67 protein-coding genes and 1 tRNA gene (2 of these 68 running past the window's edge) are annotated in these 52,248 nt (G+C 73.2%); 39 read left to right on the forward strand and 29 right to left on the reverse strand.

Going from position 1 to position 52,248, the window contains the following annotated elements:
* The 4 genes in view from GA0070606_RS14575 to GA0070606_RS14590 are tightly spaced (each overlapping or abutting the next) and all read right to left on the reverse strand, a layout consistent with a single transcriptional unit that may run on beyond the window.
* A protein-coding gene (locus tag GA0070606_RS14575; protein ID WP_091107739.1) for a SpoIIE family protein phosphatase crosses the window boundary here: on the reverse strand, window positions 1–145 show its beginning. It extends 875 nt beyond the left edge of the window; only the first 145 of its 1,020 coding nucleotides appear in the window; it begins with the start codon at window positions 143–145; the stop codon falls past the left edge of the window.
* Window positions 142–561 carry an ATP-binding protein gene (locus tag GA0070606_RS14580; RefSeq protein ID WP_091099531.1) on the reverse strand — a complete coding sequence of 140 codons (420 nt, stop codon included), beginning with the start codon at window positions 559–561 and terminating at the stop codon, window positions 142–144. Before GA0070606_RS14580 ends, GA0070606_RS14575 begins: the two co-directional genes overlap by 4 nt.
* Window positions 558–971, reverse strand: a complete 414-nt coding sequence (locus tag GA0070606_RS14585) for an STAS domain-containing protein (RefSeq protein ID WP_091099533.1) — start codon at window positions 969–971, stop codon at window positions 558–560. Before GA0070606_RS14585 ends, GA0070606_RS14580 begins: the two co-directional genes overlap by 4 nt.
* Entirely contained in the window at window positions 971–1,828 is an 858-nt protein-coding gene (locus GA0070606_RS14590) for an STAS domain-containing protein (RefSeq protein ID WP_091099536.1), read from the reverse strand. The genes GA0070606_RS14585 and GA0070606_RS14590 overlap by 1 nt, the downstream gene beginning before the upstream one ends.
* A gap of 163 nt (window positions 1,829–1,991) precedes the next feature.
* On the opposite strand from GA0070606_RS14590, the gene GA0070606_RS14595 reads away from it, so the two are divergent.
* Window positions 1,992–2,348 carry an STAS domain-containing protein gene (locus GA0070606_RS14595; protein WP_091099549.1) on the forward strand — a complete coding sequence of 119 codons (357 nt, stop codon included), beginning with the start codon at window positions 1,992–1,994 and terminating at the stop codon, window positions 2,346–2,348.
* 10 nt (window positions 2,349–2,358) lie between these two features.
* On the opposite strand, the gene GA0070606_RS14600 is transcribed toward GA0070606_RS14595, so the two are convergent.
* Window positions 2,359–3,699 carry an MFS transporter gene (locus GA0070606_RS14600; RefSeq protein WP_091099552.1) on the reverse strand — a complete coding sequence of 447 codons (1,341 nt, stop codon included), beginning with the start codon at window positions 3,697–3,699 and terminating at the stop codon, window positions 2,359–2,361.
* Between the two features lie 50 nt (window positions 3,700–3,749).
* Here GA0070606_RS14600 and GA0070606_RS14605 point away from each other — a divergent pair, with 50 nt between their 5' ends.
* The 6 genes from GA0070606_RS14605 to GA0070606_RS14630 all read left to right on the forward strand — a co-directional run bounded on the left by GA0070606_RS14605 (window position 3,750) and on the right by GA0070606_RS14630 (window position 7,746).
* Window positions 3,750–4,433, forward strand: coding sequence for a FadR/GntR family transcriptional regulator (locus tag GA0070606_RS14605; protein ID WP_091099556.1), 684 nt, complete (start codon window positions 3,750–3,752; stop codon window positions 4,431–4,433).
* A 39-nt stretch (window positions 4,434–4,472) separates the two neighbouring features.
* Window positions 4,473–4,946, forward strand: a complete 474-nt coding sequence (gene mscL, locus GA0070606_RS14610) for a large conductance mechanosensitive channel protein MscL (RefSeq protein WP_091099558.1) — start codon at window positions 4,473–4,475, stop codon at window positions 4,944–4,946.
* Window positions 4,947–5,028: 82 nt separating this feature from the next.
* Window positions 5,029–5,277 carry a hypothetical protein gene (locus GA0070606_RS14615; protein WP_091099560.1) on the forward strand — a complete coding sequence of 83 codons (249 nt, stop codon included), beginning with the start codon at window positions 5,029–5,031 and terminating at the stop codon, window positions 5,275–5,277.
* A 76-nt stretch (window positions 5,278–5,353) separates the two neighbouring features.
* Window positions 5,354–5,728, forward strand: coding sequence for a hypothetical protein (locus GA0070606_RS14620; protein ID WP_091099562.1), 375 nt, complete (start codon window positions 5,354–5,356; stop codon window positions 5,726–5,728).
* Between the two features lie 336 nt (window positions 5,729–6,064).
* Window positions 6,065–6,580 (forward strand): SigE family RNA polymerase sigma factor, encoded by a 516-nt coding sequence (locus GA0070606_RS14625; protein ID WP_091099565.1) that lies wholly within the window; start codon window positions 6,065–6,067, stop codon window positions 6,578–6,580.
* On the forward strand, window positions 6,577–7,746 hold the full coding sequence (locus tag GA0070606_RS14630; protein WP_091099569.1) for a hypothetical protein: 1,170 nt from the start codon (window positions 6,577–6,579) through the stop codon (window positions 7,744–7,746). The genes GA0070606_RS14625 and GA0070606_RS14630 overlap by 4 nt, the downstream gene beginning before the upstream one ends.
* A 268-nt stretch (window positions 7,747–8,014) precedes the next feature.
* Here GA0070606_RS14630 and GA0070606_RS14635 read toward each other — a convergent pair whose 3' ends face one another.
* A complete protein-coding gene (locus tag GA0070606_RS14635) occupies window positions 8,015–9,373 on the reverse strand; it encodes a benzoate/H(+) symporter BenE family transporter (protein WP_281190659.1) in 1,359 nt (452 codons plus the stop codon).
* 54 nt (window positions 9,374–9,427) lie between these two features.
* On the opposite strand from GA0070606_RS14635, the gene GA0070606_RS14640 reads away from it, so the two are divergent.
* Window positions 9,428–9,988: a helix-turn-helix domain-containing protein gene (locus GA0070606_RS14640; RefSeq protein WP_091099578.1), complete on the forward strand. Its 561-nt coding sequence runs from the start codon at window positions 9,428–9,430 to the stop codon at window positions 9,986–9,988.
* A gap of 161 nt (window positions 9,989–10,149) precedes the next feature.
* Here the strand turns inward: GA0070606_RS14640 and GA0070606_RS14645 are convergent, their stop codons facing one another.
* Window positions 10,150–11,226, reverse strand: a complete 1,077-nt coding sequence (locus GA0070606_RS14645) for a helix-turn-helix domain-containing protein (RefSeq protein ID WP_091099581.1) — start codon at window positions 11,224–11,226, stop codon at window positions 10,150–10,152.
* 62 nt (window positions 11,227–11,288) lie between these two features.
* Here GA0070606_RS14645 and GA0070606_RS14650 point away from each other — a divergent pair, with 62 nt between their 5' ends.
* Both GA0070606_RS14650 and GA0070606_RS14655 read left to right on the forward strand, forming a co-directional pair.
* Window positions 11,289–12,008, forward strand: coding sequence for a PP2C family protein-serine/threonine phosphatase (locus tag GA0070606_RS14650; protein WP_091099584.1), 720 nt, complete (start codon window positions 11,289–11,291; stop codon window positions 12,006–12,008).
* A gap of 55 nt (window positions 12,009–12,063) precedes the next feature.
* Window positions 12,064–13,263 (forward strand): GNAT family N-acetyltransferase, encoded by a 1,200-nt coding sequence (locus GA0070606_RS14655; RefSeq protein WP_091099589.1) that lies wholly within the window; start codon window positions 12,064–12,066, stop codon window positions 13,261–13,263.
* A 33-nt stretch (window positions 13,264–13,296) separates the two neighbouring features.
* On the opposite strand, the gene GA0070606_RS14660 is transcribed toward GA0070606_RS14655, so the two are convergent.
* The 5 genes from GA0070606_RS14660 to GA0070606_RS14680 all read right to left on the reverse strand — a co-directional run bounded on the left by GA0070606_RS14660 (window position 13,297) and on the right by GA0070606_RS14680 (window position 16,214).
* Window positions 13,297–14,379, reverse strand: coding sequence for an NAD-dependent epimerase/dehydratase family protein (locus GA0070606_RS14660; protein ID WP_091099592.1), 1,083 nt, complete (start codon window positions 14,377–14,379; stop codon window positions 13,297–13,299).
* A 169-nt stretch (window positions 14,380–14,548) separates the two neighbouring features.
* A complete protein-coding gene (locus GA0070606_RS14665; RefSeq protein WP_091099595.1) occupies window positions 14,549–14,851 on the reverse strand; it encodes a hypothetical protein in 303 nt (100 codons plus the stop codon).
* 99 nt (window positions 14,852–14,950) lie between these two features.
* Window positions 14,951–15,439, reverse strand: coding sequence for an anthrone oxygenase family protein (locus tag GA0070606_RS14670; RefSeq protein WP_091099599.1), 489 nt, complete (start codon window positions 15,437–15,439; stop codon window positions 14,951–14,953).
* 227 nt (window positions 15,440–15,666) lie between these two features.
* A complete protein-coding gene (locus GA0070606_RS14675; protein WP_091099607.1) occupies window positions 15,667–15,957 on the reverse strand; it encodes a flavin reductase in 291 nt (96 codons plus the stop codon).
* Window positions 15,954–16,214 (reverse strand): hypothetical protein, encoded by a 261-nt coding sequence (locus tag GA0070606_RS14680; RefSeq protein WP_091099615.1) that lies wholly within the window; start codon window positions 16,212–16,214, stop codon window positions 15,954–15,956. Before GA0070606_RS14680 ends, GA0070606_RS14675 begins: the two co-directional genes overlap by 4 nt.
* A gap of 192 nt (window positions 16,215–16,406) precedes the next feature.
* Between GA0070606_RS14680 and GA0070606_RS14685 the strand changes: the two genes are divergently transcribed.
* The 3 genes from GA0070606_RS14685 (at window position 16,407) to GA0070606_RS14695 (ending at window position 17,612) form a co-directional block, all read left to right on the forward strand.
* Window positions 16,407–17,213 (forward strand): helix-turn-helix domain-containing protein, encoded by an 807-nt coding sequence (locus GA0070606_RS14685; RefSeq protein ID WP_091099618.1) that lies wholly within the window; start codon window positions 16,407–16,409, stop codon window positions 17,211–17,213.
* Window positions 17,200–17,391 (forward strand): DUF397 domain-containing protein, encoded by a 192-nt coding sequence (locus tag GA0070606_RS14690; RefSeq protein WP_091099620.1) that lies wholly within the window; start codon window positions 17,200–17,202, stop codon window positions 17,389–17,391. The genes GA0070606_RS14685 and GA0070606_RS14690 overlap by 14 nt, the downstream gene beginning before the upstream one ends.
* Before the next feature lie 149 nt (window positions 17,392–17,540).
* Window positions 17,541–17,612, forward strand: a tRNA-Lys gene (locus GA0070606_RS14695).
* An 84-nt stretch (window positions 17,613–17,696) separates the two neighbouring features.
* Here the strand turns inward: GA0070606_RS14695 and GA0070606_RS14700 are convergent.
* Genes GA0070606_RS14700 through GA0070606_RS14710 form a run of 3 tightly spaced genes read right to left on the reverse strand, consistent with a single transcriptional unit; the run spans window position 17,697 to window position 20,679 of the window.
* Window positions 17,697–18,917, reverse strand: coding sequence for a tyrosine-type recombinase/integrase (locus tag GA0070606_RS14700; protein ID WP_091099623.1), 1,221 nt, complete (start codon window positions 18,915–18,917; stop codon window positions 17,697–17,699).
* Entirely contained in the window at window positions 18,917–19,114 is a 198-nt protein-coding gene (locus GA0070606_RS14705) for an excisionase family DNA-binding protein (RefSeq protein ID WP_091099625.1), read from the reverse strand. Before GA0070606_RS14705 ends, GA0070606_RS14700 begins: the two co-directional genes overlap by 1 nt.
* Window positions 19,111–20,679, reverse strand: coding sequence for a replication initiator (locus GA0070606_RS14710; RefSeq protein WP_091099627.1), 1,569 nt, complete (start codon window positions 20,677–20,679; stop codon window positions 19,111–19,113). Before GA0070606_RS14710 ends, GA0070606_RS14705 begins: the two co-directional genes overlap by 4 nt.
* Before the next feature lie 566 nt (window positions 20,680–21,245).
* Here GA0070606_RS14710 and GA0070606_RS14715 point away from each other — a divergent pair.
* Window positions 21,246–21,614: a cyclic-phosphate processing receiver domain-containing protein gene (locus tag GA0070606_RS14715; RefSeq protein ID WP_245724690.1), complete on the forward strand. Its 369-nt coding sequence runs from the start codon at window positions 21,246–21,248 to the stop codon at window positions 21,612–21,614.
* A gap of 127 nt (window positions 21,615–21,741) precedes the next feature.
* Here the strand turns inward: GA0070606_RS14715 and GA0070606_RS14720 are convergent, their stop codons facing one another.
* The gene (locus GA0070606_RS14720) at window positions 21,742–22,014 is read right to left on the reverse strand and encodes an Imm32 family immunity protein (RefSeq protein WP_141721687.1); all 273 of its coding nucleotides are present in this window, start codon (window positions 22,012–22,014) and stop codon (window positions 21,742–21,744) included.
* A 710-nt stretch (window positions 22,015–22,724) separates the two neighbouring features.
* Here GA0070606_RS14720 and GA0070606_RS14725 point away from each other — a divergent pair.
* On the forward strand, window positions 22,725–23,618 hold the full coding sequence (locus GA0070606_RS14725; RefSeq protein ID WP_141721689.1) for a hypothetical protein: 894 nt from the start codon (window positions 22,725–22,727) through the stop codon (window positions 23,616–23,618).
* 185 nt (window positions 23,619–23,803) lie between these two features.
* Here GA0070606_RS14725 and GA0070606_RS14730 read toward each other — a convergent pair whose 3' ends face one another.
* A complete protein-coding gene (locus GA0070606_RS14730; RefSeq protein ID WP_245724691.1) occupies window positions 23,804–24,382 on the reverse strand; it encodes a hypothetical protein in 579 nt (192 codons plus the stop codon).
* Between the two features lie 850 nt (window positions 24,383–25,232).
* Here GA0070606_RS14730 and GA0070606_RS32910 point away from each other — a divergent pair.
* Both GA0070606_RS32910 and GA0070606_RS14735 read left to right on the forward strand, forming a co-directional pair.
* A complete protein-coding gene (locus tag GA0070606_RS32910) occupies window positions 25,233–25,397 on the forward strand; it encodes a hypothetical protein (RefSeq protein ID WP_218106018.1) in 165 nt (54 codons plus the stop codon).
* 334 nt (window positions 25,398–25,731) lie between these two features.
* The gene (locus GA0070606_RS14735; protein WP_091099633.1) at window positions 25,732–26,025 is read left to right on the forward strand and encodes a hypothetical protein; all 294 of its coding nucleotides are present in this window, start codon (window positions 25,732–25,734) and stop codon (window positions 26,023–26,025) included.
* A gap of 179 nt (window positions 26,026–26,204) precedes the next feature.
* Here GA0070606_RS14735 and GA0070606_RS14740 read toward each other — a convergent pair whose 3' ends face one another.
* Window positions 26,205–26,429 (reverse strand): winged helix-turn-helix domain-containing protein, encoded by a 225-nt coding sequence (locus tag GA0070606_RS14740; RefSeq protein WP_091099635.1) that lies wholly within the window; start codon window positions 26,427–26,429, stop codon window positions 26,205–26,207.
* Window positions 26,430–26,912: 483 nt separating this feature from the next.
* On the opposite strand from GA0070606_RS14740, the gene GA0070606_RS14750 reads away from it, so the two are divergent.
* The 4 genes from GA0070606_RS14750 (at window position 26,913) to GA0070606_RS14760 (ending at window position 28,061) form a co-directional block, all read left to right on the forward strand.
* Entirely contained in the window at window positions 26,913–27,131 is a 219-nt protein-coding gene (locus tag GA0070606_RS14750) for a flavin reductase (RefSeq protein WP_091099642.1), read from the forward strand.
* Window positions 27,128–27,301 carry a hypothetical protein gene (locus tag GA0070606_RS32515; protein WP_176737323.1) on the forward strand — a complete coding sequence of 58 codons (174 nt, stop codon included), beginning with the start codon at window positions 27,128–27,130 and terminating at the stop codon, window positions 27,299–27,301. The genes GA0070606_RS14750 and GA0070606_RS32515 overlap by 4 nt, the downstream gene beginning before the upstream one ends.
* Before the next feature lie 230 nt (window positions 27,302–27,531).
* Window positions 27,532–27,807, forward strand: a complete 276-nt coding sequence (locus GA0070606_RS14755) for a type II toxin-antitoxin system Phd/YefM family antitoxin (RefSeq protein WP_091099651.1) — start codon at window positions 27,532–27,534, stop codon at window positions 27,805–27,807.
* Window positions 27,804–28,061, forward strand: coding sequence for a Txe/YoeB family addiction module toxin (locus tag GA0070606_RS14760; protein WP_091099653.1), 258 nt, complete (start codon window positions 27,804–27,806; stop codon window positions 28,059–28,061). The genes GA0070606_RS14755 and GA0070606_RS14760 overlap by 4 nt, the downstream gene beginning before the upstream one ends.
* A gap of 538 nt (window positions 28,062–28,599) precedes the next feature.
* Here the strand turns inward: GA0070606_RS14760 and GA0070606_RS14765 are convergent.
* On the reverse strand, window positions 28,600–29,136 hold the full coding sequence (locus tag GA0070606_RS14765) for a dihydrofolate reductase family protein (RefSeq protein ID WP_091099658.1): 537 nt from the start codon (window positions 29,134–29,136) through the stop codon (window positions 28,600–28,602).
* Window positions 29,137–29,278: 142 nt separating this feature from the next.
* On the reverse strand, window positions 29,279–29,479 hold the full coding sequence (locus GA0070606_RS31970; RefSeq protein ID WP_141721691.1) for a hypothetical protein: 201 nt from the start codon (window positions 29,477–29,479) through the stop codon (window positions 29,279–29,281).
* A 46-nt stretch (window positions 29,480–29,525) separates the two neighbouring features.
* On the opposite strand from GA0070606_RS31970, the gene GA0070606_RS32520 reads away from it, so the two are divergent.
* Together GA0070606_RS32520 and GA0070606_RS14775 are read left to right on the forward strand one after the other, a co-directional pair.
* On the forward strand, window positions 29,526–29,663 hold the full coding sequence (locus tag GA0070606_RS32520; RefSeq protein WP_176737169.1) for a DUF5713 family protein: 138 nt from the start codon (window positions 29,526–29,528) through the stop codon (window positions 29,661–29,663).
* A 256-nt stretch (window positions 29,664–29,919) separates the two neighbouring features.
* Window positions 29,920–30,198, forward strand: a complete 279-nt coding sequence (locus tag GA0070606_RS14775) for a hypothetical protein (RefSeq protein WP_091099661.1) — start codon at window positions 29,920–29,922, stop codon at window positions 30,196–30,198.
* 57 nt (window positions 30,199–30,255) lie between these two features.
* Here GA0070606_RS14775 and GA0070606_RS14780 read toward each other — a convergent pair whose 3' ends face one another.
* The 4 genes from GA0070606_RS14780 to GA0070606_RS14795 form a co-directional block, all read right to left on the reverse strand.
* Window positions 30,256–30,864 carry a TetR/AcrR family transcriptional regulator gene (locus tag GA0070606_RS14780; protein ID WP_091099664.1) on the reverse strand — a complete coding sequence of 203 codons (609 nt, stop codon included), beginning with the start codon at window positions 30,862–30,864 and terminating at the stop codon, window positions 30,256–30,258.
* A 42-nt stretch (window positions 30,865–30,906) separates the two neighbouring features.
* On the reverse strand, window positions 30,907–31,590 hold the full coding sequence (locus tag GA0070606_RS14785) for an ABC transporter ATP-binding protein (protein ID WP_091099669.1): 684 nt from the start codon (window positions 31,588–31,590) through the stop codon (window positions 30,907–30,909).
* Complete coding sequence (locus GA0070606_RS14790; protein ID WP_091099671.1) at window positions 31,587–32,717, reverse strand: ABC transporter permease; 1,131 nt, start codon at window positions 32,715–32,717, stop codon at window positions 31,587–31,589. Before GA0070606_RS14790 ends, GA0070606_RS14785 begins: the two co-directional genes overlap by 4 nt.
* Window positions 32,718–33,027: 310 nt before the next feature.
* On the reverse strand, window positions 33,028–34,062 hold the full coding sequence (locus GA0070606_RS14795) for a questin oxidase family protein (protein ID WP_176737324.1): 1,035 nt from the start codon (window positions 34,060–34,062) through the stop codon (window positions 33,028–33,030).
* Between the two features lie 119 nt (window positions 34,063–34,181).
* Here GA0070606_RS14795 and GA0070606_RS14800 point away from each other — a divergent pair, with 119 nt between their 5' ends.
* A complete protein-coding gene (locus GA0070606_RS14800; RefSeq protein ID WP_091099678.1) occupies window positions 34,182–34,691 on the forward strand; it encodes a hypothetical protein in 510 nt (169 codons plus the stop codon).
* On the opposite strand, the gene GA0070606_RS14805 is transcribed toward GA0070606_RS14800, so the two are convergent.
* Complete coding sequence (locus GA0070606_RS14805) at window positions 34,679–35,251, reverse strand: HXXEE domain-containing protein (RefSeq protein WP_091099682.1); 573 nt, start codon at window positions 35,249–35,251, stop codon at window positions 34,679–34,681. The genes GA0070606_RS14800 and GA0070606_RS14805 overlap by 13 nt on opposite strands.
* Window positions 35,252–35,298: 47 nt before the next feature.
* On the opposite strand from GA0070606_RS14805, the gene GA0070606_RS14810 reads away from it, so the two are divergent.
* Both GA0070606_RS14810 and GA0070606_RS32525 read left to right on the forward strand, forming a co-directional pair.
* The gene (locus GA0070606_RS14810) at window positions 35,299–35,877 is read left to right on the forward strand and encodes a TetR/AcrR family transcriptional regulator (RefSeq protein WP_091099685.1); all 579 of its coding nucleotides are present in this window, start codon (window positions 35,299–35,301) and stop codon (window positions 35,875–35,877) included.
* Between the two features lie 247 nt (window positions 35,878–36,124).
* On the forward strand, window positions 36,125–36,274 hold the full coding sequence (locus GA0070606_RS32525; protein WP_176737325.1) for a hypothetical protein: 150 nt from the start codon (window positions 36,125–36,127) through the stop codon (window positions 36,272–36,274).
* A 75-nt stretch (window positions 36,275–36,349) separates the two neighbouring features.
* Here GA0070606_RS32525 and GA0070606_RS14815 read toward each other — a convergent pair whose 3' ends face one another.
* Window positions 36,350–37,954 (reverse strand): carboxylesterase/lipase family protein, encoded by a 1,605-nt coding sequence (locus GA0070606_RS14815; protein ID WP_091099688.1) that lies wholly within the window; start codon window positions 37,952–37,954, stop codon window positions 36,350–36,352.
* A 138-nt stretch (window positions 37,955–38,092) separates the two neighbouring features.
* Between GA0070606_RS14815 and GA0070606_RS14820 the strand changes: the two genes are divergently transcribed.
* The gene (locus tag GA0070606_RS14820; protein ID WP_091099691.1) at window positions 38,093–38,671 is read left to right on the forward strand and encodes a TetR/AcrR family transcriptional regulator; all 579 of its coding nucleotides are present in this window, start codon (window positions 38,093–38,095) and stop codon (window positions 38,669–38,671) included.
* Between the two features lie 79 nt (window positions 38,672–38,750).
* A complete protein-coding gene (locus GA0070606_RS14825) occupies window positions 38,751–39,257 on the forward strand; it encodes a hypothetical protein (RefSeq protein ID WP_091099694.1) in 507 nt (168 codons plus the stop codon).
* On the opposite strand, the gene GA0070606_RS14830 is transcribed toward GA0070606_RS14825, so the two are convergent.
* Together GA0070606_RS14830 and GA0070606_RS14835 are read right to left on the reverse strand one after the other, a co-directional pair.
* Window positions 39,201–39,692 carry a GNAT family N-acetyltransferase gene (locus tag GA0070606_RS14830; protein ID WP_091099697.1) on the reverse strand — a complete coding sequence of 164 codons (492 nt, stop codon included), beginning with the start codon at window positions 39,690–39,692 and terminating at the stop codon, window positions 39,201–39,203. The genes GA0070606_RS14825 and GA0070606_RS14830 overlap by 57 nt on opposite strands.
* 176 nt (window positions 39,693–39,868) lie before the next feature.
* On the reverse strand, window positions 39,869–42,274 hold the full coding sequence (locus GA0070606_RS14835; RefSeq protein WP_091099700.1) for a glycoside hydrolase family 65 protein: 2,406 nt from the start codon (window positions 42,272–42,274) through the stop codon (window positions 39,869–39,871).
* Between the two features lie 171 nt (window positions 42,275–42,445).
* Between GA0070606_RS14835 and GA0070606_RS14840 the strand changes: the two genes are divergently transcribed.
* Window positions 42,446–43,072, forward strand: coding sequence for a phosphatase PAP2 family protein (locus GA0070606_RS14840; RefSeq protein WP_091099704.1), 627 nt, complete (start codon window positions 42,446–42,448; stop codon window positions 43,070–43,072).
* Between the two features lie 168 nt (window positions 43,073–43,240).
* Here the strand turns inward: GA0070606_RS14840 and GA0070606_RS14845 are convergent, their stop codons facing one another.
* Window positions 43,241–43,999, reverse strand: coding sequence for a prepilin peptidase (locus GA0070606_RS14845; protein ID WP_091107745.1), 759 nt, complete (start codon window positions 43,997–43,999; stop codon window positions 43,241–43,243).
* 607 nt (window positions 44,000–44,606) lie between these two features.
* Here GA0070606_RS14845 and GA0070606_RS14850 point away from each other — a divergent pair.
* The 10 genes from GA0070606_RS14850 to GA0070606_RS14895 form a co-directional block, all read left to right on the forward strand.
* Window positions 44,607–45,173 (forward strand): hypothetical protein, encoded by a 567-nt coding sequence (locus GA0070606_RS14850; RefSeq protein ID WP_091099707.1) that lies wholly within the window; start codon window positions 44,607–44,609, stop codon window positions 45,171–45,173.
* A 245-nt stretch (window positions 45,174–45,418) separates the two neighbouring features.
* Window positions 45,419–46,306 (forward strand): hypothetical protein, encoded by an 888-nt coding sequence (locus tag GA0070606_RS14855; RefSeq protein WP_091107747.1) that lies wholly within the window; start codon window positions 45,419–45,421, stop codon window positions 46,304–46,306.
* A 55-nt stretch (window positions 46,307–46,361) separates the two neighbouring features.
* A complete protein-coding gene (locus tag GA0070606_RS14860) occupies window positions 46,362–47,018 on the forward strand; it encodes an SAF domain-containing protein (protein WP_091099711.1) in 657 nt (218 codons plus the stop codon).
* A 2-nt stretch (window positions 47,019–47,020) separates the two neighbouring features.
* Window positions 47,021–47,821 carry a CpaE/TadZ family protein gene (locus tag GA0070606_RS14865; protein ID WP_091099714.1) on the forward strand — a complete coding sequence of 267 codons (801 nt, stop codon included), beginning with the start codon at window positions 47,021–47,023 and terminating at the stop codon, window positions 47,819–47,821.
* Window positions 47,811–49,394 carry a TadA family conjugal transfer-associated ATPase gene (locus GA0070606_RS14870; protein WP_091099717.1) on the forward strand — a complete coding sequence of 528 codons (1,584 nt, stop codon included), beginning with the start codon at window positions 47,811–47,813 and terminating at the stop codon, window positions 49,392–49,394. The genes GA0070606_RS14865 and GA0070606_RS14870 overlap by 11 nt, the downstream gene beginning before the upstream one ends.
* A gap of 6 nt (window positions 49,395–49,400) precedes the next feature.
* A complete protein-coding gene (locus GA0070606_RS14875; protein WP_091099720.1) occupies window positions 49,401–50,300 on the forward strand; it encodes a type II secretion system F family protein in 900 nt (299 codons plus the stop codon).
* Window positions 50,297–51,175, forward strand: coding sequence for a type II secretion system F family protein (locus GA0070606_RS14880; protein WP_091099724.1), 879 nt, complete (start codon window positions 50,297–50,299; stop codon window positions 51,173–51,175). Before GA0070606_RS14875 ends, GA0070606_RS14880 begins: the two co-directional genes overlap by 4 nt.
* A 26-nt stretch (window positions 51,176–51,201) precedes the next feature.
* Window positions 51,202–51,405, forward strand: coding sequence for a hypothetical protein (locus GA0070606_RS14885; RefSeq protein ID WP_091099728.1), 204 nt, complete (start codon window positions 51,202–51,204; stop codon window positions 51,403–51,405).
* A 222-nt stretch (window positions 51,406–51,627) separates the two neighbouring features.
* Window positions 51,628–52,014, forward strand: coding sequence for a TadE/TadG family type IV pilus assembly protein (locus tag GA0070606_RS14890; RefSeq protein ID WP_245724949.1), 387 nt, complete (start codon window positions 51,628–51,630; stop codon window positions 52,012–52,014).
* On the forward strand, window positions 51,999–52,248 hold the 5' portion of the coding sequence (locus GA0070606_RS14895; protein ID WP_091099731.1) for a TadE/TadG family type IV pilus assembly protein. It continues 230 nt past the right edge of the window; only the first 250 of its 480 coding nucleotides appear in the window; it begins with the start codon at window positions 51,999–52,001; its stop codon lies beyond the right edge, outside the window. The genes GA0070606_RS14890 and GA0070606_RS14895 overlap by 16 nt, the downstream gene beginning before the upstream one ends.

Below are 52,248 nucleotides of genomic sequence, written 5' to 3' on the forward strand. Positions count from 1 at the left end.
CGACGATGGCCAGGTCCCCGGTGCGCGACTCGCCCAGGTCGAGCTGGGCGCCGAGCCGCTCGGCGGCCCGGCGCACGGCGCTGGCCGCGCTGCCGGTCTCGACCCGGAACCAGATGCCGCGGTCGGGGACCGCGTCCCCGCTCATCTCGACCACTTGGTGACCGTGATGCGGGTTCCCTCACCCACCGCGGTCTGGATGTCGAACTCGTCGACCAGCCGGCGCGCGCCGCTGAGCCCGAGGCCCAGCCCGCCGCCGGTGGTGTAGCCGTCGGTCAACGCCAGGTCGAGGTCGGCGATGCCCGGGCCGGAGTCGGCGAAGACGATCCGCACACCGCGCCGCACGCCGTTGTCGACCGTGCTCACCTCGACCGTCCCGCCGCCGCCGTACACCAGGGTGTTGCGGGCCAGCTCGCTCGCCGCGGTGACCACCTTGGTCTGGTCGACAAGCGAGAGCTTGACCGCCACCGCCACCGTACGCACCAGCTGCCGGACGCGCACCACGTCCTCGTCGCTGCGGATCGCCTGCGCCTGCGGCTGGCCCAGGTCGACGCCGGCGGTCATGGCGTGGCCGTCGTCTCGGCGTCCGGTTCGTCCTCGAACGCGAGCTCCTGCTCGTCGGCGCGGGCGGCCGCGATCAGCTCCATGCCCCGTTCGACGTTGAGGGCCGTACGGATGCCGTTGAGCGACAGGCCCAGCTCGACCAGGGTGATGGCGACGGCGGGACGCATCCCGACGACCACCGTCTCCGCGTCGAGCACCTTGGAGATCGAGGCGATCGTCGACAGCATCCGCCCGACGAAGGAGTCGACGATGTCCAGGGCGGTGATGTCGATGATCACGCCGTGGCAGCCGGTCGCGACGATCCGCTCCGCGAGGTCCTCCTGGAGCTGGACCGCAGTCTGGTCGGACATGTCGACCTGGATGGAGACCAGCAGGATGTCGCCGATCTTGAGGATCGGCACCCGTTCCATCAGGCCTCCCGGCGCTGGCGGCGGCCGGTCTCGACCCCGGTGAGGCGGAGCACGTGGCGCAGCGCGTCGGCGAGGCTGGCCTTGGTGGCGATGTCGCCGAACTCGATGCCCAGGGCGACGATGGTCTGCGCGATCTGCGGCCGGATGCCGGAGATGATGCAGTCGGCGCCCATCAGCCGGGCGGCCACCACGGTCTTCAGGATGTGCTGGGCGACCTGGGTGTCGACCGCCGGCACACCGGTGATGTCGATGATCGCGTAGGGCGAGCCGGTGTCGACGAGGGTCTGGAGCAGCCGCTCCATCACCACCTGGGCGCGGGCCGAGTCGAGGGTGCCGACCAGCGGGACGGCGACCACGCCCTCCCAGAGCTTCACCACCGGGGTGGACAGCTCCAGCAGCTGCTCCGCCTGGTCGGCGATGAGGCTCTCCCGGGTGCGGACGAAGCTCTCGAAGGTGAACAGCCCCATCTGGTCGATCAGCGCGGAGAAGGCGACGTAGTCGCGGAGCGTGTCGGAGCCGCCCTCGGCCTCCAGCAGCTCCAGCAGCACCTCCTTGAGCGCGAACACGCTGATCGCCGTCTCGGAGGCGGAGAAGCCCTGCCGGGCCCGGCCCCGCGACAGCTCCGCCAGCACGGCGCGCAGCTCGGTGGCCTGCTCGGAGTCGAAGTCGAGGGCCCCCTGCCGGGCGCTGGTGATCATGCTGCCGTGCAGCTCCTGCACCTGGTGGCGCAGCTCTCCCTGAGTGAGTCGCCCGCGCAGGGACGCCGCGACGATCTCGGCCCACCGCTGCGTGACGCGCTCGGCCTGATCCGTCAGCAGACCCGCAAGTCGGCCGCTCTCCTCGGCGCTCAGCGCCATGGCAAACCCCCTTCGACCTGGACCGGCGGACTCTATCACCGGAGGCCTCACGGTTAGTTGCCGCAGAGCAAACGAATGACGATGCCCACCGGATACCGGCTCCCGTTCTGCGTGCCACCCCGATCGTGGGATACCGTTTCCCCGATAACAGGAGGTCTGGCGAATGTCCTTGACGGTGCACACGGAACAGCGCGGCGACGTGGTCGTCGTGTCGGTCGCGGGCGAGCTGGACATGGCGACCGCACCGCAGCTGCAGGACCAGATCACCGACCTGCTCGACAAGGGCCGCAGCCGGCTCGTCTTCGACCTGGCGAACGTCTCGTTCTGCGACTCGACCGGGTTGTCGGTGTTCGTCCGCGCCAAGAACAGCTGCGACGAGGCCGGCGGCGTGGTGCGGTTGGCCGCCCCGCAGCGCGGGGTGCTCCGCATCCTGGAGGTCAGCGGCCTCGTCGAGGTGCTGCACACCTACCCGACGGTCGACCAGGCCGTGGCCGGCGAGACCACGCCGGCCTCCTCCTGACCGTTCCTGCTCACGCCTCGTCCTCGACGTAGCGGGGACGGGCGATCACCATGCCCGCCCCGGTCTGCACGGCGAGCGCCGCCAGCAGGAACCCGATGGGGGCGGTCCACCCGCCGGTCGCCTCGTAGAGGATGCCCACCAGCAGCGGCCCCAGGGCGGCGATGAGATAGCCGACGCTCTGGCTGAACGCGGAGAGCGCCACCGTCCCCTCGGTGGTCCGGGCGCGCAGCCCGATGGTCGCCAGGATCATCGGGAAGGCGCTCTGCCCGATCGCGAGCAGCACCACCCAGAGCAGCGCCCCGTCGTGCGGCGCGACGGCCATCCCGACGTAGGCGAGGGCCATCGCTGCGGAGAGCGTCAGCACCAGCGGATGCAGCGCGCGCAGCCGGCCGGCCAGGGTCGGCATGAGCAACGCGATCGGCACGCCCAGCGCCGTCACCCCGGCGAGCAGCAGGCCGGCGTCCTGCGGGCGGTAGCCGGCGTCGCGGAAGAGCTGGGCCAGCCAGCCCATGATCGCGTACGCGCCCAGCGACTGCGTCCCGAAGTAGACAGCCATCGCCCAGCCGAGCCGGGTCCGCCCCGGCCGGATCCGGCCGGAGCGGGGCGCCACCGCCGCCGGGGGCGCCCCCCGCCGGGCCGCCCGCGCCCGCAGCGCCAGCGGCACCCACGGGAGCAGCGCCGCCAGGGCCAGCCCGGCCCAGACGGCGAGCCCGGCGCGCCAGGTGCCGAACGCGTGCGCCACCGGCACCGCCGCCGCGGCGGCCACCGCCGCCCCCACCGTCAACGTCATCGAGTACGCCCCGGTGACCAGCCCGATGCGGTGCGGGAAGTACTGCTTGACCAGGAGCGGGAGCAGTACGTTCGCCACCGCGATCCCGGCCAGCGCGAGGGCGCTGCCGGCGATGAAGACCAGCGCGGAGTCCGTGCCGATGCGGACGAGCTGGCCGGCGGCGAGGATGGCCATCGCCACCACCAGCACCCGGGCCGGGGAGTGCCGGCGGACCAGCCGGGGGGTGAGCGCCCCGAAGACGGCGAAGGCCACGGCGGGCAGGGTGGTCACGAGCCCGGCCAGCGCACCGGAGAGGGCCAGGCCGTCGCGCACCTCGTCGAGCAGGGCGCCGAGGCTGGTGATGGCGGCCCGCAGGTTGAGCGCGACCAGCAGCATGCCGACGAGCACGAGCAGGCCACCGGCGACCGGGCCCACCGGAGCGGGGGTGGCGCCGGTCGGCCCGGCGGCGGGAGCCGGCGCGTCCGCCGGGGCGGGCACGCCGTCCGGCCCGGCGATCGTCTCCCGCGCCGAACGCGGCGAGGCTCCGGCGTCGACGGCGGCGGTGGTGGTTGGCGGGGTCATGCGTCTGAACCTACAATCATGGGATGAATTCCAGGCGGGTGATGTAACCAGTGCCACCGCCGGTTGATTCCCCCACCGCGCCACCCCGCGGGCACCGGGTGCGGCAGACCATCGCGCAGCTCAGGGAGCGGATCCTCGGCGGCGAGTGGCCGGTGGGCGGGCGGATCCCCACCGAGCCGCAGCTCGTCGCGGCGCTCGGCGTGGGGCGCAACACCGTCCGCGAGGCGGTGCGGGCGCTGGTGCACGCCGGGGTGCTGGAGTGCCGGCAGGGCTCCGGGACGTACGTGGTGTCGACCGACGAGCTGGCCCCGGTGGTGGCCCGTCGGCTCACCGACGACCGGATGGCCGAGGTCGTCGAGGTGCGGCGCGCCTTCGAGGTGGAGGCGGCCCGGCTCGCCGCGCTGCGGCGTACGCCGGATGACCTGGCCGCGCTCGACGGCGCGCTCGCGGCCCGCGAGGCGGCCTGGCGCGGCGGCCGGGTCGACGAGTTCGTGGAGGCCGACGCCGCACTCCACGTGGCCGTCGTCGCGGCCGCGCACAACGGCATGCTCGCCGAGCTGTACGCCTCGGTCGGCGCCGCGCTGCGCAGCACCGTCGCCCAGTCGATGGGTGACGCGCTGGAGCCCGAGCGCTACGTCGACCACTCGCGGCTGGTCGAGGCGATCCGGGACGGCGACCCGCACCGGGCGGCGATCGAAGCCGGCGCTTTTCTGGAGCCCCCACCCGGGGCATAGGTTGTGCCGGACGGAAGACCGGACACCTCGGGAGTACGGATGCTCAAGGGCTTCAAAGACTTCATCATGCGCGGAAACGTCGTCGACCTCGCGGTCGGCGTGGTCATCGGTGCGGCGTTCACGGGCGTGGTGACCCAGCTCACCAAGTCGTTCCTGGAACCGCTGATCCGGGTCTTCGTGCTGCTCGTCACCGGCAGCGACAAGGGCCTCGCCGGCACGGCCCCGTCGTTCCGCGGCGTCGCCTTCGACTGGATCGCGTTCGTCAACGCGCTGATCACCTTCCTGCTCACCGCGGCGGCGCTCTACTTCCTCGTGGTGTTCCCGATGAACAAGCTGGCCGAGCGGCGCAAGCGGGGCGAGGAGCCGCCGCCGAAGGCGCCCAGCGAGGAGGTCAGGCTGCTCACCGAGATCCGGGACGCCCTGGTCGCCGCCGGGCACACCACCCCCGGCCAGCAGCGCGGCGCGCTCGACGACGTGCTGGGCCGCCGGGAGGAACCGCCCACCGTGCGCTGAACCCGGCACACGCACACCGGCCCCTGCGGGAATCCCGCGGGGGCCGCACATTTTCGTACGCCTGTTCGATAGAGTCCCCGCCATGGAGCAGCGGAAGCACTGGTGGAACGGGAAATGGGGCCGGCTGGCGCGGCGGGACGTCTTCCTCCGCGTGGACGCCGACCGGTGGCACGTCGAGCAGCGGGCCGGCGGCGCCGAGGGCGTGTCCCAGTTCTACGAGTACGACAGCGCCGAGGAGGCCGAGGAGACGGTCCGGGCGCTGCTCCAGGGCGCCGACGGCTGGCGGGAGCTCTCCCCCCGCCCGCCGAGCGCGTGGTCGCCGGAGTCCTGAGGCGGAGCCGGCGGAGTCCTGAGGCGGAGCCGGCGCGGGCGGTTTAGCCGGAGCGGGGGCCGGGAACCGCGCGGGAATGAACCAACAGGGCACCGAGCGACAGGCGATGGTTTCCCGGGTCACCACGGGCATGCGGGTGATCGACGTCGAGGGCACCGAGGTCGGCACTGTCGACCTCGTGCAGCGGGGTGACCCCAACGCGGTGACCGTGCAGGCGCCGACCGCCGACCCCGGCAGCAGCCTGGACGAGCTGATCGAGTCGACGGCGGTCGAGGAGCCGGACGTGCCGGCCGACCTGGCGGCCCGGCTGCTGCACAGCGGCTACCTGAAGGTCTCCACCGACCTGGCGCGCACCGGCGCGGTCTACGTGCTCGCCGAGCAGATCACCACCGTCGCCGACGACCAGGTACGCCTCGCCGTCCCGGCCCGCGAACTGCCACCCGAGGAGTGAGCGACGTGGCGCAGAACCGGTGGCAGGGGCTCGACCGCCAGGGGTGAGGGCATACCCGCCGCACGCTGTCGGGCTGATGTCGTAGACGATTCACCCTCCCCCGCGCCGCATCCCTGCCACCGGCTCGGCCACCGCCACTCCCACACCGGCCACCACAGCTCCGCACGGCACTCCCACACCAGCCACCACAGCTCCGCCACGCGCTACCGCCTGCCCGCGAACCGCTCGTCTGGCGCTTCGGTCACCCGGCGCTGAGCTGCCATCCCGCCGAACTCCGGCGTCGACGCAACCCGAAGAGCGTCCGGGCCCGTCGAGCTTGCGGAGGAGGGAGCCCCGATGGCGGATGCCGATCGCGAGTTCGTGGAGTACGTCTCCGCGCGACTGCCGAGACTGCACCGGACCGCGTACCTGATGTGCGGCGACGCCCACCTGGCCGACGACGTGGTGCAGCAGACGATCACGGCGCTGTACGTGAACTGGCGCCGGGTCAGCCGGGCCGACAACGTCGACGCGTACGTGCACCGGATGCTGGTCCACAAGCTCATCGACGAGAAGCGGTTGGGCTGGGCGAAGGTCCGGCTGCTGGGATGGATGCCGGAGCCGGAGCGCCCGCCGGCCACGCCGCACGACGACCTGGCCGAGCGGGACAGCCTGCTCGCCGCGCTCGCCCGCCTTCCCCGCGGCCAGCGCACCGTACTGGTCCTGCGGTTCCTGTGCGACCTGTCGCTGACCGACACGGCCGCCGCGATGGGTTGTTCCGAAGGCAACGTGAAGTCGCAGACGGCGCGGGCACTGGCGGCGGTCCGCCAGGCGCTCGACGTCACCGAGCTGGCTGGGAGGAATTCGAGATGACCACGTTGGACGATCAGCGGATCACCGCACTGTTGCACGCCGCGCCGGTTCCCGAGCCGCGGGTCGACGTGGGCCGCGCGGTCCGGGACGGCCGGCGTACCCGTCAGCGCCGCCGCGTCGGCGGGATCACCGCGGTGACGATGCTGGCCGGGCTCGGTGTCGTGGGCGCCGTCCAACTCGGCGGGCCCGCCGACCGGCCGGCTCCGGCCGCGCCGGCCCTCGCGGCGTCAGCGGCCGGGACCGCGTCGGCCGCCCCGGTCTCGCCGGTCACCTGCGAGGCGTCGTGGCTGCCGCAGCCGATCGACGGTCCGGTCGCGGTGGCGAACGGCGTCGACCCCACCGGGCGGTACGTCGTCGGCGAGATCGGCACCGGGCAGGAGGACGGGCGGGTCGTGCTGTGGACCGACGGCAAGGCACGCGTACTGCCGGCCGGGGCGCGGCACGCTGCCGCCGTCAACGCCGGCGGCGTCGTGGTCGGCACCGACGGCGACGGCACCGGATGGGTCTACCGGAACGGGAGGCTGCGCTTCCTGGCCACCCCGCCCGGTTACCAGACGGTCCTCGTGCACGCCGTCAACGGCCGGGGCGACATCGCCGGCACCGCCACGGGAGCCGGCGACGCGCACCACGCCGTGCTGTGGTCGGCGGACCGCCCGCAGGAGCACCGGCTGGTCGGCCAGCCGGGATCCGCCGCGACCGGGATCACCGAGGACGGCACGATCGTCGGCGTGATGGGCCGCCTGCCCTACCGGTGGACGCCGCAGGGCGCCGGGGCGGCGCTGGCGGTGCCCGACGGCTACCCGCGCGCCTCGGTCGAATCGGCACACGGCGAATGGGCTGTCGGCATGGTTCCCGGCGCCGAGCAGGGCGGCACCGTGCAGATGCTGCCGGTGCGTTGGAACCTCAAGACGGGTGCGGTGAGCCTCCTGCCGTTCCCGGGAGCGACCGCGATCGCCGGCAACGGCGACCTGCTGGTCAACAGCAAGGAGCCGCTGGTCGTCGCCCCGGACGGCACGTCCCGCCAGCTGCCGGGCCGGCCCGACGTCCAGGCGACCGAGGCGGGCACGTACACGGCCAACGGAATCAGCGACGACGGTCTGACCGTGGTCGGCGCCGTCTACGAGAACCAGGTGCACCGGCCGCTGGTCTGGCGCTGCCACCGCTGAGGGTCGCGCGCCGGTGCCATGGGCCTGGGCCGGCAGCACGCCGGCCCGGGCCACCAGCCTGCGCCGACACCACGCCGATCAACGCCACCGGCCCGGGCCGGCGGCGCGCCGGCCCGGGCCACCGGCCTGCGCCGAGGCCACGCCGATCAACGCCACCGGCCCGGGTCGGCGGCGCGCCGGTCCGTGCCACCGGCCTTCCATGGCACCCCTCGCTGGCGCCGCTATGCGGTGATGTCGTAAACGACTCAGCTCCACAGCGCGTGGTAGGTCAGCCGCCGGTCCGGCCGCTCGCCGACGAGGTGACCGCGACGGAGTCCGGTCCGGCCGAGTCCAGTCCGGCCGAGTCCGATCCGGCCGAGTCCAGTCCGGCCGAGTCCGATCGGGCCGAGGCCGGTCCGGCCGAGTCCAGTCCGGCGGAGTCCGATCCGGCCTCGCCTGGCCCGGGCACGCCCGGCACGCCCGCGGCCGGGTCGGCGGGTCGCCAGCGGAAGAGCAGGAGCATCAGCCCGCCGGCGACCAGCCCCCAGAACGCGCCGCCGACGCCGAGCAGGGTCACCCCGGAGGCGGTGACCACGAACGTGACCACCGCGGCCTCCCGGGCGGCCGGCTCGGCCAGCGCGGAGGTGAGCGCGGTGGCCAGCGCGCCGAGCAGCGCGAGCCCGGCGACCGCCTCGATCAGCACGGGCGGGGCGAGCGCAATCAGCGCGGTGGCCGCCCCGGCGCCCAGCCCGAGCAGGGCCAGCCCCGCGCCGGCGGTGACCGAGGCGATCCAGCGCCGGTCCGGGTCGGGGTGGGCGTCCGGGCCGGCGGCCAACGCGGCGGTGATGGCCGCGAGGTTGACGGCGTGCCCGCCGGCGGGCGCGGCGGCCAGGCTGGTCAGCCCCGTCGCCCGTAGCGCGGCCCCGAACGGCGGGCGGTAGCCGTAGCCGACCAGCACCGCCATCCCCGGCACATTCTGCGCGGCCATGGTGACCAGGAAGAGCGGCAGCGCCAGGCCGACCAGGGCCGAGACGTTCCAGGCCGGTGTGGTCAGCTCCACGGCCGGCAGCAGCCGGGCACCGCCGAGGTCGGCGACGGGGGCGGTCAGCGCGATCGCCGCCACCGCCACCGCCAGCGCGCCCGGCACCGCCCAGCGCCGCGCGAACCGGTGCAGAATCAGCCAGCCGAGCACCACGGGAGCGGCCAGCCGGGGCACCTCGACCAGCGCGCGGACCGGCGCGGTGCACAGCGGCAGCAGGACGCCGGCCAGCATGGCGCCCGCGACCGGCCGGGGGATCGCCGCGACGGCCCGACCGAGCGCCGGGAACAGCCCGGCCGCCACGATCAGGACGCCCGAGACGAGGAACGCCCCCACGGCGACGGGCCAGCCGCCGGGCACCGGGCCGGTGGCGACCAGCAGCGCCGCGCCCGGGGTGGACCAGGCGACGCTCATCGGGATCCGGTGCCGCAGGCCGAGCCATACGGCGGACACCCCGGACGCGACGCAGACCGCCAGCAGCCCGGAGGCGGCCTGCGCGTCGGTGGCGCCGACGGCCCGCAGGCCGGCCAGCACCACGGTGAACGAACTGGCGAAGCCCACCAGCGCGGTCACCACCCCCGCCAGCAACGGCTGCGACCGTCCCGCCATCCCCGCCCCCGATCGTTCCGTTTACGGAACAGCACCGTGTAGCACCATAGCGGGATGCCACCGACGTCACCAGCCCAGCCACCGCACACCGACCCGGAACTCGTGGCCGTCGGCCGGCGGCTACGCGTACTGCGCGAGGAGCGGGGCATCTCGCTGTCCACCCTGGCCCGGCTGGCCGGGGTGGGGAAGGCGACCCTCTCCGGGCTGGAGCACGGCACCCGCAACCCGACCCTGGAGACGCTCTACGCGATCACCGCGCAGCTCGGCGTGCCACTGACGGCCGTGCTCTCCGGCCCGGGCACCGGCCCCACCATCCGCGGCGCGGCGGTCAGCGGCATCCTGCTGGAGGTCTTCGAGGACGCCGACGCCACCTACGAGCTGTACCGGATGCTGGTCTCCCCCGGCCGGGAACAGCTCTCCCCCGCGCACCAGCGGGGCGTCACCGAGCACGTCACCGTCTTCGCGGGCGTGCTGCGCGCCGGCCCGGTCGACGCGCCGCTCATCGCCGCCGCCGGCGGGCACCTGCGCTGGACGTCCGACGTGCCGCACGTGTACGCCGCCGTCGGCGACGAGGAGGTCGCGGCCAGCCTCCTGCTCCGCTACCCCCGCCACTGAAGGCCCCACCACCGACCACCGAGCGGCGACGGGCGACGGCACACCCACCGACCGTCCGCCGACGTCGGCAGCAGGCCGGCCGGCCGTCGGCGCCGGCAGCAGGCCCCGACCGGCCGCCGGCGTCGACAGCAGGCCGGCCGTCCGTCGGCGCCGGCAGCAGGTCAGCCGTCGACGGGCGTCGACACCGGCAGCCGCCGCTGCACCGCCCAGATGGCCGCCTCCGTACGCGACGCCGACCCGGTCTTGCGCAGCAGGTTGGACACGTGCACGGTGACCGTACGCACGGAGATGCCGAGCGCCCGCGCCGCCTGCTTGTTGGACATCCCGGCGACCAGGCAGCCCAGCACCTCGATCTCCCGCCCGGTCAGCTCGGCGTCGACCGGGTCGGCGGGCCGGGGCGCCACCGTCGCCGACCGCACCGGCCCCACCCGGGCGGGCCGCGACGGCGGGGACGGAAGCCGGGGCGAGGGCGGGCGGAGCAACGCCTCGGGCCCCTGGCCGGCGTGCGCGGCGAGCAGTTCGGTAAGCGCGTACGGGTTGCCACCGGTGCGCCGCCAGACCGCGCGCACCAGCCGGCCGGAGGGACGCGGGTCCGCGTACACCTGGGTCAGCACCTCGCCGACCTCGGCCGGGAGCAGCGGTCCGAGGTGTTGACGGACGGCGCCGCGCACGCCGCAGAGCCGGGCCAGCGCGCGGACCGCGAGGTCCGGCGCGACCGCGTCGGCGGCGGGCCGGGTGGCCACCACCAGCAGCGCCGGCAGGTCGGCGGCGGCGGCCAGCTCGCCGACCAGGTTGAGGCTGGCCGGGTCGAGGGCGTGCAGGTCCTCCACCACCAGCACCGCCGGCCCCGCGCCGACCAGCAGCCGGACGACCCGCACCGCAAGCCGGAGCAGGGTGCCGGGCGCGTAGCGCTCGCGCGGCGCGGTGGGCTGCTGGGCGAGCCACGCCAGCGCGTCCGGCGGCAGGTCCAGCGCGCTGGTGTCACGCCCGGTCAGGACGGCGGCCAGCCAGTCGTACGGGGCGGGGCTGTGCACCCGGGCGGCGCCGGAGAGCACCACCGCCGGCCGCGGGGCGAAGGCGTCCAGGGCGGCCGCGACCAGCAGGGACTTGCCGACCCCGGCCTCGCCGGTGATCACCGCGACGGCCGGCGCCGAGCGCCGGGAACAGGCCACGGTGGACCACGCCCGGTCGAGCTCGGCCAGCTCGCCGGCGCGCCCGACCATGGACACCGGCATCATTCCCACACCCTACGCAGTAGTGCGTAGAGACGGCGGCAGGGTGTTCTTGGCAAGCTTGTCCCATGACGCTGATCCTCCGCTCGGCCATCCTCAACGACATCGGCCTGGTCCGCACCAACAACGAGGACTCGGCCCTCGCCGGTGACCGCCTCGTCGCGGTCGCGGACGGCATGGGCGGCCTGCCCGCGGGCGAGGTGGCGAGTGAGATCGTCATCCGCATCCTCGACGAGCTGAGCCCGCCGACCACCCCCGACGAGGCCGCCGACGCGTTGCGGGCAGTGGTGAGCACCGCCAACCGGCGCATCCACGCGGCCATCACCGTCGACCCGGCCCGCGACGGCATGGGTACGACGCTCACCGCCGCCCTGCTCGCCGGGGACGCGCTGGTGCTGGCCCAGGTCGGCGACTCCCGCTGCTACCTGCTGCGCGACGGGCAGCTCACCCAGCTCACCCGCGACGACACCTTCGTGCAGGCGCTGGTCGACCAGGGGGCGCTCTCGCCCGAGCAGGCGCGGCACCACCCGCAGCGGTCGCTGGTGACCCGGGCGGTGCAGGGCGCGGACACGCCGCCCGCGATCGGGGTGCTCACCGTGCTCGCCGGCGACCGGCTGCTGCTGTGCAGCGACGGCCTGTCCGACTACGTCGAGGACGCCGCGATCGCCGGGGCGCTGGCCACGTACGCCGACCGCCAGCAGTGCGGCGAGCAGCTCGTGAAGCTCGCCCACCAGGCCGGCGCGCCGGACAACGTCACCGTCGTCGTCTCCGACGTCACCGCCGTCTGACGCGCGCCCGGCGATTGCGGTTGCGCGGACGGGGCAGCCGGGTTGGGATTGGCACATGACCATCCGCCGGGTGCGCGCCGAGAAACGCCTGACCACCAGCTTCCCGCTCCAGGCGTACGCCTTCGAGACGTCGCCGTCGACCGCGGCCCGAACGGAGGAGTTCCGCGACTACCTGCCCTACAACGAGGGCAACCGGACGCTGGTCGTGGAGGCGGACGGCGCGACGGTGGCCGCCGCCTCGGCCGTGCCCATGCGACAGAACCTGCGCGGCACGGTGCTGCCGATGGCCGGCGTCGCCGGGGTGACGACCCATCCGCTGGCGCGCCGGCAGGGGCACGTCCGGGCCCTGCTGCACCAGCTCCTCGACGAGATGCGCGACGAGGGGCACCGGCTGACCGCGCTCTGGCCGTTCCGGCCGTCGTTCTACGCCCGGTTCGGCTACGTGGGGCTGCCGAAGGCGCGTACGGCCACCTTCTCGCCGGCCGACCTCGGCGAGCTGCTCCGCGCCGACCTGCCCGGCGAGGTGGGTTGGGAGCGGATCGGCACCGGCTACCGGACCTGGCGCGAGTTCACCGAGCGGTGCCTGCGCGAGCGGCACGGCTTCGCGATCTTCCCCGACTACCGGGACGTCGGGCTGCGCGACCGCGACGAGCGGTGGCTGCTCACCGCCCGGGTCGGCGGGACGGTCACGGGCGCGGTGACCTACCGGATCGACGACCACGGCGGCACCCTGGTCGCCGACGACCTGCTCACCACCGACCCGGTCGCCCGGGCGCTGCTGTTGCAGTTCTTCGCCCAGCACGTCGACCAGGTGGAGCGGGTGAGCGTCCAGCTCCCCGTCGACGAGGTGCCGGAGCTGTGGCTCACCGACCTGGCCGTGCACGTCGAGGCGCGGGTGGCCCGGCCGGGCGCGTCCGCGCCGATGGCCCGGCTGCTGTCGGTGGACGCGCTGACCGGGCTGCCCGCCGGGCCGGGCCGGGTGCGCGTCGAGCTGACCGACGACCGCTGGTTGGCCGGGACGTACCTGCTGGACGGCACGACCGGCGCGCTGGAACTGGTCGCCGGCGCCGCCGCCACCGCCGGGCAGCCGCCGACCGCGACGCTGACGGCCGCCGGGATCTCCGCCCTGGCGTACGGGGTGCTCGACCCGGTGGAGGTGGGCCTGCGAGGGCTGGGCGACGTGCCGGCGGACGCGGCGGCGGAGCTGCGCAACCTCTTCCCGCGCAACCTGCCGTACCTCTTCGCCGACTTCTGACGCGACGGTCGCTGAGGGGCGCGGACGGGTGGGTCAGTAGGGGTTGCCGTGGCCGGCGAGGCGCCCCCGCAGCAGGCCGGCCGGGCGTCCGGGGCGGTCACCCGCGGCCGACATCGGCGGGCCGGCGGTGTGCGCGCCGTCGGCCATCCCGGCGAAGAGTTCCTTCAGCGCGTCGACCGCGTCGTGCCGCGGCTGCCAGCCCAGTTCCGCCTCGGCGCGCTCGCTCGACATCAGCGGCACGTTCAGCGCCAGCTCCACCCAGCCGGCGTCGATCGGTTGCAGCCGCGCCCGCCAGGTCAGCGCGGCGGCGGCGCGCAGCACCGGGGCGGCCACCGGCACCGTCCAGCCGTGGAAGTGCCGGGCCACCAGCTCCGGGGTCAGCACCGGGTCCGCCGCGACGTTGAACGCGCCGCGCGCGTCACCCAGGGCCGCCCGGGCGTACGCGTCGGCGACGTCGTCGGTGTGCACCGCCTGCATCCGCAGCCGCCGGTGCGTCGGCACCAGCGGGATCCGGCCGTAGCGCAGCAGCCGCACCGGCGCGAACGGGCCGAGGAAGTAGCGGGTGATCTCGGTGGCCGCCGCCCGCTGGAAGTTGAGGCCGGGGCGCAGCCGCACCACGCGCAGCCCGGGGTGCTCCCGCTCGGCCCGGTCGAGCAGCGCCTCCACGTCGGCCTTGTCCCGGCTGTACGACGAGCCGGGCACCCCGGTCGCCGGCCACCGCTCGGAGACCGGGTGGTCCTTCGGGCCGGGCGCGTACACGCCGACCGACGAGGCGACCACCAGGGCCGGCACGTTCGCGCGGACCACGGCGTCGATGACCGCCGTGCTCCCGCCGACGTTGGTCCGGCGCAGCACCCGCTGGTCGTGGCTGGGCTGGATCTGCCAGGCCAGGTGCACCACCGCGTCGGCCCCGGCGAAGACCTCGGCGAGCTGGTCGGCCGCGCCCGGCAGCCCGACGTCGCAGGAGTGCCACTCCACCTGGTCGTACGGCTCACCGGCGTCCGGCCCCGGCAGCCGGCGCACCACCCCGGCGAGATCCACGTTCCGCTCCCGGCGCAGCCGGCGCAACAGAGCGGTACCGGCGTTGCCGGTCGCCCCCACCACCACGATCCGCATGCCCGACCCGTACCCGGTCAGCCGCGCCCCAATCGCCGTGCCTGCGACGGCCGTCGGCGGCGGCACAGCACGGCGGGCGGGTCAGGGGCAGGGTGGGGCGTAAGGGGCGGGGTGGCGCCTCAGGAGCGGGGCCTCACAGCGGGCGGGGCGTCAGGGGCGGCACAGCGGGTCAGGGGCGGGGCGAGTGGCGTACCCAGCTCTTCTTCTCGTCCCGGCGCCGCCCCTCGGAGGCGGCCAGGCAGCGCGGGCAGATCCGGCCCACCGGGTCCGCCCCGGTGAGCACGTCCGTCGAGCGATACTCGAACCGCACGTGCGGGAAGCGGCGCAGCCGGGTCCGGCTGAGCGGGAGCCCGCAGACGGTCTGGTTCTGCCCCGGCAGCCAGGCGTGCACCTCGCCGGCCGGCTCGCGTACGCCGTCGGGGCCGGTCTCCTCGCCGGACGCCGCCACGGCCGGGGTGCTGCTCATCCTCATGCGGGCACGGTTCCCCCGCGCGGCCCCGCCCATGCCTGCCCGCGCGCCGCCCGACGGGCTGGCGTGACCGCTCCGGCGCCGGGCGAGCGTCGGCGGGGCTCAGCGGCGGGTCAGCAGGGCGGCGATCAGGCAGGCGAAGGCGGCCACCGAGGAGACCGTGCGGACCAGGTTGCCGCGCACCCAGGCCGCCTCGAAGCAGGCCCGCACCTCGGCCAGGTCGCCGACGCGGTCCACCGGGCCGGCGGCCTCCAGCCGGTCGTTGAGCGGCACGTTGAGGCCCGTCGTGACCCCGACGGTGACCAGGTGGCAGACCAGCGCGGCGAGGATCCAGAACAGGACCAGGCCGCCCCGGGACAGGTGCGCGGCGGCGGCCACGGCGAGCAGCAGCGCCGCGCCCAGGAAGGCGGTCAGGAACCAGCCGTTCAGGATCTTCCGGTTGATCGACTGCATCGCGCCGAGCAGCGTCCGGTCGTCGGTCGCGCCCAGACCGGGCATGACCGAGCAGGTGTACGCGAAGAAGAGCCCCGCCACCAGGCCGGTGGTGAGGGTCGCGCCGGCCAGGGCGGCGGTGCGGATCGGCTCGGGCATCGAGGGCCCCCCTTCCGAGGTTCGTCCCCTCCAGTCAACCGGCCGGTGATCCTCCCGCCCATGGCCGCGAGGCTCGGCCCCATACGCGAGCGTCCACGAAAGGGGACCGCCCGGGCCGGCCCACGGGAAAGACCGGCCCGGGCGGGATCTGAGGCCGCCGGCCCGGGCGCGTCCGGGCGGCCTCCGGTTCAGGGGCGGGCGCCGGAGGCGGCGGCGTCCGCGTCGGGTCAGGGGCGGGCGCCGGGGGTGCCGGCGTCCGCGTCAGAGGGCTGCCCACGCGGGCGGGCCCAGCCGGTGAAACGCTCGGCCAGGTCGGTGCGCGGCCGGTCGCCGTCCGGCCCCGCGAGCTGCCCGGCGGCCTCGACCTGGAGGGTGCCGAGATAGACCAGCAGGGCGGTCCGGTCGGTGCGATACGCGCCGAGCAGCCGCAGCTTCGCCGCCGAGCAGGGCCAGGCGATCCCGCAGGCCGTGCAGCGCCAGGTGGGGCGGGACGGCAGGTGCTCCCGGCGTCGCGTCACCGTGCCGCCGCCCGGACGACGGTCGCCCGGTCCACCCGGACGAAGGCGTACCGCTCGCGCGGCCGGAGCGTGCCGCCCGGCGTCAGCTCGCGACCGCGCACCTCGACCCACTCCGCGCCCTGGAACGGGCCCCGGCTGACGACCTCGGTGACCAACATGGTGAGGACCCCGTTGCCGAACCGGTAGGAGTCCTCCGGAACGCGGATGACCTCGCCCGCCACGATCGCGCCCTCCCGGCGCGGCCCGCAGCCCGTCATGTCTGCCTCCCGTCTCTCGACGCGTCGCCCGTCCGTCGACCCGCTCGCGCGCCGAGCGGCCCTGCCTGGTGACACTCTGCTGTAGAGACGACTACGCTCGGAAGGCTCTGCGGGCGTCCGGGTGGAGTTGGCCGGGCCCGCCCCCGGCGGGTGGCGCAGTGGGTAGTCGATCTTCAAACTGGGAGACCCTGAATGGCCGACGTGCCGAGTCCGCTCGCCGCCTTCGTCGTGGGCGAGATCCGCCGCGCCCGGGGCGCCGCCGGCATGACCCAGGAAGCCTTCGGCCGGGGAGCCGGGTTCAGCGCGTCGCACGTCAGCGCGGTCGAGGGCGGCACCCGCGCCCTGACGATGGACTTCATCAAGGGCGCGGACCGGGCGCTCAGGACCGGCGGGCTGTTCGAGCGCCTCGTCGCCAGCGTCGGCGCACCGTCCTGGTTCCTCCCCTGGCTCGACGCCGAACGCTCCGCGCGGCAACTCCGGCTGTTCGAGCCGCTACTGATCCCCGGCCTGTTGCAGACCGAGAACTACGCCCGCGTCGTCATGCGCCTCAACGACCTCATGTCGGCGGCGGAAGTCGACCAGCAGGTGAGCGCTCGCATGGAACGCCAGAGGGTGCTGACCGGCGAGAACCCGCCCCAGATGGTCGCCGTCCTGGACGAATCCGCGCTGCGCCGAACCGGCGACGGATTCGGCGGCATCATGGCGGAACAGGTAGCGCACCTCGTCACGATGGCGGAGCTGCCCCACGTCCACGTGCACGTGATCCCGGCGACGACCGGCCTGCACATCGGCTTGTCCGGGCCCTTCGCGCTGGCCCGATCGGCCGACGGCGGATGGGTCGGGCACCTCGAGAACCAGCTTGGCGGGGTGGTGGTCGACAGCAAGGATGATGTGGCGAGTCTTCTGGCGAAGTGGGAAGGCGTGCGGAACGAGGCGCTCCCGCGTCGGCAGTCCATCGACCTGATGAAGGAAATGGAGAGTCATCATGGACCTCAGTAGCGCTCGGTGGCGGAAGTCCAGCCGTAGTGGTTCGAGCGGCGGAAACTGCATCGAGGTCGCCGACAACCTGCCCGGCGTGGTCGCCGTCCGCGACTCCAAGGACCCGGCCGGCCCGGCCCTGACCTTCTCCCCTGCTGCTTGGCGCGCGTTCGTCGACCGCGCCGCCAGCCGGGCCTGACCGCCTCCGCGTACGCCCGGAAGCGCCCGACCTCCGAACGGGCGGGCGCTTCCGACGGCCGCACCCGGCACCTCGCTGAGCTGCTGGGATCGATGGAGGCGTTGAAGCCGCAAGTCGCCGTCGGCCGCAGTCCGGTAACCTGAGCGCGCGGGCCGCTAGCTCAATGGCAGAGCTGTGGACTTTTAATCCATAGGTTCAGGGTTCGAGTCCCTGGCGGCCCACTCTTCCGCAGGTCACCGGCCCTGATCGGGCTTTCGAACGCCGTGATCAGGGCCGGTACAGCAGCGAAGTACAGCAGTAGGCCGTCACCGGTCGAGCGCGCTGCCGAGCCGCCTGAGCGCGTCGCGGGTGGCCGCCGACGACACCACCGTGTAGACCTCCATCGTGATGGCGAACTGGGCGTGCCGAAGGATCTGCATCGCCACCCGGGGGTGGACGTCCAGGTCAGCCAGGAGCGAGGCGCAGGTCCGCCGGGCGTCCCTGACGGTGATTCGCCGGACCCCGGCAGCATCGCAGCGCCGGTCCCAGAACCGGTTGAAGTTCCGTGGCTCGACCGGCCGGCCGTAGCGGGTGGTGAAGATCAGTTCGGAGGGCTGCCAGGCCGGACCGGCGGCGTCCCGGGCGGTGGTCTGGGCGGCGCGGCGACGGTCGAGCGCCACGGTGCAGATGTCCGGCAGCGGCAGGGTGGCGTCCGAGGCGGCCGTCTTCGTCTCCCGGTGCAGCAGTTCGGCACCGACCCGCTGGAGCTGCCGGTCGATGGTCAGCTCCCCCGCGTCGAGGTCGACGTCAGCCCAGGTGAGCCCCAACATCTCGCCCTTGCGCAGACCGAGCACCAGGACCAGGACGTACGCGGCGTAGAGCGGATCGTCGTCGGCGCGGGCCGACTCCAGGAAGCGGCGGGCCTCGTCGCTCGTCCACGCCTTCCGCTTGCGCTTGCGTACCGGTGGCAGCTTCACCAGGGACGCGACGTTACGAGTGATCAGCCCTTCGGTGATCGCGTGGGACAGCAGCGTCCGGAGCACGGTCCGGAGGTGGGTGACGCTCGTTGCCGAGGGCAGATCCCGGCAGCAGCGGCCGAGGGCACAACAGCGACGCTGGGCGGGCTTGCGCCGCTCGTCCTTGCCCTGGGCGCAGCACTGGCAGGTCCGCCCGACCTCGTTGATCCACGTCTGGACGTCGCTGACCCGAAGCTTGTCGAGGCGCTTCCGGCCCAGCCCTGGCACGAGGTAGAGCCGGACCACCACCTCGTAGGTGACGTAGCTGCCGGGGGCGAGGTTCGGCTTGACGATCTCGCGCAGCCAGTAGCCGGCGTACTCCCCGACGGTCGGGGAGCGCGTCGCCACCGGGCCGGCCTTGGCCTGCCCGTGCAGCTTGATCCACTTGTCGTGGACCTCCTCGCGGGTCTTGCCGTAGACCCACTTCCGGCCCCGCTTGCCGTCGGGCTTCTCGACCCAGACGTACGCGGCGAAGCCGTTGCGGTACGGGAAGATCGAGCCCTCGCCGTTGGCCCGACTACGTCCGGGCATCAGGCCGCCTCCTGCCGCTCGACCTGGTCACGGATGTACTCGTCGACCCACTCGGGGAGGATCCGGCGATACTTGCCATCCTTGATGGAGCGCAGCTCGCCGGTGGCGATCTTCATCTTGACCTTGGAGATGCCGAAGCCGAGCAGCACGGCGACCTCGGCGGGCGAGTACCAGCGCGGGGTGAGGTCTCTGCTCATGCGGCGGCCCCGACGAGCCAGGCTTCGTGGGCCAGTTCTTCCCGGCCGATGCGTCTGGCCTGCCGGCGCTGGGCGGCGGCGGTGTTGGCCAGGAGTGCATCGCCTTCGGTGAGCCATCCGGAGCCGGCGTAGGTGAGAACGCCAACTGTCACGGTGTCGGTGGAGCCGTCGTCCTCGGCGCGACGGTAGGTCGCGCGGGTGTCCCGGAGTAGGCCGAAGGTGACGGAGTAGCGGCGGGCCTTGGTGAGGAAGTGACCGCCGAAGCCGAGCATGTGCGCCCAGCGGCGCAGCCCGGCGTAGGCGTTCGGTTTGGTGTCAAGGCTGCCTTGACGGTCGTCGGCCGTTGCGGCGCCGCTGGCGGTGTCGGTGCCGGTGGGCCGTCCGAGGTGCCAGCAGGCGTCGATGAGACGGGCGAGGTGGTCACCTTCCGGATCGGCGTAGTCGTCGATCGTGGCAGGGGTGAGCCGGGTCGATTGGTGGCCGGTGACTTCGGTCGCCTTGGTGGCGTATTTGGCGAGGTAGGCGGCCACCTTGCCGTCGGTCAGCTCGCCGCCGGCACTGTTGATACGCCGGACGTCGACCTGCTCGCCCCAGGCGACCGTCCAGCCCTGTGGCTGGTCGGGGTGCGAGGGCGTGGTGACGGTGATCTGGCGTACGGCGGCATGGATGGCTGCCTCCAGGTCGTCGACGGTGATCCCCACCGGCGGCGACACGAGCGCGTCTAGGTCGTCGGGGTCGACGCCGTCGAGGCGCAGCAGGACGTGGAAGTGCACGGCTGCCCGCCGCTGCATCTCGGCGACCTTTCCGTGCGACACCCGCACGGGCGGCACCCAGCGCACCCTGCCGGAGTCGGTGACGACCTGGACGAAGGGGATGCCGCGTCTGCGGCAGAGGCCGGCGAGGTGCCGTTCGATGGCCTGCTTGGTACGCCGCCACAACTCCCCGGCGAAGTAGTTCCAGACGACCTGGTGGCCGTGGTCGTAGCAGTCCAGGCACAACGGCTGCCCGAGCCGCGGATCGTCGGCGTCGTGACGGGCGAAGCATGCCGCCGGCTGCCCGTGCCGGCAGGTGCTGGTGCTGCTCCGGGCACGGCACGGAGCCGGACGGCAGTCGCAGCGCTGCCGGGTGGCGCAGGTGTGACGCGGGATGTACCGATGGTGGACCGCACCGAAGGACGGCGCGGTGAAGGTGGCGAAGACGACCGGATGCCGGCCGACCGAGGCGGGGACGCCCTTGCCGCCAGTCAGGCCGCAGCGCACGACCTGGTAGGCGTCGCCCTGGTAGACCCAGGCGCAGTCGGGGCAGTGCGATACGCGGCGGTTGCCGCAAGCCTTGTAGAGCACCCCGTCGGGCATCTCGTCGGTGTGCTGCTCGCCCAGGACCCGGCCGGTCTGCCGCTCGACAGCGGCGATCGTGCCGGTAAGGCGGACGGGGCGGGCGCAGCCGCCGGCGGTGCGGGTGTGCTCCAGCCAGCCGGAGAACTGCGGCATCGCCGCGCGGTGCAGGGCTTGGGCGTCACGGCCAAGGGCGAGGCCGGGACGGTACAGGTCGAGGGGTGTGGACACGACTCTCTCCTCACGGGGTGGCAGGGACGAAAGACGAAGCACCACCAGCCGTGGACGTCTGTCCGCTGGTGGTGATCGTCGGGTCTCCTGGCACCGCCGGAAGGGCGGCTGACGCCGGAGGGCGGATTCGTGGTGGTGCCACGTTCCGCCGATGGGTCGTGTCCTTTCGCGCTCTTGGACCTGATGAGTGGGGCCAGCACGGGTGGGGTGCCTGGGATGTCGGCATCTGGCGAGCTGCCGCAGGCTGCCCCCACCCGTGGAGATAAGCGGATCCGGGCCATCGTGGACGGCAGGAAGGCCGTGCTGGGCCGCTCAGCGGATTCTGGGGACCGGCACGGCGGCCGATGCGATCGAGAGTCGGCGGGACGTGGCCCGCATCAGCGACAGGATGGCCGCTCAGCATCTCCGAAGTCGAGTCCAGCGATCCGGCGTGAAGGCCGCGCTGGCGTGTTCGACGAGCGCCAGAGTAGCACCGGGCACCGACACGTCAACCCGCCGTAATTCGATGCCGGATGCGGGCCGCAATAGCGGTGGCGGCGCTGACGTGCTGGGCGAAGGATGGTGCCGTGGTTACCGAGAAGCTGCCTCGAATCGTGCTGGTTGACGACCTGCGCTCGTTTCTTGACGGCCGGGTGACGCAGGTGGCTCGCACTAGCGCCGCAGGTATCGAGGCACTAGAGCGACACCGCGAACAGCGCTTGGACGAGCTGTGGCTGGATCACGACCTTGGCGGGGACGACACGATCTGGCCGGTTGTCGAGGTGCTGGAGCGGGCCGCCTTCGAGGAGCGCCCGTTCGATATCGGCGTGGTGTACGTCCACTCGGCGAATCCTGCCGGCCTTGCGAAGATCATGCAGGCGTTGCGGCGCTGGGGCTACCACGTCCGGTCGGCGGCTGGATCACCAGATGTTGGCTACCTGCCCGAGGCCGAGTAGCGGCGGGCCATTCCAAGCGCTGGTAGCGCAGGCGATAGGCGACGCGGGACGGGCGGCTGCCGGCCTTGTCGTACTTCAGTAGATGCGTTACAGGTTGGCTTCACATGATGGGTGACTCGACCTCGACCTATTCCTCGCGCGGGTCGCGGGCCAGCATCAGAGGAGCCGATTCGAGGCTCAGCGGGAAGGTCCCTGGGTCGAGGTGGATGTGGACCCCAGACGGTGCCCTTCCATCCGAGAGGGCGAGGCACCACCGTGCGAGATCCCGCAGGCCGGCGCAATCGCCGAAGATCTCAACTGAGCCGTCAACGATCTCGACGGACACTGTGCCACCCTCCACGGGCGCCACGACGCCATGCGCGCTGTCGTAGCCGGGCACCGACAACACAATCTCATCCATGCGGCGAGTGTGCCCCAGGCTGAGCCGTTGCTGCCTCACGGTGTCACCCGTCAAGTGGAGCCGCTGCGTCACGCATCAAGTGGAGCCCGACAGGCGGCTGCCGGCCTGTGTGAGGACTTTCTGTACGTCTATCAAGGCGGCCCTGAACGGGCCGCACGCGCCGCCGCCTGGGCGCGCGTCCCGTCGCTACGCTGGCGCTCCGACTCCGGGCACGCAACACGCCCGGCGGCTGGCGCGGAGAGCGGAAAGCCCGGAGGGGCCGCCGCATGACGACAGCAGCGTTGATCGGGTGAGGGTGGGCCGGCAGCCGGCCGGGCCGCGCGGCCACGAGCCGCGCGGCGTAGGGGAGCGCACGCCGGCCGCGTCGGCGAACTGGCGGCGGTCGCGAGGTTGCGGCTACTGCGCCTCCGGCGGGGGCGCTCCGGCTCCAGGATGGCCAGGGCTTCGTCGGCGAGTCACGGTCCGTGGGTGGTCGCGGTGGGAGCCATCCCGCCCGCCATCGACCCGGGCAAGCCGAGCAGACCACCGCCCGACCCGCCAGCGTCCGTACGGGTGTCAAGGTCCGCTTGACGTGGCGGGCCGGGCGGTGGCCCGCTCCCCAGGAGGGCGGGTCGATGGCAGACGGGATGGAGGTAGTCGGTTGATCTCTGTTCGGCCGCGATTCCTGCTGTGGACGGAAGGTCCTTTGCGGAGCCCCTAGCATCCGTCGCATGTCACGAATCGCGAAGGTGCGTCGGCTGGTATGGGTCTGGGGTCCGCTAGTGGTAGCGGTGGCCCTGTTGGCGCAGTTGATGGCTGTGGTGTGGGGCGGCCTTCTGCCGTTTAACCAGAGCTTCAGTGCCGGGGGGGGGGACGGGGAATGGCTGAACCTGTTGGCCACCGTCACTGGCCTAGCTGCCCTGACGTCAGCACTCGGCGGGCTGGTGGCGTCCAGCATGCTCTCCGGCGTGATGAGGCGACTTGGCGTCATTGCGTTGGTTGCTGCGGCAGGCCTGACCTCTGTTCCGTTCCTTCGCGGGAGGGCCGCAGAGGCCCGTGACGTCAGCCTGGCGATTGGTGGGCCGGAGACTTCAGTGACTATCGCCCTGGCCGTCGGGCTCGTGTTGGGTGGCCTGGCTGCTGGGGCCTTGCATACGCGGGATGGCCGGGCTTTGGCCACCGGCCTGGCGGTCACCATCGTCGCGGTGTGGGTGTTGTTCGTGGTTGCTACCTGGCTCCCGGTTCCCAAACTCGGCCCCGCCGTTCAAGCGCCGCCAATCGGAATTCCCAGCGACGTGTTCAGGACTGGTGAGCTGAAGTGGCTCGGCGGCTGGCTTCCACTTCTTCCATTTTTGTGGGTAGTGATTGGAGCCGCCTCAGCGATCGCTGCTAAGCGTTTCGCCACGAGCCGGGCGATTGTTGTGCTTAGTGGCATGCTCGGGGCGGTACTTATCTCGCTCTCGTTTTTCACGGCTCGTCCCAGCGGCGGCCCATATATCGACCACGGGACGGTTCAAAACGGTGCGTTCGGCTATGCCCTGATGCTCATCGGTGGTGCACTACTCGGAGCCGCCCTCGCCAGCCGCGTTCCGGTGTGGGGCACGCAGGGGCACAGGACAGCGTGAAACGCACGGGGGCCCGATGTGTGCCGTAGGCCGGGTGACTAACTGGGTGACGACCGGGACGGACACCAGCGGACGAGCATGGACAGTGATGGACCGTTCTAGCAGGCCAATGCCCATGGAACGGCAGGTCAGCGCCCTGTGTTGGTTGCCTGGGGGTCAAGCAGTCGGGCGCCGGCCTTCACCTCTCACACGTAGTCACGCCAGAGGGTCACAGTCACCGTGGGCTCTCGGAACTCCTGATCGATGTAGTGGGCGAGGTCGTGGCCATACACGATGGTGTCGGTCAGCCGGTGGATGGACAGCACGGGATGCCCGAAGGAGCCGCGGCCGGCCGGCAGGTAGCGGTGGGCGTACACGGGAACCATCTGGGGAACGTCGGCGAGAAGGCGCTTTGCCTTGGCAATGCGCCGGACGAGGTCGTGAGGGCGATTGCCCCACCCGGGTGGCCACTCGCCCTGCTCGATGTCGTCGAGCGCGGTTGTGAGCGGCCAATCAACCTGCTCTTGCAGGGTGGCGGAGTCAAGTTGGCGCCAGTTCGGCCAGCCCCAACTTGCCTTGTCGGGATGGTCATCGGGGCCAGGTGTCCAGACTGGCAGCCCGGCCGTGAGGAAGGCGCGGTGGTCGTCGGCGAACTCGAAGCCGAACCGTCGCTCGATGCTGACGAACTCGGCGTCGGTGAGCCCTGGCTGGATGTCCACCAGGTCTAGTTGTGCTAACCGCCGAGCGGCGTCGATACCCAATGCGACACCGGCACCATCCGTCACCGGGATAGCGTAGCGACCTGGCAGCCGTACGCGCGTGCGGGTAATGAGAAGCGCAGGGGGCAGCAGAGAGGCAGCGAACGAGACGGCAACCGATACCACCGGACGCGGCTGGAGCCCGAACAACATGCATGAACTGGGGTTTCCTGGCAGCAGTCGACAGCCGTCGGTGCTCTCTAGCCGCGTTCACACCGAAGAGGTTTGGCGTGGCTGTCGCTGCCAACGTCAGTGCTCCCCCGCCGCTCGGAGGACATGACCTGGCTCTACGTCAGACCCTGCCACGTCAGGCAGTACGAGGGACGTGCTGCCGGGACGCGAGTGCAGCTCAACGAAGGCGCGGGTTGTGGCCACGACGTTGCCGTCACACAGCACCTCCACCATGTCGCCTTGGCGCAGCCCGGTCGGACTACAAGACCCGGACACGATCACTGGGCGGCCCGTGACGTTGAAAACCTGGGAGATCACCATCTCGAAGCTCGGTTCCGGCACGAGCCGAGTGTAGGAACGGCTGGGGCACAGATGGGGCACAAGACAATGTGAAACGTCGGCAACCAGCCACCAATGACGTGAGCCCAGGACGGGGCGTGACCAGCGTGTCGACCAGGCCGATGCAGGTCACGGAAGGCCCCATCTAAGTTCCGCTTCAACGTCTGGGGTGGGCCGACTCAAGCTGACCTCGTACATCTCGTCAGGGCATGCCCGCGTATCGGAGTGGGAGCGGAGGTCGGGGCCGACGCCACGCAAGGCAGGCCAGGATGGTGAACATGACCAGAAGCGCCACCGCGACGAGCAAGACCAACCATCCAGATCGATCGTCAGCCTCACGCACTCTGAGGCAAGGGTCGCTCTTTGCGTGGCGAACGCGGATGCGGTCACCGGTAGTCACAGCCCGGTTCGCGTCAATCGAAACGCGCAGAAGGGATTCGCACACCTCGCCATGATTCGTATTGAACTGAACTGCCAGGAAGGTCCGGGCTCCGCGATGCTCGACGTCCAGCACCTCAGCGACTGCCTCTGATCCCCCACGCTCGTCTGCGATCGACCACGAGGCTAGCGCCGCAAGCACGATCGCAAAGACCAAACCGAACGCCGAGAACAAGCGCAGGAGGTTTCGGCGCGGCCGTCGGCGATCCATGGCTGGACTCTAGAACAGGTCAACAACGACCTGGCGCGGTCAACGCGTCTACAGGTAGCCCACACGCCGAGCTGGGCCGTCAACGGGCCGTCAAACGCTAACCAGAGATGACCAACGACAACTGGCAGCACCAGGCCAGCCGCTTTGTGGCAGCAGCTGGCCTGGTGGGCGACGGACGAGTCGACCTGTGCGCCGGTCACAGCTAGGGTCTGTTGCCGTGGAGTTCGCAGCCGGTATCCCCAGCCGGTGGATCGTGACCCTGCGGTCTGGCGCGGTAATGGAGGTGGCGGCTGACGCGTACAGCGAAGCGGACGGCCAGCTCCTGTTCAACGTGCTGGTCGATGCAACTGCTGCCGAACAGGATCAGATGGTGATCGACTGGCGGATACCGAACAACAACCCACGACGCGTCGGCGTCGTGGTGGCCAAGGTGCCGGCAGCCGAAGTCGCCGATATCTACACCGCTCTGTCATGGTTCGACGATGGCAGCAGTGTCGACACAACCACCTGACTAACGCGCCAGTGCGCCGCCGCTGTCGACAGCAATGGTGACAGCAACCAGCGCGGACGGAGCGAGCCTCCCAGGCCGTGCAGGACGGTGGCCCGAGGCCAGAGACGCTTACGGACCCCGCCGGACGGAGCGCCCAGAACTTGTAAGCGAGGCGTCGCGCCTCCGGGGGTAGCCCTGGCTTACCGGGGAAGCGGGTTGGCGACGTAGACGCCCTTGCCCTGCCGGCCGTCGATCAGGCCCTCGGCCTTGAGCACGAGCATGGCGGCGCGAATCACTGTGTTGCTGACCTTGTAGTGCTCGCAGAGGGCGGCGAACGAGGGCAGCTTGTCACCCGGCTTCAACTGGCCGGAGCTGACCTGCTCGCGGATATCTCGGGCGACCTGTAGGTAGGCAGCTTCAGACATAGGTGGTGCTCCCAGCTTGGCGGCTGGTGCAAGCAGACCACATCGCGGGCTCGACTTACAACGCTATGTGTTGTAGCTGTTGACCCTGCGCACATTGCGTCCTAAGTTGCTCGTGGGGCTACCCAGCTTGGCGGCCGGGTCGTCCTGCCGTGGGTGCCCTGTCTCCGGACACGGCTGACCGGGTGCCCACGGGACCCCAGCGTCGGCCGGAGGCGTGATGACCAGACCGAACGATGCAACTGGTTCGACCGAAGGTGACGTGCGGGGTACCGGCTACCATCAGAGGCGGGACAACAGCCAGCGGCGCGTGTCCTACGGCGAGTACGTCTTGGCGGCGGCGCTGGCCCTCGCCCGCCGGCACCGGCCCGTCTGGTCCTGGCGGCAGTGGCGGCACATCTGCCGCTGCGGCAACGACCTGCCCTGCCGAAGCCGTCATCCCATCCCGATCAACCGCGGCCACTGGCCGAGCCAGGACGCGCCGCGATGACGAAACACCTTCCGGTCACACCGGCCTGGATCTGCGGCGGCTGCGGTGCCGACTGGCCCTGTCAGACCCGGCGGCGCGAGCTGCGAGCGGAGTACGACCGCGCCCCGGTCTCGTTAGCCCTCTACCTGGCCGCGCAGCTCGTCGACGCCGCCCCGGACCTGGCCCACGTCCCCGCCGGCCACCTACATCACCGATTCCTCGGCTGGACCCGATGAGCATCCTGCGACCCGGCGACGAGAAATTCCACTACAGCGACGGCTCCCACAAGTGGATCCCGCCCGATCCCGACTACGACCAGGACGTCTGGGACGAGCAGGTCCGCCAACACAAGCAGGGCCACCTCAGGAACGAGCAGCCCAAGGTCCGCATCCAGCGCCTCGTGTGACGCCAGCAGTACAGCAGCGAAGTACAGCAACCGTGCCGGCCGAACCGGACCGAGACGCACGCCAGCAGGCCGGACGACCTCGAACGACACCCGACCCAACCGGCTCGCCGGCAATCCATAGGTTCAGGGTTCGAGTCCCTGGCGGCCCACTCCTCCGCAGGTCAGCAGTAGGGACGAGACCCAGGCCCCACCCGAGGTACAAATTTCTGTACCTACCACCGGAGGTGGCCATGCGGACCGTGAGCTTCACCCAGCTACGGCAGAACCTGGCGGCCGAACTCGACAGCGTCATCAACGACGCGGAGGAAGTGGTGGTGACCCGGTCGGGCCACGAGCCGGTGGTGATCGTTCCGCTCGCCGAGTACGAGGCGATGAAGGAGTCCGAATACCTCCTTCGCAACCCGGCCAACGCCGCAGCCCTGCGCCGCTCGATCGCGGAGCATGAGCAGGGCGACGCGGTCGAGCGGGACCTGGTCGACCCGGCCACCTCCCGGGACGTCGCGTGAGGCTGGTCTTCACCGCGACCGCCTGGAACCAGTACCTCAGCCACACGGACCGAAAAATGGTCGAGCGCATCAACGACCTCGTCGCGGACGTGATGCGCAACGGGTACGAGGGCATCGGCAAGCCGGAAGCCCTTCGGGGAAAGCTGTCCGGCTTCTGGTCCCGCCGGATTGATCGCGAGCACCGGCTGGTGCATCGGATCACCAAGGACGACATCGAGATCATCGCCTGCCGCTACCACTACGGCGATCATTAGCGGACCGGGCTGGAAGCGGGAGCACCGATATCCCGATCGAGGCCGTAGCGCCGTGATCTTGGTTCGTTACGGCAGCGGATGCAGCAGCACCGACGTCTTCGTTCAGACAGTCCCTTGCGCGGGCGGCGTCAGACGCTTGCCCGTGCTGATGTCGTCCAGGTGAGCGCCGTCGACAGGACTCGTCGACGTATCGGCCTTCGACGGCGTAGCCGTGCTGTTCGTACAGCCGGAAGGCGCCGGTGCTGGTCGCCAGGACGCGCGGTCCGATCTTCCTCGCGCCCTTGTGAGCCGGCACGGCGTTCGGCGGCCGAAAGCAGGGCCGAGGCTGATCGACCGGCTGCTCACCGAATGGCCCCTGGCGACGCATTCGTTCCGCGTCCTGCCCGCTGAGCGGTCGTCGCGCGCGGCCCTCGACCGACTGGACCTTCGGAAGATCCACCTCTCCTTGCCCAAGGCCCTACCTCTGGTACCAGCCTCCCGTGTAGGCGCCCCGGGTGGCGCAGGCCAACGGGAGCCATGCCAGTGCCACTTCGAGCCCTTAACGGACAACGCGATAGTCGACGAGTAGGTAGCCGGTCGGCGAGGTCTCGCTTCTGGTTGGTGCGAGTCGAAGGGATGGCAGTCCGTCGAGGAGCCGTCGTCCCTGACCGACGACACACGGCGCTATCACGAGCCTGAGTTCGTCGACAACGTCGGCGGCGAGCAGCGCCTGCGCGACCGAGATGCTCCCGTGGACACCGATGTCGCCCCCGCGCTGCCGCTTGAGATCCCGAACGAATTCGACCAGCCCGCCGTCGATCACCGTGGTATTGGCCCAGTCCCGGTCGAGGGGCGTGGCTGTTGCGACATGCTTCGCGACCCCGTTGATGAACGTCGCAAATGGCTCGATCTGGCTGCTCGGCCAGAACTGCGCCCACTCCGTGTAGCTCTGGCGGCCGAGGATGACCGCGTCCTGTGTCGCGATCGCACGGGGAATGCTGGCGTCCACCACGTCGTCCCAGTCGGTGATGAAAGTGTCCGGGGCCTCGGCAACCCCGTCGAGGGACAGGAACTCGGTCACGACGATCTTTCGCACGCCCTACACCTCCAGTTGGTTCCGATGCTCCTGGTTGACTGGCCAAGCCGCCGGAACTCATCGCTGCGATTGCACCGCGTCCTCGGGATGCCGGTCCCACGGTCGTGGGCGATGTCGCCGGAGGGCTGCTGCCGACCTGGTGCTACCGCGCGACGGTGTCGAGCCGGGCGCCGTCGTCGACGCGCCGGTGGGGAGATCCTGGCGGGCGTGAACTGAGCAGATGCTCGCCCGGATCGGTGCACCCGCGGTTCCACACCGGTCCGCCGGGTGTCTGCCTGCCCGAGCGGAGCAGATGGCGGCAGAGTTCGGGTTCCTGGTTCCAGCCGCTCATGTTGTCGGCCACCTGTTGCATGATCGGGCGGTCCGACCTTGGGAGGGGACGGGGCATCATGCCGATCAGCGCGGCCGGCAGCGAGATCGAGACGGTTGCGCGTGAGGCGATAGGCGACGACTTCTGGTTCGTCGCGACGAGCTACGGCTTCCCGGACGCGGACGTCGAACGACTGATCGCCAATCGGGAGTGGTGAGCGGACGTGGTCTTCCGTTGCGCGAGAAGATCCGGGAGTACTACTTCCGGCACAAGGAGATCGCGGCTTACTGGCGTCCGCTGGACGAACGCTCGGAGCTGGTCGGCGAGTTCAGGCTGTGGCATCTGCTGAGCGCCGCGACGCGAGGATGCTTGGGCGATGTCTTCGACGGGGAGGACGACGAGGGGCGCGCGCTCTACAGCGAGCTGCACGTCTTCGACGACACCCCCCGCACCGGGACGGGAAAATGGCGGCTGTGCGAGCCACCCCCGGGGCGAGCGACCCGGAGATCTGGTTCCACGACCTGCGTGACGGTGCCCTTCGCATGGACCTCGACTACCCGGGCTATCTGGAGGCGCTGCTGGTCACCAAGGGCGTGATCGGCTGGCAGTACCTGTACTGCGCGCCGGAGGACTGCGGCATGGGATTCTTCCCGCTCGTGGACGGACTGGCCGAAATGCTCGACGTCTTCCCACGCCTCTTTCCCCACCACGACTACGCCGACCTGGCGGCCCGCCTCCGGGAGCGCACGTGACCTGGGCCACGCGAGCGGCCAGCTAGCGGCAGAGGGAGGAAGAAGGGATCGGCCCGGTCAGTCCTCGGCCATGGGGTTCAGCCCGAGGTACGGGCCGAGCAGTCGCCGCAGGCGGGCCAGCGTGACGTTCCGGGCCCCGGCCGCCTCCGTGCAGTCGGCGGGGCCGGCCGCCCGGGACGCCTGCACGATGAGGGAGTCCACCAGCTCGGCGATCGTCTCCGGCTCGGGTTCACCGAAGTCCGCGAGCGCCTGCCGCAGGGGCACCTGGAGCCGGGCGTGGAACTCCTCCATCGGGCCGCGCAGCATGCGCGGCTCCACCACCTGCGTGAGGGCGCGGGCCACCGCCTGCTCGGAGCTGGTGAAGAGATCGACGTTGGCCTCCACGTACGCCCACACCCGGGTGGCGGGCGTCGGGGCCGCCGCCACCCGCGCGACGACCTGGCCCGCCCAGTCGGGGAAGACGTCGGCGACGACGGCGGCGAGCAGTTCCTCGGCGGAGGTGAAGTACTGGTAGACGCTGGTGCGGGCGAGCCCGGCGCGGCGCCCGACCGCCGCCATGGACGGCGCCTGCGCGGACTCGGCCAGGAGTGCGCGCGCGGCGTCCAGCAGGGCACGCCGTTGCCGGGCGTGGTGCTCGGCGACGCTCGGCGCCTGGATCCGCGGCACGCACTCCTCCTCGTGGCAGGTGGTCGGCCCCGAGTCTATGGCTCAGACGCGGCTCTCCTCGTCGGCGGAGAGGCGGCCGTCGACCATCTTGAGGACCCGGTCGCACTGGTGCAGCACCTCGTGGTCGTGCGTGACCATGACGGTGGCGACGCCGTGCTCGTGGGCCTCGCGGGCCAGCAGCGCGACGACGTCCTGGCTGCGCTGGCGGTCCAGCGCGGCGGTGGGCTCGTCGACCAGGAGCAACTGGGGGCGGGTGACGAGGGCCCGCGCGATGCCGACGCGCTGCCGTTCGCCGCCGGAGAGCTGGTGCGGGCGCCGGTTCGCCTTGTGCGTCATGCCGACCTCGGCGAGCAGTTCCCGGGGGTCGCGGGGGTTGGCGACCTTGCCGAAGGTGAGCGGCAGGCGCACCTGGTCGAGGCTGGTGAGGGCCGGGATGAGGTTGCCGCTCTGGAACACGAACCCGATCCGCTCGCGGCGGATCGCGGTGAGTCGGCGGTGCGTCAGCGCGGCGAGGTCGACGTCGCCGAGCCGGACCGCGCCGGAGGTGGGGCTGGTGAGCGCCCCGCAGACCGCGAGCAGGCTGGACTTCCCGGCGCCTGAGGGGCCGACGATCGCGACGAGTTCCCCCGCCGCGACGTCGAGGCCGACCCGGTCGAGGGCGGTGACGGTCTCCTCGCCGTCGCCGTGCACCAGGGTGACGTCGGACAGGGACAGCACGGCGGTCATCGGTTGCCTCCCAGCGCGGTGAGCGGGTCGACGCGGGTGATACGCAGGACGGCCACGGCGGCACCCACCACGCCCAGGATGAGCAGCAGGGCGGCGGCGACGACGATCGGGCCGGCCTCGAGCGCGAACGGCATGGGCGTGGACGAGATGGCGGCGCCGGCCGCCACGCCGAGGGCGACGCCGGTGGCGACCGACAGGGCGAGGAGCACCACCGACTGCACCAGGCTGTCCCGGAGCAGGTAGCGGGTGCTCGCGCCGAGCGCCCGCAGCACGGCGATCTCCTGCCTGCGTTGCACCGTGAGCACCGTGAAGAAGGCCCCCACGACGAGCGCCGAGATCGCGTAGAGGAAGGCCTGGATCAGCTGGAGCGTCGAGGTCTCGGCGGTGTAGCCGGGCGAGGCGCCGTAGGACTCCTCGCGGGTCATCGACGTGGTGCCCGCCGCCTCGTCGCCGGCCGCCAGGGCGACGTCGGCGTCGTTCTCCGCGCGGACGGCGACGGCGGTGATCTCCTGGTAGATGCGGCCGGGCGGTACGTCGCCCGCGCGCACGCCGGCCTTCACCTCCTGCCACGACCGCAGGGGCAGGTATCCGACGTCCACGTGGCCGAAGGTGTGCTGCTCGGCGAGGATGCCCACCACCTTCAGCGGGGTGCCGGCCGGTTCGACAGTGATGGTGTCGCCGACCCCGATCCCCTCCTCTGCCGCCGTGGCGCTGACGACGACCTCTCCCTCGCCGGCGAGGCGCCTGCCCTCGGCGACCTCCGGGTCGAGGAACGAGCCGACCTCGACGCCGAAGAGCGCCAGGTCGATCTCGGTCCCCCGGTTGCTCCGGCCGTTGGCGAGGGTGTTGCCGAGCGGCGCCGCCTCGGCCACGCCGGGCTGCTTCGCCCAGGTGTCGACGGCCCCGACGTCCACCACGCTGCGGGAGAACGCCGAGTCCCTGGCCACCTCGTGCTGGAAGGCGAGCGAGGTGACGGGAAGTCGTTGCAGGCCGGAGACGCCGTCGTTGACCAGCCCGACGGAGAGGCCGCTCAGGAGCACGGTGAGGACGGCGATGAGCGCCACGACGACGCCCATGAGGGCGAACCGGCCGCGCGCGAAGGCGAGTTCGCGAAGCGCAAGGAACATGGGTCTACCCCGTCCGACAGGTAGTCGACAGCATGTCGGGAAAGATACCGACACCCTGTCGGGACACCAAGGGTCGACGCCGTGGGCGTGAAGCACCTCACGACGCGGTGTCCGCGTACCGGCCAGCTCGGAGTGGGAGCGCTCACGACGGGCCGGCGGTCGGGAAGCTCGTCGCACACGTCCACCCGGGCGTCGGCACGGTGGCGACCCAGGCGACGAAGTCCAACCGCCGGCGCGCGGGGCGGGGCCTGGACGCGGCGGTGGTGGCGGTGGCCTGCCCGCCCGCGCGACCGCCACGGAGCGGCGCCGGTCAGTCGGCGGCGATCTGATCCGTCGACTCGGCGGCGACGGCCAGGATGTCGGCGCTGCCGCTGCGGGCGTACGTGTCCATCGCGGTGTCGACGAACTTGATGGCGTGGGCGTCGCCGGTGTCCATGGCGCGGCGCATGACCTCGTCGGGGTCGGGAGCGGAACCGGCGCGCGGAGCGGGCCGTCCCTCCGCGGGGGCGAAGGCGGCGGTCACCGCGGCCGTCGCGGCCCAGGCGGCGGCGAGGCTGGGCGCCCAGAGCGTCGCCGGCAGAGCCGGCAGCGTGCGCAGGACCGCGTTCGGCGCGGTGGCCGCGTGCACGAGCATGACGGGGCTGGCGTATCCGTGCGTGCCGTGCCGCTCGACGGCGGCGTCGACGATGCCGGCGAGGCGGACCGGCACGTCGTCACCGTCGCGGCCGGGCACCGCGCCGGCCGCCGCCGGCCACTGCGCCAGGTCGGCCAGCTGGGCGAGGCGGGCGCGGATGCCGAACCGCTGGTCGGGCACGAGGGGCACCGCGTCGAGCGCGGAGCGGGGGTCGGTCGTCCGGTACGGTCCGGTGCCGGGCGAGGCGAGCGGCTGCCACCGGGCGGCCCAGTAGGCCAGCCCCTGACCGAGTTCCGCGACGCGCGGCCCGGTCTCCTCGTCGAGCAGGGCGCGTACGGCGTGCCCGACGCGGATCACGCCGTGGGTGGCGCCCGCGGCGATGCCGGGGAGCAGGCGCGGCCACCAACGGGTGAGCACCTCACGCCAGTGCTCGCCGGCCAGCTCGCGGTCGAAGTAGTCGAGCCAGTCGCCGGTGCGTACCGGGTCGCCGAGCGGGTCACGCCACTCGTCTGCGGCGATGGTGCGGATGCCTCGCGGCCGGTCCTCCAGCTTGTCCGCGTAGGAGTCGAGCCACCGGTGGGCGGCCTCCCCGTGACCGCGGTGCACCAGCGCCTCCACGGCCATCGGGGCGTGGTTGGACAACCAGCCGTTCCGTTCCGGGCCGGTGTGCCGCACCCGTTCGTACGCCTCGTCGAGCATCGTGCCTGTCATGCCGAAGACGGTAAAATCTCAAGTTCGGTTGAGGTCAAGAGCGACAGTTGGGGCGCTCGAAGGAGCGGTCGTGGCGCGGCGGACGCGGTAGCGTCCGTGGCTCACCACGGGGAGGCTGCATGTATGACCGGCGTGACCTCGTCCACGCCTATCTCGCCGCGCAGGGCGGGCGGTTCGGCGGCTACCGTCCCGAGTCCTCGGCCTACAACGCGGCGCTGAAGGCGCACCACACGGCGATGCTGGACGGACTCCAGCAACTCTTCGGCCTGCGTCTGCACGCGGACGGCGGCGGCAGTTTCACCCATCGGGTCCTGTTCAGGCTCTTCTCCGCCACGGCCGACTCGTTCCTCGCCCTCCGCACCCCGTGGTCGAACTTCCTGGAGGCCGGCCTCCTGGTCCGGATGGTCGAGGAGGCCGGGGCGGAGGGCGAGCGCGTCATGGCGGCCAGCCAACGCGTCGACGCCCTCACCGCCGAGTCCCGGGAGACCCACCTGGAGATGCTCGACGCGCTCGTCGCGGTGCTGCTCGGCGACCGCGCGGTGCTGACGTTCAGCCCCGCCGACCTGCGGGCGATCGGGGTCGACGACACGATGCCGAGCCCGTCGGACCACCCGCTCTACGAGGGCTGACCGGCTGGCTCGCCCCGGGTCGCGCGTGGCGGCTCCGGGGCCAGGATGCGGGCCACGGCGTGGCACGTGCCAATGGCCAGCGGCAGCAGCAGGGTCGCGCTGGCTGCCGCGCCACCACCCGACCGGGGCACGCCGGCCGCGCGCAGGCGTCGCCAGGCCCACAGCGAGAACGGGGCGACGACCAGCGGCGCGGTGACCACGCCGGGGGTGTACCCCCGGAAGGCCACGGCCTGGGCCACGTGCGTGCCCGCGTGCAGGCCGAAGCCGGCCAGGGCCGCCTGGTAGAAGCCGCTGCGCCCACCGGTGCGGGCGCCCCGGGCCGCGGCGGCGGTCATCACGACGCCCATCGCGCCGATGGCGATGCGGGCCTGCGCCGGGCTGACCCTCAACTGGTCCCACACCTGCTCGGGCACCTGCGGGAAGCGGGCCCGCAGCCGTGGCCGGGCACGGTCGAGCCAGCCGCCCATCGTGGCGGCTTCCTCGATGTCGTGGATCACCCAGGCCGCCAGCAGTCCCCAGGTGGCCGCTGCCGGGAGGGCGACGTCCGTCCGCGAAGTCATGGGCCATATAATTTACGATACAAGTCGTAAATTAAAGAGGATGTGACGTGGCCAACGAGCGAGGCCGGCCCCGGCGGCCGGAGACCGATGCGGCGATCCTGCGCGCCACCCTGGAGCTGCTCCGCGACGGCGGCTACCGCACCCTCTCCATCGAGAAGGTCGCCACCCGCGCGGGCGTGACCCGGCCGACCGTCTACCGCCGCTGGCCCGACAAGGCCGGTCTGGTCGTCGACGCCCTGGCCGAGGCGGTGCCCGTCGCCCTCGCCCCGGACACCGGCGACACCCGCACCGACCTGCACCACGTGGCACGCGGCCTCGTCGACCGGCTCGCCGGCCTGGCGCCGGTGATCCTCGGCGTGCTCGCCGACAGCGTCGGGCGCGAAGACCTGGCCGCGCCGCTGCGGGACCGGTACCTGCGCCCCCGCCTCCGCACCGTCACCGACGTCGTCGACCGCGGCATCGCCCGCGGCGACCTGCCCCCCGGCACCTCGCCGGCCACGGCGCGCGACCTCCTCGCCGGCCCGCTCGTCTACCGGTGGCTGGTCAACGGCACCCTGACGGACGCCGACGTCCACGAACTCGCCGACGCCGCCTGGCGGGCGCTCACCGCCCCGGCCGACGCCTGACACCGGTGCGCTCCCGAGCCACCCCAGGTCGGCCTGAACCGAGGCGAGCGGCGACCCTCCACTGTCCTCGCCATGGGAACGGGAGCGCTGGCGCGTTCCCGGGCGCCGGGTCCGACGGCCTGGGGCGTGCCAGGTCGTCGTCCGGCTGCATCCGCAGGACGCGCGAGGGCTGGCGGAGCGGTACGACTTCGCGCCCGTCCCGGCCGGCGGTCCCGGCCAGGCCGCTCCCGGGAAGACGCCCGCCGACGTGCGGCACGGCCTCCAGCCGTACGTCCCGGCCGGCGCCCGCTGGCGGCACAGCCGGTCGTACGACGAGGCGCCGCCCGCCACGCGCGGGCGGGTGGCGTTCCTCGACGTCGAGCACCGGACGGTGCTGCTCATGCTGACCGACCGCTGACGGCGGGGGCCGCCGGGAGACGCGCGGCGGCCCCGGCGCGTGGCGCGCCGGGGCCGCTCGGACTGGCGTACGGGGTCAGCTCAGGCTCGACCAGAAGGCGTACCGGTGGTCGCGGGTGAAGTCGGTCGGCTTCCACCGGCCCGAGGTGAGCGACTGGACGTGCGGGCGGCGTTCGGTGAACCGCCGCCAGCCGCCGTCACGCCCACCGTTGGGGTCGCCGTCCTCGGCGAACCGGGTCCAGGCGGCGATCAGCCGGTCGGCGAGCCGGTCCTGCGTGTCGGTGAGCGCGGGAAAGAGCGCCAGGTCGAACTGGTAGGCCAGCTCGGCCATGTGGTGGGCCCGCCACGGGAAGCTCGGCTCGTCGTAGCCCACGAACCACGGCGTCTCCTCCTCGGCGAACTCGAACATGTACGTCCTCGTCCACTTCGACAGCAGCTTCGCGGTGTCGTAGGTCGGCTTCGCCCAGTTCCGGTCGCTGTCGATGGTCGCCAGCGCCAGCCCGGCCGAGTTGCCGTACGCCGACAGCGGGTAGCGGGCCAGGATCGCGTCGGCGTGGGCGCCGTACCGCTCGCGGACCGTCGATTCGTACGCCTCGGCGGGGATGGGCTTTCCACCCGGGCTGACCTCCATGCCGCCGTACCTGCCGTTCTCCTCGTCGTGGTTGACGCCGACGAGGACGGGGACGCGGTTGAACCGGCCGGTGCGGAACGCCTCCGCCGGGCTCAGCGGCAGCAGGGGCGTGCCGGAGACCGGGCGCGGCTCGCCCCACGGCCCGTACGCCGCCAGCAGCTCGGCCACCGTGGTCTCGGACGACCGCAGGCACGCGGCCACGTCGGCGGCGGCGTCGCAGCCGACCGCCTTGATCACGGCGGCGCTGTCGGCCTCGGCCTCGGCGCGGGTGCGGGAGCCGCCGGTGGCACAGGGCGCGCTCTGGATGACCGCCCGGTCGAACAGGCCCGCCGACGCCGGTGAGGCGAGGTGGTCGCAGACCGCGTAGCCGCCGCCGGACTGGCCCATGATCGTGACGTTGCCGGCGTCGCCGCCGAACCGGTCGATGTTGGCGCGCACCCAGCGCAGCGCGGCCTGCTGGTCTTCGAGGGCGAAACTGCCCGAGCCGTACGCCGAGCCGGCGTCGAGGGCGGGGTGGGTGAGGAAGGACATCACGCCGAGGCGGTAGTTCACCGACACCACGACTGCGTCGGCGGCGAGGCGGTCCGGCCCGTACATGTCGCCGGTGCCGTACATCATGTCGCCGCCATGGATCCACACGATCACCGGCAGGTCGTCACCCCTGCGGGCGGGCGTGGTGACGTTCAGGTAGAGGCAGTCCTCCGCCTCGCCGGGCACCCCGACGGGCAGGCCGACCGGCTGTGCGCAGCCGGGGCCGGGCCGGGTGGCGTCGCGTACGCCGGTCCAGGGCGCGGCGGGCCCGGGTGAGGCCCAGCGGCCGGGCGGCGCGGCGTACGGGATGCCCTGGAAGGACCGCAGTCCGTCGTGGACGGCGCCGCGGACGGCGCCCTTGTCGGTGGTGACGACGGCGGGGTCGCCGGGCACGGCGGAAGCCGGCGCGGCCCCAATCGTGGCGGTGGCCGGCACGGCGGCGCCGATCGCGACGGCGGCCAGCGCGGCGGCGGCCAGGCACGCGAGGACGCGTTTCCGGGTTCGGGCAGGGGTGTCCATGGTGGCTCTCCTGTCGGGGCGGGCACGACCGGAGTGGTCGTGCCGAGAACCGTAGGACAGACTTGGGCGATCGCGCAAGACGGTTGCCTAAGGCGATCGCCTGAGACGTACGCTCCAGCCGGTTGCTATCCTGCGGCCATGGGAAACCGGGAAGCGCTCCTCGCCGGCGCGAAGACCTGCCTGCTGGAAAAGGGCTTCGACCGCACCACCGTGCGCGACATCGCCACCACCGCCGGCGTGAGCATGGCCGCGATCGGCTACCACTTCGGCTCGCGGGAGAACCTGCTGTTCCAGGCCCTCTTCTCGATCCTCGACGAATGGGGCGACGTGGCGGGGCGGGCGCTCGTCCCGGCCGACGCGCCCGACCTCGACCCCGCCGAGGCCTACGAACGGATGTGGGACGAACTCCTCGCGCAGGCCCGCGCCCACCCGAAGATGTGGCTCGTCTCGATCGACCTGTTCCTGCGGGCGCAGCGCCAGCCCGAGCTGCTGCCACAGCTCACCGAGGGCATGCGGCAGGGGCGCAGCGGCATGGCGGCGATCCTGGCGAGCGTCCCCGAGGCCGAGGTGCCGGAACGGTCCGTCCGCACCCTCGGCATGGTCCAGCTCGCGCTGATGTCCGGCGTGATCATGCAGACGCTCTCCGACCCCGACAACCCCGTCACCGGCGCGGACGTGGTCGCCGGGCTACGCGCGCTGGCGAAGATCACCGGCTAGGCCCCCGTGTCGTTGATCCGGTTGAGCCTGCCCCCACCTGCGACGACGGTGAGGGCACCGACCGTGAGGAGGCACGCCGATGACCCGTCAGCGCGAGACCGTGGAGGTCGACCCGGTCCTGTTCCGTGCCGTCTACGACTCGCCCGCGTCGCTGCCCGGCGCCCACCGGTGGACGACGCCCGAGTCGGACGTACGGCGGATCGAGAAGCTGCTCGGCATGCCGCTGCGCAGCATCGGCGCCCCGCTCTGGGTCAGCGGCGACGAGCCGGACTGCCCGAAGTGCGGCCGGCGCGCCAACTGGTACGACATCGTCTCGTCGGCGCTCTCCGGCGTGCACGACCGGATGATGATCGCGACGGTCATCCTCGGCGACCGCAAGTACGTCAACACCGAGGTCCCGGACGCGATCGCCGGGGTCCGCTGCTCCGACTGCCGCACCCCCATCGAGGGGCTGCGCAGCTTCAAGTGCCACAACTGGGCGTACGCCTTCGAGGCGCTGGAGGCCGTGCGGCAGCGGATGTCCGGCGTGTCAGTCGTCGGCCGTCAGCTCGCGGACGAACCGCAGGCCGGGACGCCCGTCGAGTGACAGCTCGCCGACCTGGGTGAAGCCGGTGCGCCGCAGCACCGCGAGCGAGCCGGCGTTGTCCACGGTCGTCATGGCGGTCAGCCGACGCAGCCCGTACGCGCGGCGGGCCAGCGCGACGACGCGGCGTACGCCGTCGGTCGCCACCCCGCGCCCGGCGGCCCGCTCGGCCACCCGGTAGCCCAGCTCGGCCTCGCCGTCGACGACGTCGACCAGGTTGAACCGGCCCAGCACCGTGCCGTCGGCGTCGACCAGGACGTGGAAGTGGCACACCCCGGCCTCCTGCTCGGCGAGCAGCCCCGCGTGCCGCGCGTCGAAGTCGGCGAAGTACGCGTCGCCCCGGTCCGGCACCGACCGGGCGAACCACTCCCGGTTGTCCAGTTCGAAACGCAGCACGGCGGCGGCGTGGAGGGCGGCGAGCCGTTGCAGGTCGGGCACCGCGCCACCCTAGCCAGCGCGGACCCGCGACCGCCTCCGAATTCCGATGCCGCTCGACGCGCCCCGGCCGACCTGCGGCGGGCACGGCGCTCAGCGCTCACGGGTGAGCCGCGCGCTCAGCCCTCGGCGGCCGAGCGGCGAACGGGGCGACCGGCGCTCGCGGATGAGCGGCCCGCTCAGCGCTCGCCGGTCGAGCGGCGGGCGGGGCGGCGGCCCGGTGGGGAGGGCGGCTCCGGGCCGGGGTCGGGCACCTCGGGCATCGGCCGGGTCACCGGCCCGGCGCCGGTGACCCTCAGCGGCTCGCCGTGGTGCCACAGCTCGATGCCGGCCTCCGGGCCGCCGTCGGGCAGCTCGTAGCGGGCCTCGTCGCGGGTGAGGGTGACCCGGAGCCGGTGACCGTGCCAGCGCAGGTGGAACGCCAGCCGGTCGATCGCCGCCGGCAGCCGCGGGTCGAAGGAGAGCACGCCCCGGTCGTCGCGCAACCCGCCGAAGCCCTGCACCAGCGCCAGCCACGCCCCGGCCAGCGACGCCAGGTGCAGCCCGTCGCCGGTCTTGTCGCCCAGATCCGCGAGGTCCTGGAGCACCGACTCGGCGAACAGGTCGTACGCCAGGTCGAGGTGCCCGACCTCGGCGGCGAGCACCGCCTGCGGGGAGGCCGACAGCGACGAGTCCCGGACGGTCCGCGCCTCGTAGTAGGCGAAGTTGCGCGCCTTCTCGTCGGCCGTGAACTCCCCCGGGCAGCGCTGCATGGCGAGCACCAGGTCGGCCTGCTTGACCACCTGCCTGCGGTAGAGCTCCAGGTAGGGGAAGTGCAGCAGCAGCGGGTAGTCGTCGTCGGAGATGTCCGCGAAGTCCCACTCCGGCTGCTCGGTGAAGCCGGCCGCCTGCTGGTGCACCCCGCGCTTGCGGTCGTACGGCACGAAGAGCGCGTCGGCGGCGGCGCGCCAGCCGGCCACCTCGGCGGGGTCGACGCCGAGCCGGGCCGCCGCCTCGGGGTGCCGCTGCGCGGCGTCGACCGCGCCGCGCAGGTTGCGCCGGGCCATCAGGTTGGTGAAGACGTTGTCGTCCACCAGTGCGGAGTACTCGTCGGGGCCGGTCACTCCGTGCAGGTGGAAGGTGCCCGCGTCGGACCAGTGGCCGAAGCCGTGCCACAGCCGGGCCGTCTCCACCAGCAGCTCCAGCCCGGTCTCGGCGTGGAACTCCTCGTCGCCGGTGGCCGCGACGTAGCGCAGCACCGCGTCGGCGATGTCGGCGTTGACGTGCAGCCCGGCGGTGCCGGCCGGCCAGTAGCCGGAGCACTCCCGGCCGCCGATGGTGCGCCACGGGAAGGTGGCTCCGGCCAGCCGCAGCTCCGCCGCCCGCTCGCGGGCCTCGGGCAGGTGGGCGTGCCGCCAGCGCAGCGCCGACCGGGCCACCCGCGGGGCGAGGTAGGTCAGCACCGGCAGCACGTAGCCCTCGGTGTCCCACAGCACGTGCCCGTCGTAGCCGTTGCCGGTCAGGCCCTTGGCCGGGATGGTCCGGTCGCCGTCGGGCCGGCCGGCCTGGATGAGGTGGAACACCGCGAACCGGATGGCCTGCTGGAGCTCGTCGTCGCCGTCGAGCTGCACGTCGGCCGTCCGCCAGGCGTCGTCCAGCGCCGCGCGCTGGGCGGCCAGCAGCGCCTCGAAGCCCTCCGCGCGCGCCGCACCGGCCTCGGCGACGACGAGCCGGGCCAGCTCCTGCGGGGGCGTCGCGTCCACCGGCGCGCACTCGTAGGCGGCGAACTTGGTCAGCCGCACCGCCTCGCCGGCGCGCAGCGTGCCGGTCAGGGTGAGGCGCAGCCGGTCCGGCGAGCAGTCGACGCCGGCGGCGAAGCCCTCCGGGGCCCGCACGTCGTGCGCGACGGCCACGGCGACCCGCTGCCCGCTGCGTCCGGTGCGGTGCACGAGGACGCCGTCGTGCCCGTCGGAGTGGCGGTACTCGGCGGTCAGCGGGTCGCTGATCACCGACGCGGCGCGGGGGTCGTCGGAGCGCTGCGGCACCCGTTCGTTGGCGAGCAGGTCGGCGCAGACCCGCACCTCGACCGTGCCGTCCAGCGGCTCGACGGTCCACCGGACGGCGGCCACCGGGCGGCGGGGCAGCGAGACCAGTCGGGTGCTGCGGACGCGTACGCCGTGCCCGGCCGGGGAGACCCACTCGGTGTGCCGCTCGACCACCCCGGCGCGCAGGTCGAGCACCCGCTCGTGGACGCGGAGGGTGCCGGTGCGCACGTCCAGCGGCTCGCCGTCCACCCAGAGCCGGATCAGGGCGGCGTTCGGCGCGCTGATCACCGTGTCGCTGAGCTGCGGGAACGCGTACCCGTCCTCGGGGTAGGTCAGCTCCCGCCGCCCGTGGAAGCCGTTCAGGTAGCTGCCCGGCATGCCGTACGGGGCACCCTCGTCCAGGTTGCCGCGCCAGCCCACCCAGCCGTTGCCCAGCGCGAAGATCGACTCGGTCTCGGCGAGCCGGTCGAAGTCCGCCTCCGTACGCCGGATCCGCCAGGCCTCCTCGTCCCCCGTTCCGCGTGCGGCCGGCGGTCGATCGGCGGTGGGGGTGTCGTGCACAGCGCCTCCAGGGGATCCGGCGGACCGGATCAATCGTGGCAGACCGGGCTGAGAGGTCGCTGAGACGAAAGTCGGGGCCTCGACCCGACCAACGCACACTGCGTCCGGCTTCCAGGTGTTCCAGGGTTGTCCGCGAGGTAAACACGGTATGAACGATTGGTGAGGTGAATCATGGTTGATGCGGACGTTCCGGAGATCAGCGTCGAGTGGTACCAGGACATCGTCGACTTCGCCGCCGACACCCCGCAACCGGTGCAGTGGTTCGCCGAGCACTTCACCGAGGGCGCGATCCTGCTGCTCGGCGCGCTGTGGCTGGTCGCGGCCCTGTCGCGGCTCGGGGGCGGGCCGCGCGGCTGGGCGTACGCCCTGGTGTCGCCGGCGGCGGTCGTGCTCGCGTACGGCTGCAGCGAGGCGCTGAAGGTGGTGGTGGACCAGGAGCGTCCCTGTCGGGCCGTCGTCACCGAACTCGCCATCGTCGCGGGCGAGTGCCCGCCGACCGGCGACTGGTCCTTCCCGAGCAACCACTCCACGATCGCGGGCGGGCTGGCGATGGCGACGCTGCTGCTCTCCCGCCGGGTCGGCTGGGTGGCGCTGCCGCTGGCGGCGCTGGCCGCGTTCTCCCGCACCTTCGTCGGCGTCCACTACCCGCACGACGTGATCGCCGGCGTCCTGCTCGGCACCGCCCTCACCGCGCTGCTCGTCCCGCTGCTCGCCCGCCCCACCACCGGACTGCTCCAGCGCCGCGCCCGCCGCACCGAACGCCCCGTCCCCGACCCCACCCCCACCGCCCGCCGCTGACCCACACCCCGCCGCCCGTCGCCCACGCCCGTCGTCCCGGCGATCTTGCACTTCCTGCCCGGACAAATGGGGCAACCAGCGCGCTCCAGGGGCCACAAGTGCAAGATCGCGGGGCGGGGCGGGGCGGGGGCGAGGCGGGGGCGGAGGGGGCGGGGCGGGCGGGGTGGGTCAGGGGAGGAGGGCGAGGGTGGTGACGGTGGCCAGGGCGAGGAACGGGCCGAAGGGGAGGTGACTGCGCCAGCCGACGCGGCGGGCCGCCAGGAGCGCGACGCCCACCACGCCCGAGAGCAGCAGCGCGAGCAGCAGTCCCGCGACCGGGACGGCCCAGCCGTACCAGCCCAGCAGCGCGCCGACGCCGAGCGCCAGCTTGGCGTCGCCGAGACCGAAGCCGCGCCGGCCGAGCAGCAGCGTGGTGGTGGCGAAGAAGAGCGCCAGCGCGACGCCCGCCCCGGTGGCCCGCAGCCAGGGCCCCGGCCCGGCACCGGCCAGCGCGGCCACGCCGAGCAGCAGCCACGTCCCCGCCGCGGCGGGCCAGGTGAGCCGGTCGGGCAGCCGGTGCACGGCCGCGTCGACGAAGGCCAGGGGGATCGCCCAGCCCAGCCACCAGGCCGCGGCGGCCAGCACGGCGGCGGGCGGCCCGGCCAGCAGCAGCACGCCGGCCGCCGCCACCGCGGCGAGTTCCACCGCGCCGGGCGGCGGGCCGACGCGCGCGTGGCACCGCCCGCACCGGGCCGCCGGGCCCAGCGCCGGCCACGGCCGGGCCAGCCCGATCGGGGCGCCGCAGGCGTCGCACCCGGCCCGGTCGGGCGCCCCCGGCGGTACGGCGTGCCGGAGCGCGGCGAGGCGGAGCACCGGGCCGACGGCGAGTACGGCCGCCGCCCGCGCGGCACGGGAGGCGACCGGCGGCTCGGTCGGCTCCGCCACCACCGGTCGTCCGGTCAGCGCCACGACCACGCCTCCGACCCTGCGGCGCACGACACGGAGGGTGACGACCGTCGCGCGACTCGGTAACTGGTGAAACGGTCCTGGCCCCTGCCGCGAATTGCGGTGCAATGCGCGCGGAAATGACGCGGGCGCATGAGCGGGAATCCCACGCCAATGGAATGCCGAGCCGCCTCGACGGGGGACGGATCGGACCAGACGTCACGTCCGGGACAGCCGCCGTCGGCCATCCCGGCGACCCACCCGCCGCATGCGCTATTGCTGCCCCGATTTTCCCACGCGCCCCGCCCAGCCCCGTCAGCCGGCCCGCTGAGGTCGCCCGCTGCCACCCGCCCCACCACCTGTCATCACTCAACGTATCGAGCCGAATTGCCCCTGTTGCATCGGCGAACGTCAGCCTATGCTCGCCCCTTGGGTGCGGTGCAACCCCACGACAAAACGACGGAACGACCCAGGATTTGCATTTGTAGAGATCCATAGCGGCGAATGCGATGGCGCTTTACGACAGGTCCGGACAATCTCATCCGGCCGCGCCGCCGCATGCCCGGGGACCGACACTCCGGTCACCGGACGGCCACCGAGGAGGCACGACGTGCGCGGACGGCGACTCGGCCGACGGGCAACCAGCCTGCTCGCCATCGCGGCGGTCGGAGCGGGCACGGCCTGCGGCGCCGAACCGGCGTCGACCGCGGGGACCGCCCCCGCCGCGAGCGCGCCGGCGCCGACCCACTCCGAGGCCGACGAACGGGCGGCCAGGGAGGCGGCGCTGGCCGCGTACGCCGGATATCTCGCCGCGTCCCGCACTGCGAGCGGGCGCGGCGACCCCCACCACCCGGACCTGGCGCGGTTCCTCGCCGACCCGCTGCTGACCCGGGTACGGCTCTCCATCCGCGAGGCGAAGGAGCACGGCGCGATGCGTACCGGCACGTTGGTCTCCGACCCCACCGTGACGTCGGTCAGCCTGGATTCCAGCCCGCCCACCGTGGAGATCCAGGACTGCCTCGACGCGACCCGCTACCGCCTCGTCTACGCCAGGACCAAGCGGGTCGTCCCCGGCACCGGCGGGACCCGGCACCTGGCCACCGCGACCGCCACCCGCTACCCCGACGGCCGCTGGCTGATCAGCGCCGGCGCCGCCCACGAGGACCTGCCGTGCTGACCTGGGGAGGAAGGGCCGCCCCGACCCCCGCGCCGACCGGCACCGGGGCGGCCCGCCCGGGGACCGGGGCAGCCCGCCCGGGGACCGCCGACCCGGCGACCGGAGCGAGCCGCAAAGGCGGTGCCGACGCGAGAGCCGGGGCGCCCCACCCCGCCACCGCCGACCTCGTCCGGGTCGGGGCGGCCCGCCCCGCCACCGCCGCCAGCCGCGCCGGGGCGGTCCGGCGGGCGCTCGCCGGCGCCGGGCTGGCGCTGCTGCTGGCGCTCGGGGCGGCCGTGCCCGCGATCGCCGCGACCCGCGCGGACCCCGGCGCGGAGTGCCCGCCCGGGCAGAGCGACTGCAGCGTCTGGGACGACGACCCCGGCACCCCGGGCGGCCCGGGCGGAGGCGGGGACACCGGCGGAGGCGGCGACTCGGGCGGCGGTGGCGGCGGCGGGAAGTGCCAGTGGAACGGCCACACGGTCAAGTGCTACGACGACGTGCTCGGCTGGTTCAACAACGGCGACGGCTGCTACTACAAGCTCACCGAGCCGCAGCCCGCAGCCCCCGAGGGGCAGCAGTGGTACACGCGCACCTGCAACGGCGGCGCCATCGGCAGCCAGGTCAACGTCCTGCGCGACACCCCGCCGCCCGGCTTCGGCGCGCCGCCCGACCCGGAGGAACTCGCCCGACGGGCCCTCGCCAAGATCACCATCGCGGCGCCCCGGATCGCGGTCGCCCCGCGCCGGAGCAAGGGCCCCGGCCTGGTCGGGCTGCCGGTCTGGATGTGGGGCAGCAGCGACGACCCGAAGTACTTCGGCCCGACCCGGGAGGCGTCGGAGACCGACCGGGGCCTGACCGTGGAGATCACGGCGACCTTCGACCGGATCGTCTGGGACATGGGCAACGGCCGGACGGTCACCTGCGCCGACGCCGGCACCCCGTACGCGGCCGACGGGCGGCTCGCCGGCCGGCCCTCCCCCGACTGCGGCTACGACAGCGGCTACCCGAAGGCCGGCGACTACCGGGTGCGCGCCACCACGTACTGGACGGTGACCTGGCGCGGCGGCGGCGAGAGCGGCGTCATACCCCTCACCCGGACGACGGGCACGGTGCCGGTCCGGATCAACGAACTACAGGTGGTGTCCGAGTGAGCGTGAGGAACGAGCCGGGCCTGCGAGCCCCGCAGTCGCGAACGGAGACGGCCCGGTGAGCGTCGCGACCCGTAGCGGGACCGGGCCGGTGGACGCGCCGATCGCCCCGCCGAAGGTGGTCCGGCAGCGCCGGATGCGGCCCGGGCTGCTCGGCCTGGCGGTGCTGCTGATCGCCCTCGGTGGCCTGGGGGCGGCGTTCGCGGTCACCTCGGTACGCGCCACCGGCACCTACCTGGCGATCGCCCGGCCGGTCGAGGTCGGCCGGCAGCTCGCCGCCGACGACCTGGTGCCGGTGCAGGTGGCCGGCGGCCAGGGGCTGTCCCCGGTGCCGACCGGCCGGCTCGACGAGGTCGTCGGCAAGCGGGCCGCCGTGTCGCTGACCCCCGGCACCCTGCTGACGATGTCCCAGCTCACCGACGACCCGCTGCTAGGCCCCGGGCAGCAGCAGCTCGCGCTGGGCCTCGGGCCCGCCGAGGTGCCCGCCCGCGAGATGCATCCCGGCGACAAGGTGCTGCTGGTCAGCACGCCGGACAGCGACGACGACCGCCCGGCCGGCGCCGCCACCCGGTTCGAGGCGACGGTGATCGACACCGCGACGTCGGACGACGACGAGGTGGTGCTCTACCTGGCGCTGGCCGTACGGGACGTGCCGGCCGTGGTGGCGCTGTCGGCGCAGGAACGGATCGCCGTCGTGCTGACCGGGGCGGCCTGAGCATGGCGATCATCGCGCTGGTGTCGGCGAAGGGCTCCCCGGGCGTGACCACCTCGGCCCTGGCCTGCGCCCTGACCTGGCACCGGCGGCTGGTGCTCGCCGAGTGCGATCCGGCCGGCGGCTCGGTGCTCGCCGGCTACCTGGGCGGCGCCCTCGACGGCCCCCGCGGCATCGGCGAGCTGGCGGTCGGCGAGCTGCGCGACGGCAGCCTGGAGACGACGTTCTGGTCGCAACTGGTCGACCTGGACGCGCCCAGGCGGGAGCGGCTGCTGCTGCCCGGCGTCGTCGACCCGGCGCAGGCCGGCAGCGTCGCACCGCTCTGGCAGCGCTTCGCCGACTTCTTCGGAGGCCTGGAACACGGCGACCCGCCGTACGACGTGCTCGTCGACTGCGGCCGGCTGCACGTCGTCGGTCCACCGTGGCCGATCCTGCGCGCCGCCTCGGTGGTGCTGCTGGTCAGCCGCGCCCGGCTGCCCGAGCTGTCCGGCACCCGCGCCATGGTCCGGACGATCGAGCGGGACTTCGCCGAGCACCGGGTGCCGCCGGGCAGCCTGCGGCTGCTGCTGGTCGGCGACGGCCACGGCAGCGGCGAGGTGAGCAAGGCGCTGCGGCTGCCGGTCGTCGCCCGGTTGCCGCACGACCCGCGTACCGCCGACGTGCTCAGCCTGGGCGGCACCGTGCGGGCCGGTCGGCCGCTGATGCGCGCGGCCGGGGCCCTGGAGGTGCCGGTCGGGGCGCTGCTGGAGCGGCGGCGCGCCCGGCTGGCCTGGCCCGTGTCGCAGGGGGTGCCGGATGCGCTTTGAGCCGGTCTCCGCCGACCCGCGCCGCCGGCCGCCCGGGGCAGCCACCGCCCTGCCGGCCGACGCGAACCCCGCCGCGTCGGCCGGCGCCACCTCCACCGCGCCGCCGCTGGCCCCGCCCAACGGGCGGCACCACCATCCCCTGCCACTGCCCGCGCCCCCGGCCGGGCCGCCGCCGGAGCCGCCGGCCCGGGCCCGGGTCGACTTCCAGGTGGTCCGGGAGCTGCGCCGCGAACTCAGCGAGCGGCTCACCCGCTGGCAGCGCGGCCGGGAGTTCACCGTCGACGAGGAGGACACCGAGCGCGCCCGCCTCGCGGTGGCGGTGGTGGCCGAGTACGCGGACGCGGTGCGCCGGGCCGGCACCCCGATGGCGGCCGGCGAGGAGCGGCTCCTGCTCGACCAGGTCACCGCCGAACTGGCCGGGCTCGGCCGCCTCCAGACGCTGCTGGTCGACGACACCATCGAGGAGGTGCACATCCTCGGCTGCGACCAGGTGCGCGTCACCCGGCACGGCGGCGGGGTGGACTGGGCCGAGCCGATCGCCGACAGCGACGACGAGCTGGTGGAGATCCTCCAGGCGGCGGCCCGTCGGGCCGGGGCCACCGAGCGCTCGCTGTCGACCTCGAAACCCACCCTCGACCTGCAACTGCCCGACGGCAGCCGGCTGGCGGCGGTGTTCCTGGTCAGCCACCGCCCGTACGCGGTGATCCGCAAGCACAACACCCTCGACGTGAGCCTCGACGACCTCGCCGGCGGCCGGGGTGACCTGGACGAGATGATCGACCCGCTGGTGCGCGACTTCCTCCGCGCGTCGATGCGGGCCGGGCTGAACATCATGGTGGCGGGCCTCGCGGGCGCCGGGAAGACCACCGTCATCCGTGCGCTGATGGACGAGATCCCGGCCGACGAGCCGTACGTGCTGCTGGAGGAGAGCCGGGAGCTGCTGCCGGCCCGCCGCCGCCTCAAGCACCGGGCGGTGATGAGCTTCGAGGCCCGGGAGGGGCACGGCGAACGCGGGCCGGACGGCCGCCCCGCCGGCGAGGTGAGCATCGCCGACCTGATCCCCGTCTCGCTGCGGATGGGCGTGCTGCGGATCATCGTCGGCGAGGTCCGGTCCCGGGAGATCGTGCCGATGCTCCAGGCCATGACGACCAGCCGCGGCTCGATGTGCACCATCCACGCGCGTACGCCCGCCGGGGTCAGCGAGCGGATCATCGAGCTGGCGCTGGCGCACGGCCGGGAGATGACCGTCGACCAGGCCCGCCGGATGGCCGGCAACGCGCTCGACCTGATCGTCTACGTCACCGTCGAGGACGAGACCGCCATCGGCGGGCGCAAGCACCGCTTCGTCTCCCACGTCGAGGAGGTCATCGGCGTCGGCGACGGCAACCGGATCACCACCACCCAGGTGTTCGGTCCGGGGCCGGACGGGCGGGCGGTGCCCCGGCACCTGCCCGAGCGGATCCGCGCCCAACTCCTCCGGGTCGGCTACGACGCCCGGCTGCTCAGCCGGTGGATCGAGGCGGGCACCGGCGCCTGGCGACGGCCCCGGCAGACCCGGCTCGGGCGGCGGTGACCGGAGATGCTGGCCGACGTCGAACTCGTCGCGGTGCTCTCCGGGGCCGCCTGCGTGGCCGGGCTGCTGCTGACGGTCGTCGCGCTGGTCGGCACCCGCCGGCCGCCCGCCCGGCCCGGCGCGGGCCGAGGCCTGGACCGCCTGTGGAAGGGCTCCGGCGCCACCCCCCGCAAGCAGCGGGAGCACCAGGCACTGCTGGTCGGCGCCCTGGTGGCCGGCGCGCTGGCCTTCCTGGTGACCGGGCTGCCGGTGGTCGGCCTGCTGGTCGCGGTGGCGGTCCCCGGCACCCCGTGGCTGTTCTCCGTCGGCAAGGCCGAGCAGCGGGCCATCGCCCGCATCGAGGCGGTCGGCGAGTGGACCCGCCGGCTCAAGGACGTCTCCGCCACCGGCCAGGGCCTCCAACAGACGATCATCGGCACGGTCACCACCGCGCCGGAGGAGATCCAGGAGGAGGTACGCCTGCTCGCCGCCCGCCTCCAGGCCGGGTGGCTGGCCCGCTCCGCACTGCTCGCCTTCGCCGACGAGATCGGCGACCCGGTCTGCGACCAGGTGGTGGCCGCGCTGATCCTGCACGTGACCGACCGGGGCGAACGCCTCGGCGACGTGCTCGGCTCGATCGCGCACGCGGCGGCGGCCGAGGTCGCCACCCGCCGGGAGATCGAGGCGAAACGCACCCAGCCCCGCTTCGCGGTTCGCTTCCTCACCGGGATGACCCTGGCCACCGTCGCGTACGGGCTGCTCAACACCGAATACATCAGCCCGTACGGCACGCCCTCCGGGCAGCTCGTGATGGCGGCGCTCGGCGCGGCCTTCGTCGGCCTGCTGGCCTGGGTGCGGTCGATGAGCCAGCCGCGCCGGCCGGCCCGCTTCCTGCCCGCCCCCGACCCGCAGGAGGTGCTGGCATGAGCGTGGTCCTCAACTGGCAGCTCGCGGTCGCCGTCAGCGGCGGGGCGGCGATCGGGCTGGGCGTATTCCTGGTGGTCCGCGAGCTGGTGCCCGCCACGCCGGCGCTCGGGCCCGCGCTGCGCCGGCTGCACCAGCCGCCGGGCGCCGGGCAGCTCACCGCCCCCGCCGGCCGGCGGCTGGAGTGGCTCACCGGGCTGTCCCGCTGGCTGCGGCCACCGCACCGGCAGCTCGCCCTGATCGACCAAACCCCCGAGCAGTACGCCCTGTCGATGCTGCTCTCGGCGCTGATCGGGCTCGCCGCGCCGACGCTGCTCGGCGTCACCCTGCTGGCCGTCGGCGTACGGCTGCCGGTGGTCGTGCCGGTGCTCGGCAGCCTCGGGCTGGCGCTGCTCTGCGCGCTGGTCGCCCACCGGTCGGTGCTGGACCGGGCGGACAAGGCGCGCGACGAGTTCCGCCAGGCGGTCTGCACCTACCTCGACCTGGTCGCCCTGCAACTCTCCGCCGCGCACGGGCCGGTGCAGTCGCTGGAACGGGCGGCGGCGGTCTGCGACGGCTGGGTCTTCGAACGCATCTCCGAGGCCCTGCGGATCGCGCAGATGCAGATGCACTCGCCCTGGGACGAGTTGCGCGACCTCGCCGAGCGGATCGGCATCCCGGAGCTGGGCGACGTCGGGGCGATCATGCGCTCCTCCGGCAGCGAGGGCGCGCAGGTGCACGAGACCCTGCGCAGCCGCGCCGACTCGCTGCGCGACCAGATCCGCACGGACAACCTGGCCCGGGCCGAGGGGGTGACCAGCCGGCTCGACATCCCCGGGGCGCTGCTCGTCTTCGTCCTGCTCGGCTTCGCCGTCTATCCGTTCATCGCCCGCCTGTGATCCGACCCCGAGAGAAGGAGCACGTCATGTCCGTCATCACCTGTCTGCACGTAGCGCTGGCGGCGCGCCTGGCCGAGCTGCGTCGCGACGGCGAGCGGGGCGACAGCCCCGTACCCACCGCCGTGATCATCTTCGGTCTGGTCGCCGTCGCGATGGCGGTCACCGCCGCCGCCCTCGGCGCGGCCAACGACTGGATGGACAACATTCCGAAGCACCAGGACCCGAAGTAACGCCGGGCCGTGCGCCGAGCAGACTCCGTCCCGGGGCGTCGGGCGGCCACCGCCGCCCGACGCCCCGTCGCGGCCGTCGTCCGGCGCCGCACGCCCGGCCGGCGACACTCCGTTCCGGCCCTGGCTCCGCCGCAGCCGCGCGCCGCCCGACACCAGCTCCGCGCGGCCGGCCGACGCCGCGTCGCCGCCGACCGACAACCGGTCGCGGCCGTCGTCCGGCGGCTGGCGGCCGGCGGGGTCGACCGGGGTGCCAACCCGGTCGAGTTGGCGGTGGCGATGCCGGCGATCCTCCTGCTGCTCTTCGCCTCGATCCAGACCGCCGCGTGGTTCGTCGCCCGCTCCACCGCGCTGAACGCCGCGCAGAGCGCGGTCAACGCCCAGCGGCTGCACCAGGCGCCGCCCGGCACCGGCGAGGCCCGCGCCGCCCGCTTCCTGCGCGCCGCGGGCGGCTGGCTCGTGGACTGGGACGACCCCGGCCCGAGCTGCCAGACCAGCGCCACCGAGGTGACCTGCACGGTGCGCGGTCGATCCCTGTCGGTCGTACCCGGTGTCGACTTCCCCGTGCGCCAGACCGCGCACGGGACGGTGGAACGGTGGACCACGCCGTGAGCCGTACCACCGAGCGGGGCTCGGTCTCGATCGAGGTGGCGGTGCTCGCCCCGGCCTTCGTCGCGCTGATCGTGCTGGCCGGCGTCGCCGGGCGTACCGCCGTGGCGGCCGAGGCGATCGACGCCGCCGCCCACGACGCGGCCCGCGCCGCCTCGATCTCCCGGGACGCCCGCACCGCCCGCGCCGAGGCCCGGGACGCGGCCCGCCGGCAGCTCGACTGGCGCGGCCTGAACT

Source organism: Micromonospora citrea (genome assembly GCF_900090315.1).
Lineage (GTDB): Bacteria > Actinomycetota > Actinomycetes > Mycobacteriales > Micromonosporaceae > Micromonospora > Micromonospora citrea.

Coding starts and splice junctions, on each gene's coding strand:
- GA0070606_RS14580 (WP_091099531.1), bottom strand. CDS start 561: ATGACCGCCGGCGTCGACCTGGGCCAGCCGCAGGCGCAGGCGATCCGC.
- GA0070606_RS14585 (WP_091099533.1), bottom strand. CDS start 971: ATGGAACGGGTGCCGATCCTCAAGATCGGCGACATCCTGCTGGTCTCC.
- GA0070606_RS14590 (WP_091099536.1), bottom strand. CDS start 1,828: ATGGCGCTGAGCGCCGAGGAGAGCGGCCGACTTGCGGGTCTGCTGACG.
- GA0070606_RS14595 (WP_091099549.1), top strand. CDS start 1,992: ATGTCCTTGACGGTGCACACGGAACAGCGCGGCGACGTGGTCGTCGTG.
- GA0070606_RS14600 (WP_091099552.1), bottom strand. CDS start 3,699: ATGACCCCGCCAACCACCACCGCCGCCGTCGACGCCGGAGCCTCGCCG.
- mscL (WP_091099558.1), top strand. CDS start 4,473: ATGCTCAAGGGCTTCAAAGACTTCATCATGCGCGGAAACGTCGTCGAC.
- GA0070606_RS14615 (WP_091099560.1), top strand. CDS start 5,029: ATGGAGCAGCGGAAGCACTGGTGGAACGGGAAATGGGGCCGGCTGGCG.
- GA0070606_RS14620 (WP_091099562.1), top strand. CDS start 5,354: ATGAACCAACAGGGCACCGAGCGACAGGCGATGGTTTCCCGGGTCACC.
- GA0070606_RS14625 (WP_091099565.1), top strand. CDS start 6,065: ATGGCGGATGCCGATCGCGAGTTCGTGGAGTACGTCTCCGCGCGACTG.
- GA0070606_RS14630 (WP_091099569.1), top strand. CDS start 6,577: ATGACCACGTTGGACGATCAGCGGATCACCGCACTGTTGCACGCCGCG.
- GA0070606_RS14635 (WP_281190659.1), bottom strand. CDS start 9,373: ATGGCGGGACGGTCGCAGCCGTTGCTGGCGGGGGTGGTGACCGCGCTG.
- GA0070606_RS14640 (WP_091099578.1), top strand. CDS start 9,428: ATGCCACCGACGTCACCAGCCCAGCCACCGCACACCGACCCGGAACTC.
- GA0070606_RS14645 (WP_091099581.1), bottom strand. CDS start 11,226: ATGATGCCGGTGTCCATGGTCGGGCGCGCCGGCGAGCTGGCCGAGCTC.
- GA0070606_RS14650 (WP_091099584.1), top strand. CDS start 11,289: ATGACGCTGATCCTCCGCTCGGCCATCCTCAACGACATCGGCCTGGTC.
- GA0070606_RS14655 (WP_091099589.1), top strand. CDS start 12,064: ATGACCATCCGCCGGGTGCGCGCCGAGAAACGCCTGACCACCAGCTTC.
- GA0070606_RS14660 (WP_091099592.1), bottom strand. CDS start 14,379: ATGCGGATCGTGGTGGTGGGGGCGACCGGCAACGCCGGTACCGCTCTG.
- GA0070606_RS14665 (WP_091099595.1), bottom strand. CDS start 14,851: ATGAGGATGAGCAGCACCCCGGCCGTGGCGGCGTCCGGCGAGGAGACC.
- GA0070606_RS14670 (WP_091099599.1), bottom strand. CDS start 15,439: ATGCCCGAGCCGATCCGCACCGCCGCCCTGGCCGGCGCGACCCTCACC.
- GA0070606_RS14680 (WP_091099615.1), bottom strand. CDS start 16,214: ATGACGGGCTGCGGGCCGCGCCGGGAGGGCGCGATCGTGGCGGGCGAG.
- GA0070606_RS14685 (WP_091099618.1), top strand. CDS start 16,407: ATGGCCGACGTGCCGAGTCCGCTCGCCGCCTTCGTCGTGGGCGAGATC.
- GA0070606_RS14690 (WP_091099620.1), top strand. CDS start 17,200: ATGGACCTCAGTAGCGCTCGGTGGCGGAAGTCCAGCCGTAGTGGTTCG.
- GA0070606_RS14700 (WP_091099623.1), bottom strand. CDS start 18,917: ATGCCCGGACGTAGTCGGGCCAACGGCGAGGGCTCGATCTTCCCGTAC.
- GA0070606_RS14705 (WP_091099625.1), bottom strand. CDS start 19,114: ATGAGCAGAGACCTCACCCCGCGCTGGTACTCGCCCGCCGAGGTCGCC.
- GA0070606_RS14720 (WP_141721687.1), bottom strand. CDS start 22,014: ATGGATGAGATTGTGTTGTCGGTGCCCGGCTACGACAGCGCGCATGGC.
- GA0070606_RS14725 (WP_141721689.1), top strand. CDS start 22,725: ATGTCACGAATCGCGAAGGTGCGTCGGCTGGTATGGGTCTGGGGTCCG.
- GA0070606_RS14740 (WP_091099635.1), bottom strand. CDS start 26,429: ATGTCTGAAGCTGCCTACCTACAGGTCGCCCGAGATATCCGCGAGCAG.
- GA0070606_RS14750 (WP_091099642.1), top strand. CDS start 26,913: ATGACGAAACACCTTCCGGTCACACCGGCCTGGATCTGCGGCGGCTGC.
- GA0070606_RS32515 (WP_176737323.1), top strand. CDS start 27,128: ATGAGCATCCTGCGACCCGGCGACGAGAAATTCCACTACAGCGACGGC.
- GA0070606_RS14755 (WP_091099651.1), top strand. CDS start 27,532: ATGCGGACCGTGAGCTTCACCCAGCTACGGCAGAACCTGGCGGCCGAA.
- GA0070606_RS32520 (WP_176737169.1), top strand. CDS start 29,526: ATGCCGATCAGCGCGGCCGGCAGCGAGATCGAGACGGTTGCGCGTGAG.
- GA0070606_RS14785 (WP_091099669.1), bottom strand. CDS start 31,590: ATGACCGCCGTGCTGTCCCTGTCCGACGTCACCCTGGTGCACGGCGAC.
- GA0070606_RS14790 (WP_091099671.1), bottom strand. CDS start 32,717: ATGTTCCTTGCGCTTCGCGAACTCGCCTTCGCGCGCGGCCGGTTCGCC.
- GA0070606_RS14795 (WP_176737324.1), bottom strand. CDS start 34,062: ATGACAGGCACGATGCTCGACGAGGCGTACGAACGGGTGCGGCACACC.
- GA0070606_RS14800 (WP_091099678.1), top strand. CDS start 34,182: ATGTATGACCGGCGTGACCTCGTCCACGCCTATCTCGCCGCGCAGGGC.
- GA0070606_RS14805 (WP_091099682.1), bottom strand. CDS start 35,251: ATGACTTCGCGGACGGACGTCGCCCTCCCGGCAGCGGCCACCTGGGGA.
- GA0070606_RS14815 (WP_091099688.1), bottom strand. CDS start 37,954: ATGGACACCCCTGCCCGAACCCGGAAACGCGTCCTCGCGTGCCTGGCC.
- GA0070606_RS14820 (WP_091099691.1), top strand. CDS start 38,093: ATGGGAAACCGGGAAGCGCTCCTCGCCGGCGCGAAGACCTGCCTGCTG.
- GA0070606_RS14825 (WP_091099694.1), top strand. CDS start 38,751: ATGACCCGTCAGCGCGAGACCGTGGAGGTCGACCCGGTCCTGTTCCGT.
- GA0070606_RS14840 (WP_091099704.1), top strand. CDS start 42,446: ATGGTTGATGCGGACGTTCCGGAGATCAGCGTCGAGTGGTACCAGGAC.
- GA0070606_RS14865 (WP_091099714.1), top strand. CDS start 47,021: ATGGCGATCATCGCGCTGGTGTCGGCGAAGGGCTCCCCGGGCGTGACC.
- GA0070606_RS14870 (WP_091099717.1), top strand. CDS start 47,811: ATGCGCTTTGAGCCGGTCTCCGCCGACCCGCGCCGCCGGCCGCCCGGG.
- GA0070606_RS14875 (WP_091099720.1), top strand. CDS start 49,401: ATGCTGGCCGACGTCGAACTCGTCGCGGTGCTCTCCGGGGCCGCCTGC.
- GA0070606_RS14880 (WP_091099724.1), top strand. CDS start 50,297: ATGAGCGTGGTCCTCAACTGGCAGCTCGCGGTCGCCGTCAGCGGCGGG.
- GA0070606_RS14885 (WP_091099728.1), top strand. CDS start 51,202: ATGTCCGTCATCACCTGTCTGCACGTAGCGCTGGCGGCGCGCCTGGCC.